We start from the raw sequence: 57,407 nt of genomic DNA, 5'->3' as shown, positions 1-57,407 counted from the left end.
AAGCAGTCGTAAAACCGCGACACAGGTCTGCCTGAGGTAATGCGTTTACCCATCTGGGGGCCGCTTCGCCGCCCGACGGGGATAAATCCCCTCGCCCCAGTGTTCAATGCAGACCTGGCATCTAGCGCAGACCTGCATCTCACCCAGCAAGGAACAGATTTTGCTGTCAGATGTGATCGCCGCCATTGCGTCGGCGTCATTACTGGCTCAATTTAGCGCCATTGCCTCGGAAGGCCTTCGCACTTCATGTCATCGACCTCTTTCCAACAGTCTCTGCGTCGCCTCTGGGCACTGGATAAATTCAGTTACAGCGTGCGGGTGTTCATTGCGCTGACCGGCAGCATGGCGCTGTGCTGGTATCAGGACGAAATGCGCCTGTTGATCCCGTTGTTCCTCGGGATCATCGCCAGCGCCCTGGCCGAGACCGACGACAGTTGGCAGGGCCGCCTCAATTCGCTGGCCGTGACGCTGGTGTGTTTCACCATTGCCGCCCTGTCCGTCGAATTGCTGTTCCCCTACCCGATCATTTTTGTCATCGCCCTCGCGCTCGCCAGTTTCGGCCTGACCATGCTCGGCGCGTTAGGCGAACGCTATGGCGCGATCGCCTCGGCCACCCTCATCCTCTCGGTCTACACCATGATCGGCGTAGACCAGCGCGGCGGCCCGGTCACCGATTTCTGGCATGAGCCGATGCTGCTGGTGGCCGGCGCCGCCTGGTACGGCCTGTTGTCAGTGCTGTGGCAGGCGCTCTTCTCCAACCAGCCGGTGCAGCAAAGTCTGGCGCGGCTGTTCCGTGAACTGGGTTTGTACCTGAAGTTGAAGTCTTCGCTGTTCGAGCCTATCCGGCAGATGGACGTGGAAGCGCGACGGCTGGAACTTGCTCAGCAGAACGGCCGTGTAGTCGCGGCGTTGAATGCGGCCAAGGAAATCATCCTGCACCGTGTCGGCAACGGTCGGCCCGGCTCGAAAGTCAGCCGCTACCTCAAACTGTACTTCCTCGCGCAAGACATCCACGAGCGCGCCAGCTCCTCGCACTATCCCTACAACGCGCTGGCGGAAGCGTTCTTCCACAGCGACGTACTGTTCCGCTGTCAGCGCCTGCTGCGCCAGCAAGGCAAAGCCTGCCGAGCGCTGGCGGAATCGATCCAGATGCGCCAGCCGTTCGTCTACGACGCCAGCTTCGCCGAAGCACTGGGCGACTTGCACGCCTCCCTCGAACACTTGCGCATCCAGAGCAACCCGGCCTGGCGCGGGTTGCTGCGATCACTGCGGGCGCTGGCGGCCAACCTTGGCACGCTGGATCGGCTGCTCAGCGACGCCAGCAACCCCGACGCCCTCGCCGATGCTACCGACAGCAGCCTGCTCGACCGGTCGCCGCGCAGCCTCAAGGATGTCTGGATTCGCTTGCGCACGCAGCTGACGCCGACGTCGTTGCTGTTCCGCCACGCACTGCGCCTGCCCCTGGCGCTGAGTGTTGGCTACGGCATGGTGCATTTGATCCACCCGTCACAGGGTTACTGGATCATTCTCACCACGCTGTTCGTGTGTCAGCCGAACTACGGCGCCACCCGCCGCAAACTCGGCCAACGGATTATCGGCACCGCGATCGGCCTGACCGTGGCCTGGGCACTGTTTGATCTGTTCCCCAATCCTCTGGTGCAATCGTGCTTCGCCATCGCCGCCGGGGTAGTGTTCTTCACCAACCGCACCACCCGCTACACACTGGCCACCGCCGCGATCACCTTGATGGTGCTGTTCTGTTTCAATCAGGTGGGCGACGGTTATGGCCTGTTCCTGCCACGGCTGTTCGATACGTTACTGGGCAGCCTGATTGCCGGCCTCGCGGTGTTCCTGTTTTTGCCGGACTGGCAGGGCCGACGCCTGAACAAGGTGCTGGCCAATACCCTGACCTGCAACAGCATTTACCTGCGCCAGATCATGCAGCAATACGCTGCGGGCAAAAGCGACGACCTCGCCTATCGTCTCGCCCGGCGTAACGCACACAATGCCGACGCGGCGCTGTCGACCACACTGGCCAACATGCTGATGGAGCCCGGGCATTTCCGTAAGGAAGCCGATGTCGGCTTCCGCTTTCTGGTGCTGTCGCACACGCTGCTGAGTTATCTGTCGGGGCTGGGCGCGCACCGCGAAACCCCGCTGCCGCCTGATGTGCGCGAGCATTTGATTGACGGCGCGGGGGTGAGACTGGCCGCGAGTATCGATGAAATCGCACAAGGATTGGCGAGCAAGACGCCCATCGCGATTCAAAGCGATGACGAAGAGGCGCAGGCCAATGAGCTGGAGCAAATGCCGGACGAGATCGACGAAGGTCAGCGACTGGTGCAGACGCAGCTGGCGTTGATTTGCCGCCAACTGGGGCCGTTGCGGACGTTGGCGGCGCACTTGATCAAGGGTACGAGCAAGGATTGAGGAGCGCGTCGCATGAGCGGGCCTCAAGTTCTTCACATCCCATGCCGCTTCAATATTCGCTGGTAACTGCCATCCGCCTTCATCTCGGCAATCTCGCGGTCGAAATTCGATACGATTTCTGCATGCTTAGGGTTTTTCAGGCTGACCAGAATGTGCAGGCTGTTCTCACTCAATGGCTTGGGCAAAAACTCAACGGCGTTACGCACTTTGGCGGATTCGCGCGATAAGTAATAACGCGCGACAAATTCATCTTCCAGCGTCAGCTTGACCCGATCGGCGGCGAGCATGCGCACCGCCATGGCGAAACTGTGCACGGGGACTTTCTGTAGCACCATGTCTTCGTCGAAGGCTGACGAGTAGGCATAGCCGCGCACCACCGCAATTGGGTAAGTGTGCAATTGCTGCAAGTTGTTGTATTCGATTGGCGCGTCTTTACGCTTGATAAAGCGCACGCGGTTAATCAGGTATTCACCGGAAAACTGGCCGAGTCGGGTGCGATCCTCGGCGTACCAGGCGTTGACCAGGACGTCGTAGCGCCCCTCGCCCACACCCAATAATGCTCGCGCCCAGGGGACCTGATGGAACTCGCTGGCATAGCCGGCCCGGGCCAGTGCGGTGCTGACGATGTCAGTCGCCAACCCGCCGTTGATCAGCGTGGCGTCGGTAAAGGGGGGCCAGGCGTCGGCGACCAGACGCAGTTTTTGCGCGGCTGCCGCGTGGGTCAGCAACAGCAAACCGATCAAGGCCAACGCTCGATGCAATCGCGGCATGCCAGAAATCCTTAACGGGCGGGAGGCCCGGTGTGTTTCAGCCAAAACTCCAAGGCCCCGTACCGGCAAAACCCAGGTACTAACACTAGCTCATCGACGCCATTGCACAGCGCTGCATTCCAGATTACACAAAGAATACGAGCGCGCGCGAAATGAATGATGGCATTTTGGCCTTTGTCACAGATTTATTCGCCATACAGACATCTTTCGCCGGTGCGCTTAGTATCGGGGCGAGTTGATCAAGGAATGCAAAAATGACAATCGATTGGGTCTGCAAACACCACACTGATCTGGGCAAAGAGCAGCTGTACGCAATTCTGCAGTTGCGCGTCGAAGTCTTCGTCGTCGAGCAGAAATGCTGTTATCAGGACGTGGACGGCCAGGACCTGGCAGGTGACACCTGCCATCTGATGGCGTGGGATGAGGACAGGCTGGTGGCGTATCTGCGCTTGCTTGATCCAGAGCTGCAGGGCGGCGACGTGGTGATCGGCCGGGTGATCATCGCCCCGCAGGCGCGCGGCACCGGACTTGGGCACGAGCTGATGGAGCAGGCGCTGAAACAGGCTGACAAGTACTGGCCGGACGTGTCGATCTATCTTTCAGCTCAGGCGCACCTGCAGGGGTATTACGGGCGCTACGGATTTGTCGTGGCGGGTGAGGAATACCTGGAGGATGACATTCCGCACATCGGGATGCGTCGGCCGTAAGGCCCTTTCCTCAAATGCTGAACCGCGCAGGTCAGGGATATTCCAGCACCGCTTTGATCTGCCGCAAATTACCCTCGATCCAGCCCTTGTCGATCGCTCCCCACTCGCGAATCCGATAGCGACCGGCATGGTTGCGAGCGCCCTCTTCCTGCTCGAACTCACACACAATGTCCAGATCCGCCAACGCTGCAATGGTGTCCTGGGCCGTGCGACGGGGCATGCCGGTCACTTCGGTCAGGGCAGGAACGCTGCTCGCAACGCCACTGTCGATCAGATACGCCACGTAAAGACGGCGATAGAAACTGCTTTTGGTCTTGCTGACGTCCATCCATGCGCTCCGGGTGTTTGAAAATCAAAAGATCGCAGCCTGCGCTAGCTCCTACGCGTTTGGGATCGCCGGCATGTCCCGCCACGTCAGGTAGACGCGCAGATCGAACTCCACCTGGTGATAACCCGGCAACATGTGTTCGCAGAGTTTGTAGAAGGCCTTGTTGTGGTCCGATTCCTTAAAGTGCGCCAGTTCATGCACCACGATAATTTTCAGAAACGCCGCGGGTGCGTCCTTGAACAGCGCCGCCACGCGGATTTCCTTCTTTGCCTTGAGCTTGCCGCCCTGCACGCGCGAAATCGTGGTGTGCAGGCCGAGGGCGCGGTGGGTCAGGTCGAGGCGGTTGTCGAATAACACCTTGTCGATCGCCGGGGCATTTCTCAGGTATTCCTGTTTCAAATCCAGCGCGTAGGCGTACAGCGCTTTGTCGCTCTGCACGTCGTGCTTGTCGGGATAGCGCTGGCTCAAGTAGTCGCCCAGCCGACCTTCAGTGATCAGCCAGCGCACTTGGTCCTGCAAATCGACAGGATAAGCCTGGAGGTATTTCAGCGCAGTCATAGTGAGGCGGACAGCATCAGCTTCGATAAAGGCCGCCAGTGTAGCGAATTCAGCGGGGTAACGCGCTCCAGTCGAACGGGTGCACAAAGTCGCCCGCGTCTTCGGCGACCAGCGGCTTTGCCACCAGAAAGCCTTGCACGAAGCCACAGCCGTTTGCACGCAGCCACTCGTATTGCGCGAGCGTTTCCACGCCTTCAGCAATGACCAGAATGTCGAATTGCTGACAGAGGTCGATCACATGCTGCACCAGCGCGGCGTCTCGCCTGGACTCGGGCAACCGGGCGATCAAGTGCCGGTCAAGCTTGACCGTATCCAGCTCAATATCCCGCAACAATGACAGCGAGCAAGGCCCCGAACCGAAGTCGTCCAGCGCCACCCGCACCCCCAGATTGCGCAGCAGTCGCAACTGTTTGCGGGTCTCTTCCGGGTGCTGCATCAAGGCCTCTTCTGTGATCTCGACCTCCAGATGACGCGCTTGCAAGTCATGACGCTCCAGCACCTGGCGCAACTCGGTGACCAGATTGGGCATGCCGAATTGCGTACCGCTCAAGCTGACCGCCAGCACCAGCTCGTCTGCAAACACGGGTTCCCAGGCTTTGCGTTGTTCGGCGCCATGATGATAGATCCAGCTGCCCAACCGGCTGATCAGCCGCGCTTCCTCCAGCAGCGGTAAAAACAGCCCGGGCGGAACATCGCCAACGCTGGGGTGCTGCCAGCGCAAGAGTGCTTCGAACCCTCGGATTTGCCCGCTGTCGATTGCCACCTGCGGCTGATACACCAGGCTGAAATCGCGGTTCTCGATGGCGGCGCGCACGCTTTCCTCGAGCATCAGCCGCGAGCGCGCGCGGCCATTCATATCGTGATCGTAGAAGCGATACTGCTGACGACCTGCACGCTTGGCCTCATACATGGCGATGTCGGATGCGCGCATCAACCCGTCCAGATCAGCACCGCAGTCGGGAAAGATCGCGATACCGATACTCGCACCGAGGGCGATGTCCAGGCCATCGATCTGCTGACAGATCGATACGCGTTCAATCAGCTGCTCGGCGATCTTCGCCGCCTGTTCGGGCGCTTCCAGGTCCAGCAACGCGGTGAACTCGTCACCGCCAATGCGCGCCAGTATGTCGAACGGGCGCAGGCAGGCCTTGAGCTGCTCCGACACCCAGCGCAACACGCGGTCGCCAGCATCATGGCCGAGGGAATCATTGACCCGTTTGAACCCGTCCAGGTCGAGATACAGCAATACCCAGCCGCTGTCCGTGCGTTCGTCGCGCTGCAGCAGGTTCTCCACGGTCTGGTAAAAACCACGGCGATTGAGCAACCCGGTCAACGGGTCGGTGACGGCCTGGACCTCCAGTTGCTGATGCAGATGGCGCACCACTGACATGTCGAGCACGGTCACCACCATCGCCTGTTGCGGGCTGGGCAACGGCGCGCAGGACAGCGCTACCGGCACCTGCTGACCACACGCCGTGCGCAACAGCGCGTCGTGCAGTCGCAAGGTTTCGCCGCCTCTGAAGCCCTTGAGCAGGTCCGAGTCTGCCCAGACCGGCACATGCGGCTTTTGCAGATAATTCAAAAAAACAGTGCCCTGCAATTCCTGTTGCGTGGCATTGAGCAGCCGCGACATGGCCGGGTTGGCAAAGCGAATCAGACCGTCTTCGCCGACGACCAGAATACCTTCGGCGGCGTTATCCAATACCGAGGCATTAAACGCGCGCGCGACTTCCAGATCATGGCTCAGACGCTGCAGCGCCCGGCGGTTACGCTGGTGCTCCAGCAAGGCCTGGACTTTAGGTTTGAGGATTTGCGGGTTGAACGGTTTGAACAGGTAATCAACCGCGCCACTCGCGTAACCCTTGATCACGGCGTCCTGCGACTGTTCGTTGGCGGTCAGAAAAATGATCGGGGTAAGGCGGGTGCGCTGGCTCCCACGCATCAACCGCGCTACTTCAAAACCGTCCATGCCAGGCATCTGCACATCCAGCAGAACCAGGTCGATATCGTATTCAAGCAGCAGACTGAGGGCTTCGAAACCGGAGCCAGCCGTGATGACCTGCCAGTCCTGGCGCTCCAGCAATGCGCGCATGCTGACCAGGTTTTCAGGGTAGTCGTCGACGATCAGTAAGGTAGAGCCGCCTTCAGCTGGCGTGATTTGCGCGCATTCCATGCTGCTTCTCTTGTCGGGGCGTCAGGCCGGTTTTTCAGACAAACCGGACAAATACGAAGCCTCCACTCTAGACCGGGATCCGTCAAAGCAGAAGGTGTCAGTACGCCAGCATTTAACCATTAACTTCGCTGGCCGACTAACGGTCACTGCTACAGGCCGCTAAAACCGCGAGAGATGGCCTTTTAACAGGATATTGACGTCACCCGTTTGTCAATCACGCATTAACAAATTGAACTTCTACGATTATAAGGATTGCCCCCAAGGCGCGCGCCAGAGCTTCTGGAACGTGCGTGCCGTAAAAATCTGTGGAAGCTTTTGTCTATGATCGATCTTGCAACCTGGAATCTGAGCGTTCCTGTCGGTAGCCCTCCCTACACTGTCGAGACCACGAAACTGGTGAAGGGATTCAAGGATCAATACTTCCATTCAAATACCGGAACGCTGTTTTTCTGGTCTCCGGTGACAGGCACCCGCACCGAAAACGCTAAATATGCCCGCACGGAATTGCGCGAAACCTACAGCAACGGCACCTTGCGAAACTGGTACTACCCCGACGCTGACAATTTTCTTCGAGCAACGCTGGCAGTTAAGCAGGTTCCCAGTTCTGGCAAGATTGTCATCGGCCAGATCCACGCTTTTCAAAGCCAGAAGCCGATGGTGAAGGTTGAATATCAATACGATACCAGTTCGGACACTGGCGATATTGTCGCCAAAGTGCGCATGCGCCCCGATGACGACGAGGGTCGGGTCATCACTGTCGCGACTGGCGTAAAACTCCATCAGGAATTTTCCTATCTTATTCACCTGAGTCCGGGCGGCGCACTGGGCATCAGTGCGGCGGGCTATCAGTGGGATACCAACATCAGCGAGAAATGGCGCGTCAAACCGCTGTATTTCAAGGCGGGTGTGTATGTGCAGGATAACTCCGGATATACCAGCGAAGGCGGGAAGGTGATGTTCAGCAAGCTGGATATTGATCACGATAAGTAACGCCAAATCCCTGTAGCAGCTGCCGAGCCTGCGAGGCTGCGTTCGAAGACGAAGTCCTCGCCATCGCTCCTTTCGCATGGATGGGGTCTGTGATTTTAACGACTGCTTCGCGGCTGGACGCAGGCTCGACAGCTGCTACAGAGCGGCGCCTTTTTTCAGGCAATAAAAAACCCGCATTCCTGCGGGTTTTTCTAGGGTTCAACGCAGAAGGCTTAGTTGACCTTAGCGTTCAACTCACCCTTCAGATAACGCTGGTACATCGCTTCCAGCGAGATCGGTTTGATCTTTGAAGCGTTGCCGGCAGTACCAAAGGCTTCATAACGAGCGATACAGACATCACGCATCGCAGTTACGGTGGCGCCGAAGAATTTGCGCGGGTCGAATTCGCTTGGGTTGGTGGCCATCAGGCGACGCATTGCACCGGTGGACGCCAGGCGCAGGTCGGTGTCGATGTTGACCTTGCGCACGCCGTGCTTGATGCCTTCGACGATTTCTTCAACCGGCACGCCGTAGGTTTCTTTGATGTCGCCGCCGTACTGGTTGATGATCGCCAGCCACTCTTGCGGAACCGAAGACGAACCGTGCATCACCAGGTGGGTGTTCGGAATGCGCTTGTGGATTTCTTTGATGCGGTCGATGGCCAACACGTCGCCGGTAGGTGGCTTGGTGAATTTGTAGGCGCCGTGGCTGGTACCGATGGCGATTGCCAACGCATCGACCTGGGTGCGCTTGACGAAATCAGCGGCTTCTTCCGGGTCGGTCAGCATCTGGCTGTGATCCAGGACGCCTTCAGCGCCGATGCCGTCTTCTTCACCGGCCATGCCGGTTTCCAGCGAACCCAGGCAGCCCAGCTCACCTTCAACCGAAACGCCGCAGGCGTGAGCCATGGCTACAGTCTGCTGAGTGACACGGACGTTGTAGTCGTAGTCGGTCGGGGTCTTGCCGTCTTCGCCGAGGGAACCGTCCATCATCACCGAGCTGAAGCCCAGTTGAATGGAGCGCTGGCAGACGTCAGGGCTGGTGCCGTGGTCCTGGTGCATGCACACCGGGATATGCGGGAATTCTTCGATTGCTGCGAGGATCAGGTGACGCAGGAACGGCGCACCGGCGTATTTGCGAGCACCGGCCGAAGCCTGGACGATCACCGGGGAGTCAGTCTTGTCAGCGGCTTCCATGATGGCGCGCATCTGCTCAAGGTTGTTGACGTTGAAGGCTGGAACGCCGTAGCCGAATTCGGCTGCGTGGTCCAGCATCTGGCGCATGCTGATAAGTGCCATTGTGCGTGTCTCTCCCGGTTTGGGTCGTTAATCGTGTCAGCCTGCCGGAGCGGCGGTGGCTATTCAAGTTATTGCAGATCGGGGGTTGGCCCGTGCTGCGAATTGGGTGTTGCTCTACTGCGCAACACATCCTCCGTAGGAGCCGGCTTGCTGGCGATGGCGTCCATTCGGACAGTGCAGGCCTTCAGGGCCTCATCGCTGGCAAGCCAGCTCCTACAAGGACTACGTCAGCCGTGATTACTGCGCTTTACAACCGCGGCCAATCAAATCATTGGTGGCGACCCAGTAAACCAGGCCTTCCTCACCTTTGATGTGAAACGCCAGCATGTCACTGCTATATAGCGCACCCGACGCGCCAGGCTCTTGCTTCAGGCGATAAACCTGTTCGGCCCCGCCGAGGCGGACGTCTACTTCTTCGCGGCTTTCATTGACGTAACGCCACAACACTTTGGCCTGACTGTCACAGGTCCAGGTGGTCCAGCTGTCCGTTGGTTCGGCCGGTTTGAACAGGTTGAAACTGGAGCAACCCGCCAGCAACGCCAACGCCGTAATGGCGATAAAACCTTTCATCCGTGTTCCTCGGCCGACGAAACATGCCGCCAGCCCTGAGTAAGGAGTCAGACCCGTCAAGGACAGCCATGTTCCTTGGCGGGTGTCAGTGTTTCGTATTTCTCCAGGCCGTCCGGCCCTGAGCGCTTGTTGATCACCGGGTTGGTTTCCGCCTGCCAGTCAGCCTGGTAGCAGCCCTTTTCCACGGTTTGCGGCGCCGGTTGCGCTGCGGCTTTCGGGTTACTCCCGCAGGCCGTCAGCGAACCGGCGACGATCAACAACGCTAGCAGCCTGACCATGTGAACACTCCTTTGCCTGGCCAATACCACAACTTCAGCCCTTGGCCCGGCTTTCGAGGACTTCGACGGCTGGCAACACTTTGCCTTCGACGAATTCGAGGAAAGCACCACCACCGGTAGAAATGTAGGAGATCCGGTCAGCAACGCCATATTTATCGATAGCGGCCAGGGTGTCGCCGCCGCCAGCGATGGAAAACGCCGAGCTTTCAGCGATCGCTTGCGCCAGGACTTTGGTGCCATTGCCGAACTGATCGAATTCGAACACGCCAACCGGGCCGTTCCACAGAATGGTTTTGGACGATTTCAGCAATTCGGCGAAATTCGCCGCGGTCTGCGGACCGATGTCCAGAATCATGTCGTCTTCTGCCACGTCAGCGATCAGCTTGACGGTGGCAGTGGCGCTTTCCGCGAATTCCTTGGCAACGACAACATCCACTGGCAGCGGCACGCTGACCTTGGCCGCAATTTCACGCGCGGTGTCGAGCAGGTCCGGTTCGTACAGGGATTTGCCGACCGGGTGACCGGCCGCTGCGAGGAAGGTGTTGGCGATGCCGCCACCGACGATCAGTTGATTGCAGATCTCGCTCAGGCTGTTCAGCACGTCCAGTTTGGTCGAGACCTTGGAGCCGGCAACGATGGCGGCCATTGGCTGCGCCGGCGAACCCAGCGCCTTGCCCAATGCTTCCAGCTCAGCGGCGAGCAAAGGGCCCGCTGCGGCAACTTTGGCGAACTTGGCTACGCCGTGGGTCGAACCTTCAGCGCGGTGCGCGGTGCCGAAGGCATCCATCACGAACACGTCGCATAGCGAAGCATATTGCTGCGCCAGTTCGTCAGCGTTCTTTTTCTCGCCCTTGTTGAAGCGCACGTTTTCGAACAGGACGATGTCGCCGGCCTTGACCTCGACGCCTTCCAGGTAATCGGCCACCAATGGCACTTCACGGCCCAAAGCGTTGCTCAGGTAATCGGCTACCGGCTTGAGGCTGTTTTCGGCGGAAAACTCGCCTTCGGTCGGGCGGCCGAGGTGCGAGCAGACCATCACCGCCGCGCCTTTTTCCAGGGCCAGCCTGATGGTCGGCAGCGAAGCCAGGATCCGCGCATCGCTGGTGACTACACCGTCCTTGACTGGGACGTTGAGGTCTTCGCGAATCAGTACGCGCTTACCTTGCAGATCGAGGTCGGTCATCTTCAACACGGTCATGGGTCGCATTTCCTGGTAGCTGATTTAGAGAGCAGGTTTGTTGATCGCTGTTTGCAGATAATGTTCTGCAACGTCCAGCATTCGGTTGGCAAAACCCCATTCGTTGTCGAACCAGGCCAGGATGTTCACCAGCCGTGGGCCGGAAACGCGGGTCTGACTGGCATCGACGATTGCCGAATGTGGGTCGTGGTTGAAATCACAGCTTGCGTGAGGCAGCTCGGTGTAGGCCAGCAGGCCTTTGAGCGGGCCACTGGTGGCAGCCTCGCGCAGAATCCGGTTGACCTCGGTGGCGTCGGTGTCGCTCACGGTCTGCATCGTGATGTCGAGACAAGACACGTTTACCGTCGGCACTCGCACGGCTTTGGCCTGAATTCGGCCAGCAAGTTCCGGCAGCAAGCGTTCGATACCACGCGCCAGACCAGTGGACACAGGAATCACCGACTGGAACGCCGAACGGGTGCGGCGCAGGTCTTCGTGGTGATAAGCGTCGATCACCGGCTGATCGTTCATTGCCGAGTGAATGGTGGTGATCGATACATACTCCAGACCAATGGCCTGGTCCAGCAGGCGCAACAGCGGCACGCCACAATTGGTGGTGCAGGACGCGTTGGATACCAGCAGCTCGTCGCCGCTCAGGCAATCCTGATTGACGCCGTAGACGATGGTAGCGTCGACATCCGACTCGCTGGCCATCGGTTGGGAAAACAACACCCGAGGTGCGCCGGCGTCGAGAAAGCGCTGGCCGTCTTGACGGGTGTGCCAGGCACCGGAGCACTCCAGCACCAGGTCGATCCCCAGCGACGCCCAATCTATTCCTTCGGGGGTGGCACTGCGCAGGACCTTCACGCAATCGCCATTAATATGCAGACAATCGCCGTCCACTCGCACTTCACCGGGAAAACGCCCGTGCGTGGAGTCGAAGCGTGTCAGGTATTCGATGCTGGCCATGTCGGCCAGATCGTTGATTGCGACAATCTCAAACCCGGCCTTCTCGCCTCGCTCGAACAACGCACGCAAGACGCAACGACCAATGCGGCCATAGCCGTTGAGTGCAACTTTGTAAGGACGCGGTTGAGCCATGGGGTTCTCGATAGACGCGGGCAGACGAAATTCTCGTTAACAACACAACCTTGTAGCAGCTGGCGCAGCCTGCGTCCGGCCGCGAAGCGGTCGTGAATCTGACAACGCGTTCTTCAACGTGAACGTAGTGTCTGATTCAACGACCGCTTCGCGGCCGGACGCAGCCTTCGGCAGCTGCTACACAAATTGTGCCTTAGTCTTCCAGCAGCTCTTCAGCCTGACCCAGGATGTTTTCCAGGGTAAAACCAAACTCTTCAAACAAGGCTGGCGCAGGCGCCGACTCGCCGTAAGAGGTCATGCCGATCACGCGGCCTTCCAGGCCCACGTATTTGTACCAGTAGTCCGCATGCGCGGCTTCGATGGCGATACGGGCGCTGACCTGCAACGGCAGAACCGCTTGCTTGTAACCGGCGTCCTGCGCATCGAACACGCTGGTGCAAGGCATCGAAACAACGCGCACATTGCGACCTTGTGCAGTCAGTTTGTCGTACGCCTGAACCGCCAGACCGACTTCCGAACCGGTGGAGATCAGGATCAGCTCAGGCTCGCCTACGCAATCCTTCAACACGTAACCGCCACGGGCGATGTCGGCGATCTGGCCGGCGTCACGCTCCTGATGCTGCAGGTTCTGACGCGAGAAGATCAGCGCCGAAGGGCCGTCCTTGCGCTCGATCGCAAGCTTCCAGCAGACCGCCGATTCAACGGCATCGGCTGGGCGCCAAGTGTCGAGGTTCGGCGTGCTGCGCAGGCTGGTCAGTTGCTCGACCGGCTGGTGAGTCGGACCGTCTTCGCCAAGACCGATGGAGTCGTGGGTGTAGACGAACACCACGCGCTTCTTCATCAGCGAAGCCATGCGTACCGCGTTGCGCGCGTATTCCATGAACATCAGGAAGGTCGCGCCGTAAGGCACCAGACCGCCGTGCAAGGCGACGCCGTTCATGATTGCGCTCATGCCGAATTCGCGCACGCCGTAGTACATGTAGTTGCCGCTGGCGTCTTCAGCAGTGACGCCTTTGCAGCCACTCCACAAGGTCAGGTTGGAACCGGCCAGGTCAGCCGAACCACCGAGCAGTTCCGGCAACAACGGGCCGTAGGCGTTCAGCGCGTTCTGGCTGGCTTTGCGGCTGGCGATGGTTTCGCCTTTGGCCGCGATTTCAGCAATATATGCCGAAGCTTTTTCAGCGAAGCCAGCCGGCAGCTCACCGCTCAGACGACGCACCAATTCGTTGGCCAGCTCAGGGAATGCGGCGGAGTAGGCAGCGAAACGCTGATCCCACTCGGCTTCGGCCGCGAGACCGGCTTCCTTGGCATCCCACTCAGCGTAAATATCGGCCGGGATTTCGAACGGGCCATGATTCCACTTCAGTGCTGCGCGGGTCAGGGCGATCTCCGCGTCACCCAACGGAGCGCCGTGACAGTCTTCTTTACCTTGCTTGTTCGGCGAACCGAAACCGATGGTGGTCTTGCAGCAGATCAGCGTCGGCTGCTCGCTTTTGCGTGCAGTTTCGATGGCGGTCTTGATTTCTTCCGGGTCGTGACCGTCAACGTTGCGGATCACCTGCCAGTTGTAGGCTTCGAAACGCTTCGGCGTGTCATCGGTGAACCAGCCTTCGACTTCGCCGTCGATGGAAATGCCGTTGTCATCGTAGAAAGCGATCAGTTTGCCCAGACCCAGCGTACCGGCCAGCGAGCCGACTTCGTGGGAAATGCCTTCCATCATGCAGCCATCACCCAGGAACACGTAGGTGTGGTGGTCGACAATGTTGTGGCCAGGACGGTTGAATTGACCCGCCAGGACTTTCTCTGCCAGGGCGAAACCCACGGCGTTGGCCAGGCCTTGGCCCAGTGGACCGGTGGTGGTTTCAACACCCGGGGTGTAGCTGAATTCCGGGTGACCCGGGGTACGGCTGTGCAGCTGACGGAAGTTTTTCAGGTCTTCGATCGACAGGTCGTAACCGGTCAGGTGCAGCAGGGAATAGATCAGCATCGAACCGTGACCGTTGGACAGCACGAAGCGGTCACGGTCGGCGAACGAAGGATTGCTCGGGTTGTGCTTGAGGTAGTCACGCCAAAGTACTTCGGCGATATCCGCCATACCCATAGGGGCACCCGGATGGCCGCTGTTGGCTTTTTGCACGGCATCCATGCTGAGGGCACGAATGGCGTTGGCACGCTCACGACGGCTTGGCATCGCTGTTCTCCTGGGGATTCTGAATCAAGAGTGAATAATACGAAACGGAAAAAAGGCGAGCATTTTCCCTCACCGACCCGCCTCGGGGCAATGACGGATAGTCATATGGAAGCGTTTTTCCCATGCATAACGAAGGTTTCGACAGGTGAAACCTTTCCGCTGTTCGTTTGAAGGGTAAACCGAAGGTCGGGAAGTGCCACCTATCGAGCAATATCAAAACTTTTTGATATTGCCCTTGCGATGCTCCCGACCCGTGACTAGACTGCCGGCCTTATGAATTTACGCGTGCCTTCCATTCAACATGACGATTGCGATGAGCTGGCGGCCCTGTGTAAGGCCGGCGGCGATCCTCTGCGGCTGAATGTATTGCGCGCGCTGGCCAACGACTCGTTCGGCGTGCTGGAACTGGCGCAGATTTTCGCCATCGGCCAATCCGGCATGAGTCATCACCTCAAGGTGTTGGCCCAGGCCGATCTGGTGGCGACGCGCCGGGAAGGCAATGCAATTTTCTACCGCCGCGCCCTGCCCCACACCGATTTGCTCGGCGGCAAACTGCACGCCGCGTTGCTCGACGAAGTGGACAACCTGACCCTGCCGACCGATGTGCAGTCGCGGATCGGTCAGGTGCATGGCCAGCGCGCAGCGGCCAGCCAGGACTTTTTCTCACGGGTCGCCGAGAAATTTCGCGCCCAGCAGGACTTGATCGCCGGGCTGCCGCAGTACCGCGACAGTGTGGTGGCGTTGCTCGACAAGCTGAGTTTCGGCGACGGCGCGACGGCCATCGAAGTCGGCCCGGGCGACGGCGCATTTCTGCCGGAACTGGCGCGCCGCTTCCGCCATGTCACGGCGCTGGACAACAGCCCGGCGATGCTTGAGCTGGCGCGTCAGGTCTGCGATCGGCAAGCGCTGGCTAACGTCAGCCTGCAACTGGCCGATGCATTGAACGGGGTTAATCTTCAGGCCGATTGCGTCGTTCTGAATATGGTGCTGCACCATTTCGCCGCACCGGCCGAAGCGCTCAAGCACATGGCCACCTTGCTGCAACCGGGCGGTAGCCTGCTCGTGACAGAGTTATGTAGCCACAACCAGAGTTGGGCCAGGGAGGCCTGCGGTGATCTGTGGTTGGGGTTTGAACAGGACGATTTGGCCCGTTGGGCCACCGCTGCGGGACTCGTTCCCGGGGAAAGCCTCTATGTAGGCTTACGTAATGGTTTCCAGATCCAGGTCCGCCATTTTCAGCGACCGGCTGGCGACACTCACCATCGGTAAATTCAGGAAAAAATCGAGATGAGCGAATACTCCCTCTTCACCTCCGAGTCCGTGTCCGAAGGGCACCCGGACAAAATCGCCGACCAGATTTCCGATGCGGTGCTGGACGCCATCATTGCTGAAGACAAGTTCGCCCGCGTGGCGTGCGAGACTTTGGTGAAAACCGGCGTGGCAATCATCGCGGGTGAAGTCACCACGTCGGCCTGGGTCGACCTGGAAGAGATCGTGCGTAATGTGATTCTCGACATCGGCTATAACAGCTCCGACGTCGGCTTCGACGGCGCGACGTGCGGCGTGATGAACATCATCGGCAAGCAATCCCCTGACATCAACCAGGGTGTCGACCGCGCCAAGCCTGAAGATCAGGGCGCCGGTGACCAGGGCCTGATGTTCGGCTACGCCAGCAACGAAACCGACGTGCTGATGCCAGCACCGATCACCTTCTCGCACCAGTTGGTGCAGCGCCAGGCAGAAGCGCGTAAATCCGGCCTGCTGCCATGGCTGCGCCCGGACGCCAAGTCGCAAGTGACGTGCCGTTACGAAGGCGGCAAGGTTGTTGGTATCGACGCCGTGGTTCTGTCGACCCAGCACAACCCGGACGTGTCGTACAAAGACCTGCGCGAAGGCGTAATGGAACTGATCGTCAAGCACGTGCTGCCTGCCGAGCTGCTGTCCAAGGACACCCAGTTCCACATCAACCCGACTGGCCAGTTCATCATCGGCGGCCCGGTGGGCGACTGCGGTCTGACCGGTCGCAAGATCATCGTCGACAGCTACGGCGGCATGGCCCGTCACGGTGGCGGCGCGTTCTCCGGCAAGGATCCATCGAAGGTTGACCGTTCCGCTGCCTACGCCGGTCGTTACGTGGCCAAGAACATCGTCGCGGCCGGCCTGGCCGAGCGTTGCGAGATTCAGGTTTCCTATGCGATCGGTGTGGCTCAGCCTACGTCGATCTCGCTGAACACCTTCGGCACCGGCAAGATCAGCGACGACAAAATCGTCAAACTGGTTCGCGAAGTGTTCGACCTGCGTCCCTACGCAATCACCACCATGCTCGACCTGCTACACCCGATGTACCAGGAAACCGCAGCGTACGGCCACTTCGGTCGCACCCCGGCAACCAAGACCGTTGGCGACGATACGTTCACCACGTTCACCTGGGAAAAAACCGACCGCGCCGACGCTCTGCGTTCCGCTGCCGGCTTGTAATTTTTCCGGGCGGTACACAAAACCCTGCACGGTTCGCCGTGTGGGGTTTTTTATTGGGTCAAGGTCGAAACACCAGGCAAAACACCTGCCGCGCCGGGTAGAAAATCCTGACTAACCTTCAAGCATCCCACTGAGCAAGGATGCTCTCGATGCTGCCGTACCTGCGCTTATTCCTCGCCCTGCTGGCGCTCACTGTCCCGACCGTCAACGCCAACACCGACGAATGCCCCGACTGGCCCTCAGCCCGCGCCACCCAGGAAATCGCCGTTCTACAACAGCAAATCAACCGCTGGGACGACAGCTACCACCGCGATGGTCAGTCCCTGATTGCCGATGAACTCTACGATCAATCTCGCGCGCGGCTGAGCGAATGGCGTCGATGTTTCAACATGGAACAGTCCGCTGACCCGTTGCGAACTGCAGGCGGCACCGTTGCGCACCCCATCGCTCACACCGGCCTGGACAAGTTGCGCGATGTTCGCGCTGTTAAAGACTGGCTGCGTGATCGCATCGACGTTTGGGTCCAGCCGAAGATCGACGGCGTGGCGGTGACGCTGATCTATCGCGGCGGTGTGCTGCATCAGGCGATAAGTCGCGGCGATGGCGTTAATGGCCAGGACTGGACCGCGTCGGCGCGGCAGATCGCGGCAATTCCGCAAACCCTGTCTCAACCCACGGATTTGCTGGTGCAAGGCGAGCTCTACTGGCGCCTGAGCGACCATGTGCAAGTCCGAAGCGGAAGTCTCAACGCGCGCTCTACCGTAGCCGGGTTGATGGCACGCAAAGTGTTGCCGCCGGAGCAGGCGGACGGCGTCGGCTTGTTTGCGTGGGACTGGCCGCAGGGCCCGGCGAGCTTGCCCGCACGCGCAGCGGCGCTGGTCGAATTGGGTTTCGCCAACACTGCCCAATACGCTCAACCGATTAGCCGGTTTGCTGACGCCGAGCACTGGCGTGATCACTGGTATCGCTCGGCCCTGCCCTTCGCCACCGACGGCATCGTCCTGCGTCAGAGCCAGCGACCGTCTGCCGAACGCTGGCAGGCAAAAGCGCCTTACTGGGCGGTCGCCTGGAAATACCCGTACGCTCAGGCGCTGGCCGAGGTGCGTAAGGTCAATTTCAAGGTCGGCCGCACCGGCCGCATCACCCCGGTGCTCGAACTCAAACCGCTCACGCTGGACGACCGACAGATCAAACGCGTCAGTGTCAGCTCGCTGCAACGCTGGGCGGAACTGGATGTTCGCCCGGGCGATCAGGTTTCCATCAGTCTGGCGGGCCTGACCATCCCAAGGCTCGACGGCGTGGTGCTGCGAGCCGCCGAACGCCCCGACCTGGCCGCACCTTCGGTGGCCGACTTCCATGCATTGAGCTGCTGGCAACCCACGCCCGGCTGCGAAAGCCAATTCCTCGCGCGATTGACCTGGCTTAGCGGCAAGAAGGGGCTAGCCTTGCCTCATGTCGGACCGGGCACCTGGGAGAAACTTTTAGAAACAGGCCGCCTGAACGGCCTGCTTGATTGGTTGGCCCTCGATGCTCAAGAGCTTGCTACCATTGATGGCTTCGGCGAGCGCAGCAGTGCCCGCCTCTTGAACAGCTTCAACGATGCTCGACAACGCCCGTTTGCGCAGTGGCTCCGCGCCTTGGGTTTGCCTCCGACCGGTCAGGCGGCGCTGGCTGATTCTTGGCAGACACTGGCGCAGCGATCAAGCGAGCAGTGGCAAGCCGAGGCCGGCATCGGCCCGGGACGCGCAGCACAGTTGAGTGCATTTTTCCGCGACCCGCAGGTTGTGGCGTTGAGCGAAACATTAAGAGTGGCCGGGGTCGCCGGGTTTTAACCGCCGCCGACGCCGACCAACCGGGAACCCATTGCTGTCGATGAGCTCAAACAGCCCATCCCAAAGCGATCCGACTGCCTTTCACGTGGAGTTTTTATGAAACGATTTTCACCGCTTGCCCTGTTGACCCTTTGCAGCGTGCTGGCCACTCCATTGATGGCCGCAGAAGAGGCCCCGGGGCTCACCGGCTGCGCCGCCAAGAAACAGGCCATCGTGACCCAGATCGAGCAGGCCAAAGCCCACGGCAACACCCAGCAGCAAGCAGGTCTGGAAAAGGCTCTGAGTGAAGTCACCACCCATTGCACCGACGCTTCGTTGAAGAAAGAACGTGAGAACAAGGTGCTCGAGGCCAAGCACGAAGTCGGCGAACGTCAGGCAGATCTCGACAAAGCGATGAAGAAAGGCGATCCGGAGCGGATCAACAAACGCAAAGACAAACTCGCCGAGTCGCGCAAGGAATTGCAGAAAGCGCTCGACGAACTGGATAAGTAAACCCCGGTGTGAGCGACGGGCTTATGTGGCGAGGGGGCTTGCCCCCGTCAGCGACGCAGTGGTCGTACCCGGCAGAGCGATCTCCAGAAGAGCCACGCTCTGGGGATGCTTCGCCGCCCAACGGAGCAGTGGGACGTTTCGCTAAACCCCCTCGCCACCGGAATGCATCGCCTATCAATGATCGCGAAACTCTTTATGGCAAGCACTACAGGCATCTTCGACTTTCTGCACCGCAGGCCCCAGGTTGCTGACCTTGTAAGGCTGCACCTTGCTGGCAATCACCAGTTCACCGGTAGCAGCCTCGAGGTTGCGGGCCATTTCCTGAAAGCGCGCCTGTTTCTCCCAGACATCATCGGTGGCGCTGGTGTGATCTTCCTCGCGAACCTGTGGAAAATGTTTCCACGGCTCATGGGACAACGCATCAAGCTTCACCGCGCCGTCGGCGAATTTTGCACCGTCAAACGCAATGCGCCCACGCAACATCCCGCCAAGGTCTTCCCCTGTTTTGAGCATCTGCTTGAAGATCGCTTTGCGCTGTCCCAGCGGCGAATTGGGGTCGACACCACCGCACGCAGACAGCGTCAGGCAGGCCAGCAATACAACGGACATTCTTTTAAAAGTCATGGTGGCTTCTGGTCACGGAAACGGCCGCCAGTATCCTCGCGTCACCGGCAAACACCAATAGCCCTATTATCATTACGGGTTGTCTGAGCGCATGGAGCACTCACACGACCGACTAAGGAATCACTCCATGAACAGCCGTTTCAAGGCATGGCGCCCCAGCCTGGCCTGGACTTTCCCGATGGTGGCCGTGCTCGCAGGCTGCACCGGTGGCGATCCCGAAAAACCAAAAACCCACGCCTTGGCGACCTATGCCAGCGCCACTTGGGAGGCTCTGCCAGCGGTGACCGACGCCGACCTGGTTGCCGGCTTCGGTTCGTGGCGCAGCGCCTGCACACGACTCAAGGCCGACCCGGTCTGGGGCGCCACCTGTGCAGCCGCCGCCAATGTGCCGCAGACCGCCAACGACATTCGCGGCTTTCTCAAACAGAACCTCGATGTCTACGGCTTGCGCGCCGCCAACGACAATCCTAATGGCTTGATCACCGGCTACTACGAGCCGGTTTACCCCGGCAGCCTGACCCAGACCAGCGTGGCCAATGTTCCGGTGTACGGGGTGCCGGAAGACATGATCATTGTCTCACTGGACAGCCTCTACCCGGAGCTGAAAGGCAAACGCCTGCGCGGGCGACTCGAAGGCCGCGTGCTCAAACCTTACGACGACGCGGCAACAATCGGAACCAAAGGCGTCAAGGCGCCCGTGGTTGCGTGGTTGACCGACCCGATGAACCTGCAGTTTCTGCAGATTCAGGGTTCTGGCCGAATCCAGCTCGACAGTGGCCGGCAGTTGCGCATCGCCTACGCGGATCAGAATGGCCACCCCTATCGGCCAATCGGCCGCTGGCTGATCGAGCAAGGCGAATTGAAGAAAGAAGACGTGACCATGGGCGCGATCAGCGACTGGGCCAAGGCCAATCCATCGCGCATCCCCGAATTGCTCGGCAGCAATCCGAGCTACGTGTTTTTCACGCAAAACCCTGATAGCAACGAAGGCCCTCGCGGCTCATTGAACGTGCCGCTGACTGCGGGATATAGCGCTGCAGTGGATCGCAAGGTGATACCACTGGGCAGTCTGTTGTGGCTGTCCACGACCAAACCGGATGGCACCGCGCTGGTACGGCCGGTGGCGGCTCAGGACACGGGCGGCGCGATTGCCGGCGAGGTTCGTGCAGACTTGTTCTGGGGTACCGGTGAGGCGGCCGGTCAGTTGGCCGGCGACATGAAACAGCAGGGGCAGATCTGGATGCTGTGGCCTAAAGGCGCGGCGTTACCGCAAGTGCCTCAGGTGGCGGATGCGGTGAAAGCCAAGCCTTGAGTGCTGCAGCGTTTGATCGATAGCTTTCGCGAGCAAGCCCGCTCCCACAGGATTTGCGCAATACCTGTGGGAGCGGGCTTGCTCGCGAAGGGGTCGTCACAAACAGCGCAGATATCTCAGGCAGACACCACAAACAAACTCACAATCAACCCCATCCCCACAAACCACACCAGCGAGCGCAAGATCGCCCAATCCGCCAGATAGCAGATGATGTAGAGCAAGCGGCTGGTGATAAACACCACCGACAGCACATTGATCGTCACCAGCTCCGCGTTGCCCGCCAGGTGCGCAACGATCACCGCCGCAGCAAATGCCGGGGTCACTTCAAAACTGTTCAATTGCGCGGCGTGCGCGCGTCGACCCACACCGTTCAGCGATTCCATGAAATCCCGTGGATCATGGTTGTCCTTGATCCTGAAACCGCCACTGATCTTGGCCACGACCGTGCACACATAAGGCAGGAAAATCGCGATCAAAATGCACCACAGAGCTACCGTCATAGAGCAATCCCTTCTTCAAGTTGTCGAGCGTCGAGACTTCGTCGACGCTGAGCCAGTCAAAACTTCATCACCAATATGCCGATCAATACCAGTCCACAGGCTAAGAGCCGCGGTCTGCCGAAAGGTTCTTTCAAGTAACGCATGCCGAACAGCACGACCAGAATGACACTAATCTCGCGTAACGCCGCCGCTTCGGCAATCGAGCCCAGTTGCATGGCCCACAACACCAGAGCGTAGCTGAACAATACGCAAAACCCGACCGCCAGCCCCAGGCGCCATTGCTCGCGCCAGAACAGCTTGAACGCCGGCCGCTTGCGCACCCACGCCAGTAACGGGAACGGCCAGGCGCTGAGCAACGTGACCCAGACCAGGTAGTCCAGCGGGTGCGACCAACGCCGCAGAGCCTGGCCGTCGATGTAGGTGTAGCAGCCGATGCACAGGCCGATCAGCGCCACCACTGGCAACATTGTCCACGGCAAGCGTGCGCCTCCACCGCCCTGCCACAGCAGGCAGAGCATGCCGAACGGGATCAGCAGAATTCCGAATATTTGCTGATTGGTCAGCACTTCGCCGGCAAAGATCAGCGTCAAGGCCAGCACCACCAGCGGCGATAAACCGCGCATCAACGGATACACCAGACCGAGATCGCCGACGCGATAGGCCTGGATCAACAGGTAGCGGTAGAGCAACTCGAACGCCGCCGAAGCGAGAATCCACGGCCAGATTTCAATAGGCGGTAATGCCACGAATGGCAGTGCCACGCCGACCACGAGCAGCGCCACGCTGTCCATGCACGCCACCACCAGCAGCCGTTCGGCGCTGAATTTAATCAGGGTATTCCACGCCGCGTGCAACAGCGCCGCCACCAACACCAACGCCGTCGCAAACACGGCAAACTCCTTATTGTTTTGCCACCTTACGCTGTAGGAGCCGGCTTGCTGGCGATGGCGTCTCTGAAATCGCCTCGCCAGCAAGCCGGCTCCTACAGGGCAGTGGATGCATAATTGATTCGCGATATGTCAGCAGCTGTTTATACTGCACGCGACCACGCCGCATTCAGTTGCGCACAGACTAATTCCAATAATTCCTGTCTTTGTCCGTTCTCGTCGAGAGCGGTCACTGGCATGCGTATGCCTGATCAAAGCGTCAAGACTACCGACAGAGACCTTGCGCATGCCACTCGCTTTATTTGCCCTCGCCGTAGCCGCGTTCGGTATCGGCACTACAGAATTCGTCATCATGGGCCTGTTGCCCGATGTCGCCCGCGACCTTGCCGTGAGCATTCCCGACGCCGGCCTGCTGATCACCGGCTACGCCCTGGGCGTGGTGTTTGGCGCACCGATCCTCGCGATCGGCACCGCCAACATGCCGCGCAAAGCCACGCTGCTGGGCATGACGTTGATGTTCATCCTTGGCAATATTCTTTGCGCGCTGGCGCCCAACTACGCCACGCTGATGGCCGCCCGCGTGGTGACTGCGTTGTGCCACGGGGCGTTCTTCGGCATCGGATCGGTGGTGGCCGCCGGCCTGGTTGCGCCGAACAAGCGGGCCCAAGCGATTGCCATGATGTTCACCGGCCTGACCTTGGCCAACGTGCTCGGCGTACCGCTGGGCACCGCACTCGGGCAATACGCCGGCTGGCGCTCGACGTTCTGGGCGGTGTCAGTGATCGGGGTGATCGCGGCCATCGCGCAATGGCTCTGGCTGCCCAAGGACATCGCCATGGACAAGGCCAACCTCGCCAGCGAATTCAAAGTGCTGGGCAAGGTTAATGTCCTGTTGGCGCTGGGCATGAGCGTGCTGGCCTCGACCAGTCTGTTCAGCGTCTTCACTTATATCGCGCCGATTCTGCAGGACATCACCGGCGTCAGCCCCCACGGCGTGACGATCATGCTGCTGTTGTTCGGCGTTGGCTTGACCGCTGGCAGCATGCTCGGCGGACGCCTGGCCGACAGTCGCTTGCTGCCTTCGCTGGTGGGCATGGCGCTGGCGACGGCAGTCGTATTGGCGGCGTTTACGCAGACCAGTCACTCGGCCATCCCCGCCGCAATCACGCTGGTGCTGTGGGGGATCTTTGCCTTCGCGCTGTGCCCGATTCTGCAATTGCTGATCATTGATCAGGCGCATGAAGCACCCAACCTCGGTTCAACGCTGAACCAGAGCGCATTCAATCTCGGCAACGCGGCGGGTGCATGGATTGGCGGCCTCGTGGTCGCCAGCGGCGCCGACCTTTCCGACCTGCCCTGGACGGGCGCACTGGTCAGCGGCTTGACGGTGCTGACAGCGCTTCTGTTCATTTACCTGCAACGTCGCGGTGCTGCTGCGGTCAATGTGACCGGCTGAATCTTCACGTTACGGCTGCCACCGCAATCGCCAGCAGGCTGGCTCCCACAGGGTTCTGCATCCACCGGAGATCCACTGTGAGAGCTCGCTCCCACAGGGTTTCGCGTAGCCACCCGATGGTGCATCCACCGAATATCCACTGTGGGAGCGAGCCTGCTCGCGATGAAGCTGACGCGGTTCAACTGCCCAAACACAATCCTCCTACCCACCTCCCATCCAAGGACCCCGGATGCTTGAGCTTGTCGCTGCGTTTATCTGCCTCACCACCCTTCTCACTTACGTGAATTTCCGCTTCATCGGCCTGCCGCCGACCATCGGTGTGATGGTCACTGCACTGATGTTTTCCTTGTTGCTGCAAGGCCTGAGCCTGCTCGGCTACCCCGGCCTGGAAGAACGTGTTCAACAGCTGATCGGCCAGATCGACTTCGGTGATCTGCTGATGAACTGGATGCTGTCGTTCCTGCTGTTTGCCGGCGCCCTGCACGTCAATCTCAACGATTTGCGCAGCTACCGTTGGCCCATCGGGCTGTTGGCGACGTTCGGCGTACTCATCGCGACCGCCGTGATCGGCAGCCTCGCCTATTACATCTTTGCCCTGTTCGGGTGGCACGTGAGTTTCCTGTACTGCCTGCTGTTCGGCGCCTTGATCTCGCCGACCGACCCGATTGCCGTGCTTGGCGTGCTGCGCACCGCCAACGCATCCAAGCCGCTGAAAACCACCATCGTCGGTGAGTCGCTGTTCAACGACGGCACTGCGGTCGTGGTATTCACCGTCTTGCTGGGCATCGCGCAACTGGGTGAAACTCCGACCCTCGGCGCCACGGCCATGCTGTTCGCCCACGAAGCGATTGGCGGCGCGCTGTTCGGCGGGGTGATCGGTTATCTCGTGTACCTGATGATCAAGAGCATCGAGCAGCACCAGATCGAGGTCATGCTGACCCTGGCACTGGTGATCGGCGGCTCGGCCATGGCGAGCGAACTGCATGTATCGGCGCCGATTGCGATGGTGGTCGCCGGTTTGATCATCGGCAACCTGGGCCGCAACCTGGCGATGAACGACATGACGCGCAAGTACCTGGACGGTTTCTGGGAGCTGCTCGACGACATGCTCAACGCGTTGCTGTTCGCCCTGATCGGCATGGAGCTGTTACTGCTGCCGTTCAACTGGTTGCACGTTTTCGCCGCTGGATTGCTGGCAATCGCCATTCTGCTGTCACGCTTGTTGACCGTAGCGCCAGCCATCCTGCTGTTGCGACGCTGGCGCACGGTGCCGCGCGGAACGATCCGGATTCTGACCTGGGGTGGTTTGCGCGGGGGTGTCTCGGTGGCACTGGCGCTCGCCCTGCCATTGGGTGAGGAGCGAGACCTGTTGCTGAGCATCACGTACATCGTGGTGTTGTCATCGATCCTGTTGCAGGGCCTGACGATTGGCAAGCTGGTCAAGCGCGTGACCTGCGATGAGCCTGCGCCAGCGGCGCAGGCCGAGCATCACTGATTACGCTTTGTGATCCTGCGGATCAGGCTTCTTGACTTGATCCGCAGATTCCTTCGGTGGCCCGCTCTCACTGCGAATCTGTGCGTGGCTAATCAGGCCAAAGATGAAGCTGCCGCCGATGATATTGCCCGCCAAAGTAGGCCCGGCGAAAATCAGCCAGAAATCCTTCCAGGGCAATTCGCCGGCGAAGACCAGGTACGACACTTCCGCCGAACCCACCACGATGTGCGTGAAATCGCCCAGCGCCATGAGGTAGGTGATGAGGACGATAATCCACATCTTGGCGCTCTCCATGGACGGGATCATCCAGACCATGGTGGCGATCATCCAGCCGGAAATGATGCCTTTGGCGAACATTTTGCCTGCATCGTTTTCCATGACCTTGCGGCCGATCTCAAGGAAAGCGAGGTCGGTCTTGGTGTCGAAAATCGGCAGGTGCAACATCACGTAAGCGACCAGTATCGTGCCGCAAAGGTTACCCACCAGCACCACTGACCAGAGGCGCATCAACCGGCCAAAATTGTTCAGCGTCGGTTTGGTCATGACCGGCAGTACGGCCGTCAAGGTGTTCTCTGTGAACAGTTGCTGACGGGCGAGAATCACCGCAAGAAAGCCTGCGCAGTAGCCAAAACTGGCGATCACCTTGAAGCCTTCGGCGTCCGGCAGCCGTGAATTGAGCAGCCCCATCGCCATCAGCGACAGGCCCATGGTCAGACCGGCAGCCAAGGCCGACCACCACAGGGCGGCGACGCTGCGTTCGAGCTCCTGATCGCCCTGGCTGCGGATAATTTCATGCAGCACCGCAGCGCGCGGTGGCTGATTTTTGTCGACCTCGTGTTTCTCTTGCGCCGAAAGGTTCGGGGTCTTGCCGTCTTTTTGCGTGTCCATATAACTCCGGAACCGGTGGCGTGCGATGAAGGTACGACACGCGCGGTTCGAAGCTGTTCACTGAGCGCAAAACAAAAGAGCTTTCTGTAGGAGCCGGCTTGCTGGCGATCGACTTGGGCTCGGTTATTGCGGTTATTGCGGTGATGCTGATGACGCCTTCGCCAGCAAGCCGGCTCCTACGGACTCGTGTTACTCGGCCTTATCCTCAAACTGGTCTTTGACGTATTTGATTTCGGTGCGGCCGTGCGGTGCCGGCAGGCCGTCTTCGCCCAGATTGACGAAGACGATTTTCTCCACCGTGAGGATGCTTTTGCGGGTGATCTTGTTGCGCACTTCGCATTTGAGGGTGATCGAGGTGCGACCGAACTCGGTGGCGGTGATGCCCAGTTCGATGATGTCGCCCTGACGGGATGCGCTGACGAAGTTGATTTCGGAGATGTACTTGGTCACCACGCGCTGATTGCCCAGCTGCACAATGGCGTAGATCGCCGCTTCTTCGTCGAGCCAGCGCAACAGACTGCCGCCGAACAGCGTGCCGTTGGGGTTGAGGTCTTCGGGTTTTACCCATTTGCGGGTGTGGAAATTCATATTCACTCCTGACCGTCTTGCCGATTGATGCCGGTCATCATGGCAGAGCCCGGGCCAGAGCTCTATTGAGCATCGACTATGGTCTCGATTACCGTTCGGACATTGACCGATAGAAACGCTTTGGAAGATCAGCATAGCCCGCTATAATCGCCACCGTTTCAGAACGGTCATTTTCACTTACGTCCGTTTTCCCGCCACCTGTCCGAGGGGCGCTGCAGCAGGTTCGACCTGTCAGGCTCGGATGGGGCGTTGCCTGGCCACGGCCAGACACTAAACGCACAACGGCGCCCATTCGCATACATACGAATGGAGGCTCTTCATGAGCGCTGTTATCACGCCTGCAGATTTTAACGATTACAAAGTTGCCGACATGTCCCTGGCTGCCTGGGGCCGTCGCGAAACCATCATCGCCGAATCCGAAATGCCGGCCCTGATGGGTCTGCGTCGCAAGTATTCCGCCGAACAACCGCTCAAAGGCGCGAAGATCCTCGGCTGCATCCACATGACCATTCAGACCGCCGTGCTGATCGAAACCCTGGTTGCCCTGGGTGCCGAAGTGCGTTGGTCGTCCTGCAACATTTTCTCGACTCAAGACCAGGCCGCTGCTGCCATCGCCGCTGCCGGCATCGCGGTTTACGCCTGGAAAGGCGAAACCGAAGAAGAGTACGAGTGGTGCCTGGAGCAGACCATCCTCAAAGATGGCGCGCCTTGGGATGCCAACATGATCCTCGACGACGGCGGCGACCTGACCGAGCTGCTGCACAAAAAATACCCGGCCATTCTCGATCGCGTTCATGGCGTGACCGAAGAAACCACCACCGGCGTTCACCGCCTGCTGGACATGCTGGCCAAGGGCGAGCTGAAAATCCCGGCCATCAACGTCAACGACTCGGTGACCAAGAGCAAGAACGACAACAAGTATGGCTGCCGTCATAGCCTGAACGATGCGATCAAGCGTGGTACCGACCACTTGCTGTCCGGCAAGCAAGCGCTGGTCATCGGCTACGGTGACGTGGGCAAGGGCTCTTCTCAGTCCCTGCGTCAGGAAGGCATGATCGTTAAAGTGTCCGAAGTTGACCCGATCTGCGCCATGCAAGCCTGCATGGACGGTTTTGAACTGGTTTCGCCGTTCATCGACGGTATCAACGACGGCACTGAAGCAAGCATCGACAAAGCGCTGCTGGGCAAGATCGACCTGATCGTGACCACTACCGGCAACGTCAATGTGTGCGATTCGAACATGCTCAAAGCCCTGAAGAAGCGCGCTGTGGTGTGCAACATCGGCCACTTCGACAACGAAATCGACACCGCTTTCATGCGCAAGAACTGGGCATGGGAAGAAGTGAAGCCGCAAGTTCACAAGATCCACCGCACCGGTCCTGGTTCGTTCGATGCGCAGAACGATGACTATCTGATTCTGCTGGCTGAAGGCCGCCTGGTGAACCTGGGTAACGCCACCGGTCACCCAAGCCGCATCATGGACGGTTCGTTCGCCAACCAGGTGCTCGCGCAGATCTTCCTGTTCGGCCAGAAGTACGCCGATCTGTCGCCAGCCCAGAAAGCCGAGCGCCTGACCGTTGAAGTTCTGCCGAAGAAGCTCGACGAAGAAGTGGCCCTGGAAATGGTCCGCGGTTTCGGCGGCGTGGTCACTCAGTTGACCAAGCAACAGGCTGATTACATCGGCGTCACCGTCGAAGGCCCGTTCAAGCCGCACGCTTACCGTTACTGATCGGCTGACTGGCGATCGCGGTATTCTGATTTACCGCGTCGCCTGAATCGCCAGCAAGCCGGCTCCTACAATTGCGCGGTGTACGCAATTTCAACGTACACCGACAACCTGTAGGAGCCGGCTTGCTGGCGATTGCAGACAAACCGACCCAACAGGTTTACGTGTTTCCAAGGATATGACCATGTCCCAAGACCGTCGCTACAGCTTCGAGTTCTTCCCTACGAAGACCGACGCTGGGCATGAAAAGCTGCTCGCCACTGCCCGTCAGTTGGCCACCTACAACCCCGATTTCTTCTCCTGCACTTACGGCGCAGGTGGTTCGACCCGCGATCGCACGCTCAACACCGTGTTGCAGCTTGAAAGCGAAGTCAAAGTCCCTGCCGCTCCGCATCTGTCCTGCGTTGGCGACAGCAAGGCCGACCTGCGCGACCTGCTCGCTCAATACAAATCGGCTGGCATCAAACGCATTGTTGCGCTGCGCGGCGACCTGCCTTCGGGCATGGGCATGGCCAGCGGTGAAATGCGCCACGCCAATGATCTGGTTGAATTCATTCGTGAAGAAACCGCCGACCATTTCCACATCGAAGTCGCCGCCTACCCGGAGATGCATCCGCAAGCGCGCAATTTTGAAGACGATCTGGCCAACTTCGTGCGCAAGGCCAACGCTGGCGCGGACAGTGCGATCACTCAGTACTTCTTCAACGCCGACAGCTATTTCTATTTTGTCGAACGAGTGCGCGCGCTGGGCGTGAACATCCCGATCGTGCCGGGGATCATGCCGATCACCAATTACAGCAAGCTCGCGCGTTTCTCCGATGCCTGCGGTGCGGAAATTCCGCGCTGGATCCGCAAGCAGTTGGAAGCTTACGGCGATGACACCGCGAGCATTCAGCGTTTTGGTGAGCAGGTCATCACCGAAATGTGCGAACGCCTGTTGCAGGGCGGCGCTCCCGGGTTGCACTTCTACACGTTGAACCAGGCTGAAGCGAGCCTGGCGGTGTGGAATAATTTGCAGTTGCCGCGGTGAAGCAGCTGCAAGCTTCATGCTGAGAGCACCAAGCAAGATCAAGAGATCGCAGCCTCGTTTTACTCGACAGCTCCTACGGGCCCCAAGGTGAAATGAGGCGGCGATTTTTTGCTTTTTTGCTGCTTAAAATGTGAAGCAACACACGGAGGTAGAGCTTGTGCATGCGGATTCTGGCTCTTTGCGGTTTCTCGTCGTAATCTCCAGCCATGCCTTGGATTGCCCAGTTACTCACCGTGCTGCTATTCACTTGCCTGAGCGTAACTGCCCGGGGCGAGAAACTGCGCATCGTCACCGAGCCATGGGCCCCCTATGTCTATGAACAAGACGGCAAAGCACTGGGCCTGGATTATGAAACGACGGCCATCGTCTTCAAACGACTGGGCATCGAAGTGGATTGGCAATTCCTGCCCTGGAAGCGCTGTCTGTCCATGCTCGAGCAAGGCCAGGCCGACGGCGCGCTGGACATTTTCCACAGCCCCGAGCGCGATGCGTCCCTGCTCTACCCGAGCGAGCCATTGTCCGAAGTGCAGTTCGTGATGTTCTACGCCAACGAGCGCCCTCATCCGTTCCGCACCCTTGAAGACCTGCGCGGCCTGACTGTCGGTACCTCGCCGGGCTACCTCTACAGTGATGACTTTCGTAATTCGACGCTGTTCACCCGTGAGTCCGCGCCCAGCCATGAAGCCAATTTCGGCAAACTGGTGCGGGGACGTATCGACTTGCTGATCACCGACCGCCGCGTCGGCCAGCACTTGCTCGACGAACTGAATATCCGCGACCAGATCAGTGAAAATCCCACCATCATCAGCCAGCAGAGTCAGTTTCTGGCAGTGCGCCGCAATGCCGGCATGGACCTGCTGGTGCAGCGCTTTGGTGCCGAACTCAAGCGCTTCAAACGTGAGCCCGCCTATGCGGAACTGAGCGCGCGATACGAAGCCGGGCCAGCTGCCGGCGCGAACGCCGCCAAGGTGACGAACAGCATCGAAAAAAACCGTTGAGCAGCAGGAAAGCGGCGCGCAGTGATTGCTCTGTTATACTCCGGCCTTCCCGCCAGGCTCACGCCCGGACGCTCGGAACCGTTTAAGGCATCTCGACCCCGCTACAGCGCAGCTTTGCAGCCCGCGCGAGCACTCCAGACAAGCCTTCGTGACCCAGCAGGACCGGACGGGATTGCGTTCCTCTTAAACGCCATTCGCGCCAGGCAAGACTCCCATTGGGCCAAGCCCTAACTAAAACAGGATTACTCATGTCCTTTGCTTCCCTCGGTCTCTCCGAGGCTTTAGTCCGTGCCATCGAGGCGGCGGGCTACACCGAGCCTACTCCGGTGCAACAGCGGGCCATTCCCGCCGTGTTGCAAGGTCGCGACCTGATGGTTGCGGCTCAGACAGGTACTGGTAAAACCGGCGGCTTCGCCCTTCCGATTCTGGAGCGGTTGTTCCCCAACGGTCACCCGGACAAATCCCAGCGCCACGGTCCACGCCAACCCCGCGTGCTGGTCCTGACGCCGACCCGCGAACTGGCGGCTCAAGTACACGAAAGCTTCAAGGTCTATGCCCGTGACCTGAAATTCGTCAGCGCCTGCATCTTCGGCGGCGTGGGCATGAACCCGCAGGTTCAGGCCATGTCCCGTGGTGTCGACGTGCTGGTGGCCTGCCCGGGCCGGCTGCTCGACCTCGCCGGTCAAGGCAGCGTTGACCTTTCCCACGTGGAAATCCTCGTGCTGGACGAAGCCGACCGCATGCTCGACATGGGCTTTGTCCATGACGTGAAGAAGGTGCTGGCCCGTCTGCCGAGCAAGCGGCAGAACCTGCTGTTCTCGGCGACGTTCTCCAAAGACATCACCGACCTCGCCGGCAAGCTCCTGCATAACCCGGAACGCATTGAAGTCACGCCGCCGAATACTACGGTCGAGCGCATTGAACAGCGTGTTTTCCGCCTGCCCGCCAACCACAAGCGTTCGCTGCTGGCGCACTTGATCACCGCAGGCGCCTGGGAACAGGTGCTGGTGTTCACTCGTACCAAACACGGCGCCAACCGTCTGGCCGAGTACCTGGACAAACACGGCCTGACCGCCGTCGCGATCCACGGCAACAAGAGCCAGAACGCGCGGACCAAAGCCCTGGCCGACTTCAAGGCCGGTGAAGTGCGCATCCTCGTGGCGACCGATATCGCCGCTCGTGGTCTGGACATCGACCAGTTGCCACACGTGGTCAACTTCGAACTGCCGAACGTCGATGAAGATTACGTTCACCGTATCGGCCGTACCGGCCGTGCCGGTCGTTCGGGCGAAGCGATCTCGCTGGTTGCGCCAGACGAAGAGAAGCTGCTCAAAAGCATCGAGCGCATGACCAAGCAGAAGATTGCCGATGGCGATCTGATGGGTTTCGACTCCAGCGCTGTAGAAGCCGAGAAGCCTGAAGCCCGCGAGCGTCCGGATGTGCGTAACCCGCGCAATCCACGTGGCCCGCGCGGCGATGGTCCGAACGGCGGTGGCGGTGGCGGCGGTCGCAAGGACAAAGGCAAGGACAAGGGCGGCAAGGAAAAACCTGCTGCCACTGGCCGTGGCGATCGTCCGGCGCGTGAGCACAAACCGCGCGAAGGCACACCGGCGCGCGAGCAACAGCGCCCGGCGCCACGTGCGGCTTCCGCTGATCGCGCCCCGGATGAGTTCCTCGACGACGACATCGATAATTTCGGTAATCGCGTTGACTACGTTCCGCAAGCCAAACCGGCCCAAGGCCGTGGTCGCCGTCCGGGTGCCCCGGCACCTGGCACGGCAGCAGGTGCAACTGCAGGCGCAGGTGCTCCACGCGGCGGCAAGCCACAGGGTCGGCAAAGCGGTCCACGCAGCAGCGACGGCGCCAGCACTGGCACCCCGCCCGCCAAGCGCAGCGGCCCACGCAACGGCGCACCGCGTGACGGTCAGGCCCGCCGCGAAGAAGGCCGCAGCCGTCGCCCAGCCCGTGACGACAAGCCCCTTTCAGAGCCAGCGGTGCAAAACCCGCGCGGCCCGGCACCGAAGATCATTCATAAGGAGTCGAAAACCGATCGTTTCCCGACGCCTGAACAACTTGATCAACTGCCAGGCCGTCCACGTGGTGAGAAACCGGCATTGCTGACCCGCAATCGCTGAGTTAATCGCGCAATACAAAATGCCCCGGCTCTCAAAAGCCGGGGCATTTTTGTTTCTCAAAAACGGCCATTCACACCGGCTGCGGCCCACCTGGATTCATTGTGGGAGCGGGCTTGCTCGCGAAAGCGGTTGGACATTCAGCATTGATGGCGGCTGACCCGGCGCTTTCGCGAGCAAGCCCGCTCCCACAAGGAGATCTCATCGCCCAGAAGGCTTGTGGCAGACAATAAAAAACGCCCCCGATCGCAAGACCGGGGGCGTTTCGGTGTCAGGCGCGAAAGTTACTTCGCTTTCACACCTTCAAACGTTACATACAGCTCGACTGCATCGGACGCTGCGCCCAGGTCTTTCTGCTTGCCGAAATCGGAACGCTTGATGCTGGTGGTGCCTTCGAAGCCGGCACGGTAGCCGCCCCATGGATCCTTGCCTTCACCCAGGAAAGTGGCCTTGACCACAATTGGCTTGGTCACGCCTAGCAGAGTCAGATCGCCAGTCACGTCTGCAGTGTCTTTACCCGCAGCGTTCTTGCCGGTGGACTTCACGCTGGTGGAAACGAACGTGGCCTTGCCGAATTTGCCCGCGTTCAGGAAATCACCGCTGGCGATGTGCTTGTCGCGCTCGGCATGGTTGGTGAACACGCTGGCGGTGTTCACGTTGAACTCGATTTTGCTGTCTTCAGGCTTGGCCGCGTCGAAGCTGAACTTGCCGTCGATGTCCTTGAAGGTACCGGTGATGAAGCTGTAGCCCAGGTGGCTCACCTTGAAGTCAACGAAGGCGTGCTGGCCTTCCTTGTCGACGACGTAGTCAGCCGCCATGACGTGACCTGCGGACAGCAGCGCGGAACCGATTGCCAGAGCGGCGAGGGTCTTTTTCAACATGCTTTCTATTCCTTTGGAGTCGAGGTTGAACTTCAGGCTTTGCGACCGAGCATTCGATTCAGGGTCGCATCACGGTCGATAAAGTGGTGTTTCAATGCTGCCAACGCATGGAGCCCGGAAAAAATTACCAGTACCCACGCCAGATAGAAATGAATCAAACCTGCGGTGTCTGCCTGATCCGGTAGTCCGGACACCAGTGCAGGTACTTCGAACAGGCCAAACACGGGAATCCCGACACCGTCTGCGGTGGAAATCAGGTAACCGGCAATCATCACAGCGAACAGACTGAGGTACAGAAATGAATGGCCGAATTTCGCGCCGATGCGTGTCATGCGGCTATAGCTTTCCAGCGTAGACGGCGGAGGGCTGACGAAGCGCCAGAGCACGCGAGCAATCATCACGGCCAACAACACCAGACCAATGCTTTTGTGCAGGTCCGGCGCATCTTTGCGCCAGGTGCTGTAGTAATCGAGACCGACCATCCACAAGCCCAGCGCGAACAAACCGAACACCGCCAGCGCCACACCCCAATGCATGAAAATGCTGACCCAACCGTAGCGCGAAGAAGAGTTACGTAGCTGCATTGCCCAAATCCTGTGAGAACTGCGACCAAGACTATCGAGTTATCTATCGAATTAAAGCGGAAAATTTCGCTTTGAAATATCGAGAAATACGATCAAGAGTCTGAAATAAGGGAGTTAAGGAAAGATTAAAGGCGATTTTGTGGCTGGATGTTAGTGGGAAAGGCAATGTGTGAGTGGCGGGTGAAGCTGCCATGCACGCCCGCCCGGTGAATCAACGTTGAGCAAAAACCTCCTGCTAGTTATGAAAGACCGCAGGAGGATGCATGCAATCAAGTTGTACGGATCCAGCAGGCATTTGCGAGCCAGTTGAGTGCCCGAATAACCAGCCAGCTTAGGTTCATCTACCACGCATCCATACAGGGGGACCAATATCGCTATTGCTGCCAGTATCTTCACGGTGCTCTCCAGGTTTTTGAAGAACATAGAACTCCATGCTGGCCCCTATCAATCGCCCCATTGCGATACGCCTGTGGGACGCCTCTGATATCGCGCTGGAGCCTGTAGGACCGATAGATTTGATAGGTGCAGGCAGCGTGTTCGATGTCTCTGGCTGGAATCCGAGCAAAAAAAAAGCGCGACCCCAGGGCCGCGCTTTTCGTGAGGCTGAACGTTACTGAGCGTTGGTCTCAGTCGTCGCCGCCGGTTTGGCCGCTGGCTTTTTCGCCGGCTCTGCCTTCTTCACCGGTGCTTTCGCCGGCGCCTTCTTGGCCTCGGTTTTCGCCGCAGGCTTTTTCACTGGCGCCTTGGCCGGGGCTTTTTTAGCCTGCTCGGTTTTCACCGGCGCTGCAGGTTTCGGCGCTTCGACCGGTGCAGGCGCCGGAACCGGTGCTGGCGCAGGGGCTGGTGCAACCGGAGCCACTGGCGCTGCGGCCTTGACCGGCTCCGGTTTCTTGTCCTCGTCCGACAAACCGCCGAACAGATTAGTGAAGAAGTTGCCTTTCTTCGCCGCTACTGCGCCTGCTGCCGCCGCCGTAGCCGCAGGCACCACCTTCGCCGGCTCAAACGACTTGCCGGCTGCCAGGTCTTCAACTTGAATTGCCGCGCGCTGACCGGTGCGCAATGCGCCTTCCAGCGTGCCCGGGTACAAGGTGTCGGTGTGTTCGCCGGCGAACGCTACACGTTGCAGCGGGCGCTCCCACAGGCGCCAGTACTTGCTGATCTGGCCCGGACCGTAGGCCAAGTAAGCGCCGCCCATCGACGGGTCGGTGCTGTAGCGACGAATTTCGTAACCGGTGAACGAACCGCGCGCCTGTGGATAAAACGCGTGCATGCGAATCAGCACCTGATCGGCCATCTGCTTGTCGCCAAATGCCTGCATCACCCGTGCGTTGTCGCCCGAGAGGTTGATCACCACGTTGGCACCGCCTTTCAGCGCCGGTTCTACCCACAACATGCCCAGACCGGTGTTGCTGTAGATCTCGCCGGACATGCGCGCCTTGCTTTCCCACACCGGCGTTTTGAATTTCAACAGGACCTGGTCACGCCATCCGTAATTGGTGCCTTTGATCGCGCCCAGATGCTGGGCATCCAGCGCGGGAGTCATCTGGATCTTGTTCAGCGCGCGCAACGGTACCGCTACTACCACGTAATCCGCCTGATAGCCGACGCTGCCGACTTTGACCGTAACACTGTCCTTGGACTGGATGATGGCCGACACCGGCGAGCTGGTCTTGATGGTTTTCAGCTGTTTAACGAACGCCTGAGCCAGCACCGGGCTGCCGCCGAGCAGGCGCGAAGCACGCAAATCACGGTCGGAAACGCCCTGATAGACGCGACCCTGCTGTGCGAAATACAGCAGCGACAGGCGCGAAGGTTCGTCATAGCGGGTACGAATCTGCTGATTGATCAGCTGCCGAGCCGTGGCAGGCAAGGTCAGGCGATCAAGCCAGTTGGAGACGTTGATCTGATCCAGCGCATGCAGCGTGTTGTTGGCTGCCGGGTTCTGCGGATCCTCGATAGAGCGCGCGAGATCGTCGACGGTTTTTTCGTAGCGCTTGAGCGCTTCGGCCGTCGCCGGTTCCTTGGTGGCCAGGTCGGCAGCGGTGTAATACACGCCGTCGATCAGGTAGCTGGGTGTACGCACGAACTCCGGCGCCGGCGTGGTGCTCAGCTTGAACGTCGAGACGTATTTGTTCAGCACCGGTTGCGTCTTGTCGTTGCCGATCCACTCGCTGCTGGCCATGCCGGAGCGACCGCCCAGGCTCGGCTTGGCTTCCAGCAACGTCACCTGCCAGCCTTTGTTCTGCAGTTCATAAGCGGCTGTCAGGCCGGACAGGCCGCCGCCAATCACGATGGCTGTTTTATCCTTGGCCAGCGCGGACACGCTGAACAGCCCCAATATCACCAGCGCACAGGCGCGCAGCCAAGCAGCAGACATTCAGCGAACTCCGGAAATAACGTAAGAAATAACGGTTTTGCGAGTCAGACGACTCCAAGAGCAGCGAAGAATACGTCAGCCATCAAATGGCCGCCAGCAACGTCTATCGGCCTGTTCAAAGTAGTTCGTTCAATACAATAGGTTGTTCCCGGGCGACGCATTGCATAGGCTTGCGCGACTGCATGGCCGCGCCCGGCGCGGATCGCCTCGAGGAGACAGAACATGGGCTTGAACAATCAGTGGATGCAACGCGACCTCGCGGTGCTGTGGCATCCCTGCACCCAGATGAAAGACCATGAGCAACTGCCGCTGATCCCGATCAAACGCGGTGAAGGCGTATGGCTTGAAGATTTCGAGGGCAAGCGCTATCTAGACGCGGTCAGCTCCTGGTGGGTCAACGTGTTCGGCCATGCCAATCCGCGGATCAACCAGCGCATCAAGGATCAGGTCGATCAACTGGAGCACGTGATCCTCGCCGGTTTCAGCCATCAGCCGGTGATCGAACTGTCTGAGCGTCTGGTGAAGATGACGCCGGAGGGCCTGACCCGGTGTTTCTACGCCGATAACGGTTCGTCCTGCATCGAAGTCGCGCTGAAAATGAGCTTTCACTACTGGCTCAATCGCGGCCAGCCGAACAAGAAGCGCTTCGTCACACTGACCAACAGCTATCACGGTGAAACCATGGCGGCGATGTCGGTAGGCGACGTGCCGCTGTTCACCGAAACCTACAAAGCGTTGCTGCTCGATACGATCAAGGTGCCAAGCCCCGATTGCTATTTGCGCCCCCAAGGCATGAGCTGGGAAGAACACTCGCGCAACCTGTTCGCCGTGATGGAGCAGACCCTGGCCGAGAATCACGACACAGTGGCGGCGGTGATTGTCGAACCGTTGATCCAGGGCGCCGGCGGCATGCGCATGTATCATCCGGTATATCTGAAGCTGCTGCGCGAAGCCTGCGACCGTTACGGCGTGCACCTGATCCACGATGAAATCGCCGTGGGCTTTGGCCGCACCGGAAGCATGTTCGCGTGTGAACAGGCGGGTATCCGTCCCGATTTCCTGTGTTTGTCCAAGGCCCTGACCGGTGGTTATTTGCCGCTGGCGGCGTGCGTCACCACGGAAGATGTGTACAGCGCGTTCTACGACGACTACCCGACCCTGCGCGCCTTTCTGCATTCGCACAGTTACACCGGCAATCCGCTGGCGTGCGCGGCGGCGCTGGCGACGCTGGATATTTTCGAAGAAGACAATGTGATCGAAAACAACAAGGCCCTTGCCCAGCGCATGGCGACCTCGACCGCGCACCTCGCCGATCACCCGAACGTGGCGGAAGTGCGTCAGACCGGCATGGTGCTGGCCATCGAGATGGTCAAGGACAAGGCGACAAAAGAAGCCTATCCGTGGCAGGAACGCCGTGGCCTGAAGGTTTTTCAGCATGCACTGGAGCGTGGCGCCTTGCTGAGGCCGTTGGGCAGCGTGGTGTATTTCCTGCCGCCTTATGTGATCACGCCGCAGCAGATCGATTTTCTGGCTGAAGTGGCCAGCGAAGGGATCGATATTGCGACCCGTAAGGGTGTCAGTGTTTCGGTGCCGGAAAATTTTCATCCTGGCTTCCGTGATCCGGGCTGATTGTAGAGTGCTCGTTCCCACGCTCGGCGTGGGAATGCAGCCCGGGACGCTCCGCGTCCCAAAAGCGGACGCAGAGCGTCCGGTGAGGCATTCCCACGCAGAGCGTGGGAACGATCAATTCAGTAGAGACCCAGCATGAGACTGTCCCGCTTTTTTATCGACGCCCCCCTGAGCACTGGCGAACACGAATTGCCCGAAGCCCAGGCCCATTACATCAGCCGCGTGCTGCGCATGGCCGAGGGCGATGCCGTGCAATTATTCGACGGCTCGGGCAACGAGTTTCGCGCGACGCTGGCTGAGGTCGGCAAGAAACGCGTCGTCGTGCAGATTGATGAAAGCTTCGCCGGGCAAGTCGAGTCGCCGCTGCAGATTCACCTTGGCCAGGGCCTGTCCCGTGGCGAACGGATGGACTGGGCGATTCAAAAGGCCACGGAGTTGGGCGTCAACGAAATCACCCCGATCTTCAGCGATCGCTGCGAAGTCCGCCTCAAGGACGAACGCGCCGACAAACGTCTGATGCACTGGCGCCAGGTGGCGATCAGCGCCTGCGAACAATGCGGGCGGTCGCGCGTGCCGGTGATTCATCCGCCGCTGCTGCTGGCGGACTGGTTGAAGCAGACTGAAGCCGAGTTGAAGCTGGTGCTGCACCCGGTGGCAGAGCCGTTGGTGAGTCATGCAAAACCGGCAACGCTGGCATTTTTGATCGGGCCTGAAGGCGGCCTGACCGACGCCGAGGTCGATCAGGCCAAGGGCGCTGGTTTCCATGCCGCCCGCCTTGGGCCGCGAGTATTGCGCACCGAAACCGCGCCGGTGGTGGCGTTGGCGGTTGCCCAGCAGCTTTGGGGGGATTTCTAAATTAAAAGATCGCAGCCTGCGGCAGCTCCTACGGGGGAATGCGATCCATGTAGGAGCTGCCGCAGGCTGCGATCTTTTGATCTTCTATTCACAAAACATAAAACAGAATCGCCACAAAGTGCAGCACGCTCCCGGCGATGACAAACAAATGCCATATCCCGTGCGCATGCCGCAACCGGTGGTCCAGGGCAAAAAAGATGATCCCCACCGTGTACAAAATACCGCCCGACGCCAGCCACGCGAAACCGGTGCTGCCCAGCGCCGCCAGCAGCGGCTTGACTGCGATCAACACGATCCAGCCCATCACCGCATAAATCACGATCGACAGCACTCGCGCCTCCGACCGCGGCTTGATCTCCTGCAGGATGCCGATCAGCGCCAACCCCCACACAATTCCGAACAACGTCCAGCCCCACGGCCCGCGCAAGGTCACCAGGCAGAACGGCGTATAGCTGCCGGCAATCAGCAGGTAAATCGAAAAGTGATCGACCTTTTGCATGATGGCTTTTCTGCGCCCGCGCACGCTGTGGTAAACGGTCGAAGCGCTGTAGAGCACCATCAAGGTAAACCCGTAAATCGGCACGCTGACGATTTTCCACGGGCTGCCATCCATGCTGGCGATCACCAGCATCCACACCGCGCCGATCGTCGCCGCCACCGCCCCGACCAAATGCGTCCAGGCGTTCAGTTTTTCCCCGTGATACATGTATTACTCACCTCAAAATTTACTGCAAAATCGCGCAAACCGTAGGAGCCGTCGAGTGAAACGAGGCTGCGATTTATTCAAGATCCAAAGATCGCAGCCTCGTTTCACGAGGCAGCTCCCTACATAGCTGCTACATAACATCGTATGCGTGCACAATCGAGTCATTCGAATAAGAGTCACACCCATGTTGATCGACGAAGAGTTGACCCTGAAAAAACTCGAGGTGTTCCTCGCCTTCATGCGCACCGGCAATCTCGCCCGCGCCGCCGCCGAATTGCAGACCAGCAACGTCAGCGTGCACCGGGCAATCCATTCCCTTGAAAGCGCCCTGCGGTGTCCACTGTTCAAGCACGAAGGCCGCAACCTCACGCCACTGGAAAGCGCCTACGTGCTGGAAGAACGGGCGCAAAAGCTGATCCAGGACGTGGTCGAAAGCGTGCGTCTGACCCGCGAAGCGGCTGGCTTCTCCGCAGAACGCTTCAAGTTGGGCTCGTTGTATTCGCTGACAGTGAAGACCGTGCCGCAGCTGATCATGGGCCTGAAAATCCGCCGCAGCGAACTCAACATCGATCTGATCCTCGGCTCGAATTTCGATTTGCTGTACAAGCTCAGGAACATGGAAGTCGACGCGATTCTGGTGTCGCTGAACGACAGCGTCAACGACCCGGACTGCGAGCAGATTCCGCTGTTCTCCGATGACATCTTCCTCGCCACGCCAGCAGATTCCAGGTTTGCTCAACGCTCTGAAGTCGATCTTGCCGAAGTCCGCGACGAGACGTTCATTACCCTGACCCAAGGCTTCGCCACGCACCAGGATGGCAATCGAGTATTCAAGCAGGCGGGATTCGAACCGAAGGTGGCGATGCAGGTCAACGACATCTTCACCCTGCTGAGCATGGTCAGTTCCGGGGTGGGTTATGCGTTGCTGCCAGGGCGGATTGCGGCGGTGTATGAAAACCGCGTGAAGCTGATTCCACTGCAGGAAAAGTATCGATTGCAGCAGCACATTGGCGTGGTGTTTCTGAAGGCCAAGGAGCGTGATCCGAATCTGTTGGCGCTTTTGGCGGAATGTCGGATGTATGCCAATCGACAGGCCTGAGACCGTGTCGCGCCCTTCGCGAGCAAGCTTGCTCCCACAGGGGAACGCATTCCAATGTGGGAGCGGGCTTGCCCGCGAAGGCCCCCGCCCGGTCGAGACCTACCCGATCAACCCGCGCATGATCAGGTACAGCAGCGAAGGCCCGAGCAGGCAGCCGAGCGCGGTGTAGAACGCTGCGGTCAGGCAACCATAGGGCACCAGTTTCGGATCCGTCGCCGCCAATCCGCCGGCCACGCCGCTGGAGGTGCCCATCAACCCACCGAAGATCACCGCGCTGCGCGGATTGTTCAACCCGATCATGGGCGCCACGAATGGCGTCATCACCATTACCAGAATCGCCTTGATCAGCCCCGCCGCAATCGACAGCGCCATGACTTCCGAACTGGCACCAATGGCCGCGCCTGTCACCGGCCCGACGATGTAGGTCACGGCGCCCGCGCCAATGGTGGTCAGGCTGACCGCATCGGTATAACCAAACGCCATGGCCACCGAGACGCCCGCGATGAATGACGTGCCGACGCCGACGAACAGCGCCAGCACCCCGACGAGGCCAGCGCGTTTGAGTTCATCGACACTCACACCGAAGGCCGTGGCGACGATCGCGAAGTCACGCAACATGGCGCCGCCGAGCAGGCCGATGCCCGAGAGCAGCGGAATGTCGACCACACCTTTTTGCCCACCGGTCAGCGCACCCCCGACGTAAGAAAGCAGCAGGCCGAGCAGAATGGCGATGGCCGAGCCGTGCAGGCGGCCTTTGGTGAATGTGTTGGAAATCCAGTAGGACACCCACATGGTGACGCCGACAATGGCAAACCCACTGATCAATCCGTACCCGGTAATCACCTTCATCAACGATTCGTACATGGCGATCACCCGATTGTGTTTGGTGGAGTGACGGTTTCTGGCGCCTTGTTGCCAATGCGCACCAGCACCGGCACCAACGCGAAGGCAATGACCACGGCCACCGTACCGGCCAGGATCGCCATCGGCCCACCCTTGAGCGCTCCATAAACGTTTTGCTGCGCAGCCATGGCGACCACGATCGGGATGTAAATCGCACTCCAGAACTCCACGCCCTGCTCGGTCTTGCCTTTGAGCCAGCCGGTCTTGTAGAGATAGCTGCCAAGCCCGATCAGCAGCAACATCGCAATACCGACGCCACCCACGTTCGCCGGCACGCCAATCAGCTTGCCGAGCAGTTCGCCAATAAAAATACCGGCCAGGGTACAAAAGGCGAGAAATGCCACACCGTAAATAATCATTGTTGTAGTCCTCAAAGTGCATCGTCGAATGTTGTTTTTGTTGTTCGAAGGCCTGAGTCGGAGTTTAGAGTTGGCGGCTTCCCTCCTCACGCAACAGCGCTTGCAGGGTGTCGAGCCGCGCACCGTCGAAGGCAATCACGGTGCCCTGCTCGAACACCCGGCGCGCCAGCCCGGTCAGCACCGCGCCGGGCGGCAGTTCGATCTGCAGACGCACGCCGCGCTCGTAGGCGCTTTGCACGGTGCCGCGCCAATCGACGACGCGGCACATGTTGAACGCCAGGTCATCGCGCAGCGCTTCTATATCTATGACGGGGCGAGCGCGGCTGCCGCTCAGATAACCCAATGTCGGCGTCTTCAGCGGGACATTGGCGAAGGCTTGCGCCAGTTTTTCTGCCGGCTCATCCAACAGCGGACAGTGCGATGGCACGCTGACCGCCAGTCGTTTCGCCAGACCTGCGCCTTGGCTTTTCGCCAAACCGGCGACCGCTTTCATTGCTTCGTCGCTGCCGGCAATTACCACCTGGGTGTCGGCGTTGATATTGGCCAGATACACCGGCGTTGCGTCGCTGTGAACCTGCGCGAGCAAATGTTCCACGGTCGCCAGATCCAGGCCGATGATCGCCGTCATGCCGTAGCCCTGCGGATACGCCTGTTGCATCAATTCACCGCGAAGGCTGACCAGACGCAGCGCAGCGCTGAAGTCCAGGGCCCCGGCCACCACCGCCGCCGGATAGGCACCGATGGATAATCCAGCGACGTAATCCGGCGTCGTGCGTAACTCGCGGGACGCCGCGACACCGGCAATCAGCAGGCAGAGTTGAACCGCCCGCGTCGACTTCAACGCTTCGGTAGAATCGAGGAGCAATGCGTCTTCACCCAGCACGTCACTGGCCTCAGTCACTGTTTCCCGAGGCAGACACTGAAGCATGCCCGGCCGCTGCGCGCCCTGGCCCGGAAACACCAGCAAACTGCTCACGCTGCGTGCTCCTGCGGATTCCACGGATCGGTGACCAGACAGGCTTCGCGGGCATTTTTCAGCAAGACGCGGCGCGCAGATCCGGCCCATTCCCGCAGGGCGACGGCACCGAACGGCGTTTGCAACTGCAGGTCCACAGCACACTCCGCCGTGTCCAGGATCCTCAGCAGTTGCCGGGCCCCAGCACGTGCCAGCGGTTGCGGCGTACGCAGGATCAAATCGAGATCGCTGCCCTCGTGCAAGGCGGCAAACCCACTGGCCAACTCGAACCCGGCGCTGCCGCTGACGCCCCAGACCCAACCGCAACCATCGAGCATCGGCCGCAGCTGATGGAGGGCACGCGTCACCGGCAAATCCCGAGCAATGACAGCATGACAAAGCTCTTCCGGCCTGACGCATCGCTTGACCGAATCGACCCTCATCACCGTTGCATAGCGCTGTTCACGCAAGCGCCCACGCACGCCCACAGCGATGTGGCCGGATGCACTCAGCGCGCGCCGAACCACCACCGGCTGACCGGCGCTGATCGACTCGATCGCCCACTCCGGCGCATCTGCCGGCAACAGCGCCGGGGTCATGCCCCAGAGCAGGTCGTGGGCGAGAAAAGTGTTCACCACTGCGCTCTCAGCAGTTGGCGAACCTGGCTCGATGCCGCGCGATTGTTGGCGCCCAAACGGCCGCTCAAGTCACGACCTTTGACCGCAACATCACTGATCGCAAGGCCCAGGCATTCCTTCACCCGAGTCAGGTCAGCCGTGGTCGGCTGCTCGATCTGCTCCACCGAGAGCGTCTCCCAGAGCAAGCCGAGGCTGGCATAACTGTCGATGTCATACGCCATGGGCGGCACACTGGCCGCCAGCGCTTCGAGCTCTTCGACGCTACGCAAAGTCACCCGCGCCGCCGACGCCTTGCCCATCGCATGCACCATCACGCCCGGATCGCGCAACGCAATCAATCGATTCGCCTGATACCCGTGAGCCAGAAACGCCCCGGACATTGCCTTGCCCACCAGCAGGCCAATCACCGCATGCCCGGCCAAACGCGCGCGGGCGTAACTGTCCGCCGCAGCCGCCAAGGCCTGATGGATGCCGAGGGCTTCTTCGCGGCGACCGTAGGCCTGGCTCGGCACATCGACGATGGCGATCAAGGCGCGCTTGTGAGAGTTGTCAGCGTCCGCCGCGATCACCTCATCGACCGCTTTGGCCAATCCCCAGCCTTCGAGCAAACCGACCTCGCCGTTGCGGGCGCGGACGAAACGATTTTCGGGATCCGCCACCACGGCAATAAAACGGGCCGACTGATCACCCAGCACTGCGTCCGCGACCCTCAGCGAAGCCGGCAAACCGTTCACCGGTTTTCCACCCGCACTCAATGCGTTGAACCAGTGCAAACCTCTCAGGGAATACGAACTCATGAGCGCTCTCCTTGATATAGATCGCGGACCATCGCCGGCTCGATTTGCGGCTCAGCGTCGAGACGCGCCAGGCGTTCCAGGTAATGCGCCGCCTGACGACTGCGCTGTTGCTCAGGCAAACCTTGCTTGAGCAGCTCACTGACCTGCTGCTGAATCTGCTCCACATCATCGGCGACATATCGATCCACCAAGCCGCTGGCAAAACGTTGTTCCCCACCGGTCAGGCTCCAGATAAAAGGGCGGTCGCGGGAATCGTATTCCTCAAGACCCGCCTCCTGCTCGATAACCTGCGGACCGTTCAGACCCAGGCGCGCCTCCCGCGTCACCAGCAAGTAACTACACAATCCGGCGGCAATCGACATGCCGCCAAAGCAGCCGACGCTGCCGGCAACCACGCCGATGACCGGTTGGTACTGACGCAGATCGACAATTGCCGCATGGATGTCGGCGATCGCTGCCAGCCCGAGGTTGGCTTCCTGCAAGCGCACGCCGCCGGTTTCCAGGAGCAACACGGCGCGCGTCGCAATGCCGTTGCGGTTATCTTCGGCGGCGAGCTCCAGCGCACCGGCGATTTTCGCCCCGCCGACTTCACCGAGGCTGCCGCCCTGGAAGGCACCTTCGATGGCAGCAATCACCACCGGCAACCCACCAATACTGCCCTTGCCGATCACCACGCCGTCATCCGCTTGCGGCACCACACCTTGAAGGGCCAGCCATGGCGACATGACGCGCTGAAACGGGTCGAGCAACTCACGGAAAGTACCTGCGTCGAGCAAGGCTTTCGCCCGTTGCCGCGCGCCGAGTTCGACGAAGCTGTGTTTGTTTAACAACGCCGCGCTGTCAGTCATGGCCGATCTCCTCAAAGCCTTGTTCCAGACGCAGGCGCACCACACCGGGCGTCGCACCGAAATCGTGGATATCAATGGCCATCGCCGGCGGCGTCTGCCCGTCGAACATCCGCGTAAACAGATGCTGCCAGCGCTGTTCGCTGCCATTGACCGAGGTCTGCACGGTAATGGTCAGCTTGCCGGCCTGACCCGGTTCGATCAGCACTTCCAGATCGCCCGAGCCGACGCAGCCCACCAGCGTGCGGCCACGGGGCGGCTGCCCGGCGGGGAATTCAAAGGACAAGGTTTCCATCAAAATGCTCCCTGATTGAGGCTGTCAGCCGACTCGATGCGGTCGAGAAACAGGCAGGCGGCGAGTAAGTCCGCAGCACCGCCGGGCGACGCATTCAACGCGATCAATTGTTCGTCCAGTTCATGCAAGCGGCGGCGACCGGCAAGGCTGGCACTGCCACCCGCGTCGAGTACGGCCCGGGCGCCCAGTTGCATCGTGCGCAGGCCCTGTTCACCGGCGCGGTAGAGCACACAGGTGTCGGCCAGTTGGGTCATGATCGCCAGTAACGCATCGAGTCGGGCGTTCTGTTCGCCCTGACCGGCGGCGCGGCTGCTTCTGAGTTGCGGCAACGCGCGCTGGATCACGGCGGGGAAACCGAGCTGGGCTTCTTCACGAGCACCGCGCGCGCCGTAGCGCCGGGCGACTTGCGCGCCGTGGCTCAGAGGACGCGGGGCATTGCGGTCGCCCAATAGCGCCAATCGGGCGGCACGCAACGCCACGGCTCCTGCCGTGTTATTCGAGCAGTCGAGCGCTGCAGCAGTGACCAACAAACCCAATGCCCAAATTGCGCCACGATGGGTATTCACCCCGCCCGTGGTGGCGAGCATCGCTAATTCGCCTTCCCTGCCAATCCGGCCGACAGCTTCACGCAGCGGTAATCCGACTTCGCCAAAAGCAATGGCCGCGTCTGCCATTTGCTTGAACGCCGGCCACAACGACAGTGCCGAGGCGTGCATCAGCCCCAAGTGCAGATCGGTATGCGCGCCATTGCCGCGACGGTCTACCAGCGCCGGTTTCGGCGACAGATCCGCCTCGTCGATCAACGCGTCCACCGCGAGATCCGCCAGCCGTTCGGCCAGCGACACAGGTTGGGTTTGCAGGTTGAATGCGTGCATTACCAACTCCTGAATTTGGCAGGCGGGTTGTACAGGCCACCGGACCACTCGACCAGATCGGCCACGCTTTTCGCCGCGAGCAGCTCACGGGTGGCGTCGGTGCGACGGATGCCGAGGTCTTCGGGCAATGCGATCAAGCCTTCGCGACGCATACGCGCGGTGTCTTTCGGGTTGTGGCGCAAGCCAATGACGGTGACCCCGGCGACGGCCGCGATCATCGCCTGACGTTCTTCCAGCGAGCGCGCCTTGTACAGATAGGCGATGCCTTCCTCGGTCAGCAGGTGCGTGACGTCGTCGCCGTAGATCATGATCGGTGCCAGCGGCATGCCGCTTTTCCTCGCCACCTCGACCGCGTCGAGGGTTTCGACAAAGGTCGGTTTACCGCCCTCCTGGAAGGTCTCAACCATTTGCACCACGAGTTTTTTGCCGCGTTCGAGCAAGGGCTCCGGCGCATCGCCGTGGCGCATGTCGAGCCATGCCGGAGTGCCGTGACGACGACCGCGCGGATCGTGGCCCATGTTTGGCGCACCACCGAAACCGGCAATACGGCCACGGGTAACAGTTGAGGAATGGCCGTCGCCGTCGACCTGCAGCGTCGCGCCGATGAACAGGTCCACCGCGTACTGCCCGGCGAGTTGGCTGAACATCCGGTTGGACCGCAGCGAGCCGTCACGACCGGTAAAGAACACATCCGGCCGGGCGGCGATGTAATTTTCCATGCCCAGTTCGGTGCCGAAACAATGCACGCTTTCGACCCAGCCGCTTTCAATCGCCGGAATCAGGGTCGGGTGCGGATTGAGGGTCCAGTTGCGGCAAATTTTGCCCTTCAGGCCGAGGGATTCGCCGTAGGTCGGCAGGATCAGTTCGATGGCGGCGGTGTTGAAACCGATGCCGTGGTTCAGGGATTGGACGTTGTGTTTTTCGTAGATTCCGCGAATCGCCATCATCGCCATCAATACGTGCACCGGCTTGATGTGCCGTGGGTCGCGAGTGAACAACGGTTCGATGTAGAACGGCTTGTCGGCCACCACCACGAAATCGACCCAGGACGCCGGAATGTCCACGCGCGGCAGGTCAGTGACGTCGTCCACAAGCTGGTTAACCTGAACGATGACGATGCCATCGCTGAAGGCCGCCGGTTCAATCAACGCCGGCGTGTCTTCGGTGCTCGGGCCGGTGTAGATATTGCCGGCGCGGTCCGCCATGAAACCGGCTGAAAGCACGACATTGGGAATCAGGTCCACTACCAACCGCGCGTACAGCTCGATGTAGGTATGGATCGCGCCGATTTCCAGCAGACCGTCTTCAAGCAATTGGCTGATGCGCAGGCTTTGGGTGCCGGCGAAAGAGAAATCGAGCTTGCGGGCGATGCCGCGTTCAAACAGATCCAGGTGCTCGGAGCGACCGACACTGGGCATGATCATGTGCAGGTCATGCAGCTTGGCCGGATCGGCTTTGGCCAGCGAGCGGGAGAGGAAATCCGCCTGCTTCTGATTGTTACCCTCCAGCACCACTCGGTCGCCGGGCAAGATCAACGCTTCCAGTGCGGCAAGGATGTTGTCGGTGGGCAGCACCACGCCGTCGGCCAGCCCTTTGACCAACGCCAGTCGCCGCTGCTTCTCGCTGCGCCGCCGGGTCCATCGCGAGTCGGGGGTTATTGTTGTTGTCATGACCACTCCACGGGGTTCGCTGTGTGGGGGTCACCTTAGGAGTGTTGGATCGGGGCATCAATCAAGCTGGGAGGCGGATCATTACGGTCAGGGTAATGGTTGCATCACAGCCGCAACATCTGACGCTGCACGCGCTCCATCAATTGCACAGTACTGTCCAGTAACTGGTCCAACAACGCCGGATCTTCATCCATGTAACCTTCGTACTCCGCAAGGTTTCTTCGCTCGTGGCACAAGGCGAACAGACGTACCTGCACTTTGCCAATATCAGCGGTATGAGCCAGGCATTGGAACACCAGATATCGCTTGTCCGAGCGGTAGCCGCACAGGCGTAGAGACGTTAGCGCAAGTGCATGGGCAGCGTTGTAAGCGAGGTCGAAACGGCTCGCGAACGAGAGAGACCTAGTTTGTGCATCATCCAATCGGTCCGCTGCAGAACGCAGCAGCCCTTCACACTCCTTCCTGTCCGGCGGCTCAAACTTTAATCCGCCACTACGTAAGAGATTTTCCAGATTCTCGTTGCTGCCCATCCTTGGACTCCAAAGGGTTTTCACCCATCAGATTGATTTTTTCCTGCTGAGCGACTCGCACGACAAAACTGTTTTCAGCCTTCAGCTTTGCGATCCAGTCATCAGGGGTGTAAAGCGTCGGATTCAGGGTGCGGCTCAACTGCTCTTCCAAAGGCATCAGCCGCTCCATCACGTCACTGTAGTGCAGGCCATCGCCGATCAGCATGAGATCTATGTCACTGAATGCGTTTGCCTGACTTTTCGCGATCGAGCCGTAGACAAACGCCCAGCTCAATTTCTCCGAGAAAGGCTGCAACGCATGCCGTAGAGGCTCGGCGATGCCTACGGTTTTTTGCACGATACTGAGGAGTTCGGCGTAAATCGGGCAGTGAGCATTGACTTGGTAGTGTGTCTGGTTGCCTACCCGTGAAATGACAAGGACGCCTGAGCGTTGCAGGCGATCAAGCTCTCTGATGAGACTGCCCTTCCCCACTTGTGCCCAGCGCGCAATTTCGTTGGTATAGAAGCTTTGATCCGGTTTCCCAAACAAGAGCCCCAATACCTTTTGCTGAGTGGTGGTGAATAAAGCATCACTCAGAGAGTAATGGATCATGGCCAAGCCCTTCCAGTCCCAAAAAGGGAACGATAGGTCCCTTTATAGGACTTATCAAGTCTCTGGGGGCATTAGCACTGACACGACTAACTGTGCGAGAACATCAGGCGCAACGGCGCCCATCACACCAACCCCGCACTCACCAACAACGCCTCCAGCGCCAGCAAATCCGGGACTTTGGCCACCTGCTCGCCGACCTGCACCGCCGCCTGCTCCAGCGCACACAGCGGCACATCCACATAGCTCAACTGGCTGTCGAGCTTGTACGACCGCGGAATGCCCTGCACCAGCAACGCGATGAACTTCAGTTCCGGGCGCCCGCCGAGGGCATTGAGGATGACGATCCGCGCGCGTTCGCCGATAACGATTCTGCTGCCGCATGCCGATTCGAAACTCAGCAGCGGAATCTGCCGATTGCGCCACGTTACCCGCCCCAGGTACCACGGCGGCGTATCGAGATCGAACGCCGCAGGCTGATAGTCGATCAACTCGGCGACGGCCACGTTGGGCAGGATCAGGTTGCGGTCCGCCAAGGGCAGTAACAATCCGGTCAGTTGGCTGGAGCGATGTTCAAGCATGGGACTTGCTCCACAAGGCGATGCTGTCGAGCAGCACCGATTCCTGATACGGCTTGCCGAGGTAATCGTTGACGCCGATGGCCATGGCACGGTCGCGGTGTTTCTGCCCAGTGCGCGAAGTGATCATGATGATCGGCAGATGCTGCAAGCGCTCGTCGGCGCGCACTTGCGTGGCCACCTCGAAACCGTCCATGCGCGGCATCTCGATGTCCAGCAGCATCAGGTCGGGCAGATGCTCTTCAAGCACCAACATGGCGTCAACGCCGTCCTTGGCGGTCAGCACGTTCATGCCGTGACGTTCAAGCAAACGGCTGGTAACCTTGCGTACAGTGACCGAGTCGTCGACCACCAGCACCAGCAATGGCTTGTGCGCTTCGACCTCGACGTTGTGAGCCCGCGGCAGTTGCGGCAGCCGCGCCTGCATCGCCCGAATCGGCGCCAGCAGGTCGAGAATCAGCACTACCCGGCCATCGCCCAGGATCGTCGCCCCGGACAAACCTTGCACCGCCGCAAACTGCGGGCCCAGACTCTTCACCACAATCTCGCGGGTGCCGGCCATCGCGTCGACCTGCACGGCAATGTGGCGCTCGTTGCACTGCACCAGCAACACCGGCAACGGCTGGCTCTGGCCTGACAGTTTCGGGCGCGTACTGGTTTTCAGCAGTTCACCCAAATAACACAATTCATAGTGCTGCCCGGCGTATTGGTAGGTCGGTGGATCGAGCCGGTAATGCCCTTCCAGTTCATTGGGCAGCACCCGCACGATACCGTCGATAGTGTTCAGCGGGATCGCGTATTGATCCTCAGCGCATTGCACCATCAACGCGCGATTGACTGAAACGGTAAACGGCAGGCGGATGCGAAAGTGCACGCCCTGCCCCGGCACCGAGTCAATGCTCATGCTGCCGCCGAGTTGCCGCACCTCTTCGTGGACGACGTCCATTCCCACGCCGCGACCGGAAATCTGGGTGATTTTTTCGGCGGTGGAAAAGCCCGGCCGCAGGATGAACTGCAGCACGTCGCGGTCACTTATGTCGCTGTCAGGCTCGAGCAAACCCCGCTTGATCGCCTTGCGCCGCACCGCATCCAGCGGCACACCGGCACCATCGTCACGAATGTCGAAAATGATGTCGCCGCCTTCGCGCAACAGGTCCAGGGTGATCCGGCCCTGGGCCGGCTTCCCCGCCGCCACCCGCACATCGGCGGCTTCCAGACCATGATCTACGGCGTTGCGCAGCATGTGTTCCAGCGGCGCGGCCATGCGCTCGAGCACATTGCGGTCCATCTCGCCTTCAGCGTTGCCAACGACAAATGCCACGTCCTTGCCCAGTTCGCTGGAGACCTGGCGGACGATGCGCTTTAAGCGCGGCAGCATCCGCTCGAACGGCACCATCCGCGTGCGCATCAAGCCTTCCTGCAACTCAGTGTTGATGCGGCCCTGCTGTTGCAGCAGGTTTTCCGCATCCTGATTGCGCCGGTCTAAGGTTTCCTTGAGGTCGAGCAAGTCAGAGGCGGATTCGAACAACGCGCGGGACAATTGCTGCAACTGCGAATGCCGGTCCATTTCCAGCGGATCGAATTCCTCGTAGCCCGAACGTTCGGCATCGGCGTGCTGGCGGCTGAGAATGCGCCCTTGAGTTTCCGTGTCGAGCCTGCGCAACTGATCACGCATGCGTTCGATGGTGGTTTCCATTTCGTTAAGGGCAACTTGCGCATCGTTGACCTGTTGTTCGATGCGGCCACGGAAGATCGAGGTTTCCCCGGCGAGATTGACCAGATCATCGAGCAGTTCTGCGGAGACCTTGACCATGTCCGCGCCGGCATCGGCTGATGGAGAAGGGGTTTCCACTTTCGCCGCTGCGAGCGGCGCGACAATTTGCGGCTCAACCCGCTGGCTGAAATTCCTGATCGCCTCGATCAACTGATCCGCAGGCAGCGGTGGTTGCTCGGCGCGGACGGCGTCGAGCATTTGCGCGAGTCGGTCGTGGCAGCTCTGCAACAGCGCAATTAACGCGGGTGACGGTTGCAGGCTGCCGGCGGACAAACCTTCGTAGAGAAATTCCAGCTCGTGCGCGAGGTCGCCAATCGGCGTGATTTCGACCATCCGCGCGCCGCCCTTGAGGGTATGCAGGTCGCGCAGCAGGGTTTCGATTTCCTGTCGACTGGACGGTTCGGCCTGCCAGCGCAACAGTGCGGCGCCGGAGTTTTCGATGATGTCGAAACCTTCCTCGAGGAAGATCTCGAGCAGCTCCGGGTCGTGCCCGGGCGAGTCATCGGTGCCGGCCGGCTCGGCAGTTTCCGCGGTGATGATGTTGCCCTGACGAAATTCGCGGATCGCCTCGATCAGCTCGTGCTGATCAGCCATAGGCGCGTGGTTCTGCAACTGTTCCAGCAGCTGCGCGAGCCGGTCATGGCTGAGTTGCAGCAGTTGCGCCAAGGCTTCGCTGTGGTTGTAGCGGCGATCGACGAGTCCCTCGTAAAGGCTTTCCAGCTCATGGGCGAGATCACCGACCGGCTCGACCTCGGCCATTCGCGCACCGCCCTTGAGGGTGTGCAAATCACGCTGCAACGACAACAGCGGCGCGGCATTGTCCGGGTCGCCGAGCCAGCGCTGCAAAGCCTGGCCAGCGCTTTCGAGAATATCTACCGCCTCTTCGAGGAAGATCGAGACGATCTCGTCGTCCAGCTCGACTGCACGTCCCCCTGTAGGAGCCGGCTTGCTGGCGATGGTCTCGTAGGCGCCATGTTTTTCCAATGAAGACGCGTCATCGTTATCGCCCATCGCCAGCAAGCCGGCTCCTACAGCACTCTGCGCGAGTTCTGCGGTGGCGCTGCCCAGTTCGCGAATGCTCAGGGTGCGGCTGCCGTCGCTGCGAATTAGCCCCGTCGCCGAGGGATCAAGTCCCTCATCGAGCAGTTCGCGCAGCGCTCGCGTGCGTTGCGGTTGCGCGCTGACTTCCTGGCCGGCGGCCAGCTGATCGAGCATGTTGATCAGCGCCTCGTGGGCGCTTTGAGCTTCATGGAAAAACCGCTCGCTGACCGCCAGGCTGCTTTCTTCGACCGCGCCATACAGGTCGAGCAAGGCTTCACAGAGTTCGTCCACCGGCTGCAGATCCGCCAGGTGCGCGCCTTCGCCGAGGGTGGTCAGTTCGTCCAGCAACGCGCTCAATTCCTGGCGCTCGCCGGGATGCTGCTGCCAGCGCTGCAACAGGCTTTCGGCGTCGAGCAGAATGTCCATGCCCTGGGCCAGGAAATTGTTGATCAACTGCGGGTCGCGTTTGGTCCGCAACGCGCTGCTTGGCGCGCGCAGATGTGTTTCCAGGCGTGCGTCGAGCAGCGCCTGAGTCCGCGCGATCAACGACGGCGCGCCGGGGATTTCGGCCAGCGGATCGACCTTGAGCTGGCGCAGCCCGACACGGAACACGCCCTCGGCTTCCAGCAGCAATTCGACCTCATCGAGGTCAAGGGCAATCAGGTGCGCCTTGTACTCTCGGGCCAATTGGTCGAGCGGTGTAGCCAGCTCGGCAATCGGCAGTACACCGGCCATCGAGGCACTGCCCTTGAGCGTGTGCAAGGCGCGTTGCAATTCGTCACTGGCCTGCAACGGCAGATGCTCGGCGGCCTGATCGAGAAAACGGTTAAGGCTGGCCAAATGCGTTTCGGCCTCGTTGCGAAAGATCTCCAGCAGCAGCGGATCGAGGGCGGCGACATCCTGTACGTCCTCGTCAGCCAGTGGCTGATGCCCCTTGGCGAGCGCGTGAGCGCGGGCGGCCAACTGATCAACATCGTTGCGCTGGCGCTGAGCATTGGCGGCAAAATCCGCGACCAGTTGCGGCAGCCGATCAAGCACATCGGCCAGCAGTTGTTGCACGGCGGGCTCAGGCGCGACGCTGTTTTCGAGCACACGATTGAGCAGGTTTTCCACGGCCCAGGCCAACTCGCCGAGGACCAGGGCCCGGACCATTCGGCCGCTGCCCTTGAGCGTATGGAACGCTCGGCGCAACTCGATCAGCGCAGGCTTGTCGCCAACGCTGGCGACCCAACGCGGCAGATATTCACGAATTGCCTCCAGCACTTCGTCGGTTTCTTCGAGGAAGACTTCGCGCAGCTCCTCATCCACCGGCGCTTCGTCCGTTGGCGGCGGCAACAGGCTGCCCGGTGTGTTCAGCGCCGGCGGGTTGAGCGTCGACACGGGGCTGGCGAGCACTTGCGCCAGGGTCTGCACAACCTCGGGATCGTCCAGTTCCTGCTGGTCTTGCATCACCAGCGCTTCACTCGGGCTGAGCACATCCTCAAGCACCGGCACATTGTGTTCACTGGGAAAATAGCCCAACGCTGCCAGGCTTTTTTCGGCGACATCGAGCAGGTGATCACCCGCGGCTTCGGGGTCGTCGCTGAGGCGCTCCAGGTAATATTCGAGACTGGAAATGGCGTCTGCCAGGCTGTCGAGTTGCTCCCAGCCGGGCTGATCGAGATCGAGCAGAAGATGCTCGCGGATGAAGTGGTTGCAGGTCTCGATCAGGCTCGCCGCACGGCTCAACGGGATCATCGCCAGCGCGCCGCGCACTTGCGTGAGCAACGCCGGCAATGGCTGCAGTGGCTGCGGGTCCCAGTCGGCGTCGATGTACTCGACGATCATGTCCTTGGCCTGCTGCAAACAGATGCGCGCTTCCTTGATCACAATCTGATGGATCTGCGTCAGGTCAGTGGTGGGCAGGCGGCTTTCTTCCTGGCTCTCCGGCTCGACGGTGCCGACCATGCCGGACAGCGTCGCCTCGACGTAAAGCAAGGCTCCGGCGACGTCCATCAGGATCGCATCGTTGGGTTCGCGCTGGCCTTGGGCGAGGCTCAGGACCACGGCCAGTTGATCGATGATGACCTTGCGTGGCTGGCCGAAACCGAGCACGGCCAGGGTGTCGGCGATCTGCCGCAGCGGAGCGAGCAGGCTGTCGAGGTCCGACGCATGCTGACGGTCGCTGCGCACGAACAGGTCGAGGCGTTCCTTGACCCGCACCAATTCTTCGCACAGGGCAGCGAGCACCGAGCGCATGGCATCGCGGTCGGGCCCGGCGAGCCGCGCGCGTTCTTCATCGACCATTGCGCTGTCAGGCAGCGCATCGTCCAGTGCGTAGCGATCTTTCATGGTCAGCATCTGCCCGGTGGGGTGTTCGGCTTTGGCAATATAAAACAGCAAGCTCTTGAGCAGCTCCGGCGGTGCCGGTTGATTGATGCCGCGCATGCCCTGTTCGAGCAGGCGCTTGAGTTCTTTGTCGGCGTCCTTGAACAGGCTGCGCAAGGCCGGGCTGTTGGCGATCGAGCCGCCGCGCATGCCTTCGACCAGCGCCGACGCCACTTGCCACAGCGGGCTCAATGGCGCGTTGGCGCACAGGGCTTCGAGGCGTGAGAATACTTTGCTTAAATAACCGAGATTAGTGTCGCTATCCTGTTCGCGGAGTAATCCGACGAGCGCCATCTGCAACATCTGCCGTAATTTGCGCAACACGCTCGGCAGATCCGCCGGCTCCAGCAGCGCCAGCGATTCTTCATCCAGGGGCGGCACGTCTGGCAATTGTGGTGTGAACAGGCTGGTCTCCGACAGCAAGCTGTCGCCGCGGGCGCTGCGCAGATCATTGATCAGTGGCAGCACCACCAGCGGCAAGTCGCGCCGTGCGCCTTGCACACGGTCGAGGTAAATCGGCAGTTGCCCCAAAGCCTGCATCAGCAGGTGGATGGCTTCGTCGCGGTGACTGACACGATTGCCCAGCAGGGCGCGAGTCAGGTGTTCCATTTCCTCGGCGAGCAGCGCCGCGCCGTAAAACTCGACCATGTGCAGAGCGCCGTGGACCTGATGGACGCACGCCAGACACTCATCCAGTGCGTGCGTCGCCTGCGGGTCATCCAGCAGCGTCTCGATCGCTTGATGAGCGACTTTCAGCGTTTCGGCAATCTCGCCTTTGACCCACTCGAGGGCCACATAGTCGTGCCGATCACCCATAACTGCTCCACATCACTGCTCTATTCGAAAAAACATGCGCCTGCAGGCGCTTCACGTTTTATCCGCGACCGGCAAAGTGAAACCGGACACCGACCGCCGCAGCTCGCTGGCCATCTTCGCCAGATTACCAATGCTGTCAGCCGTGGCGGTTGAGCCCGACGAAGTCTGCGTGGTGATCTGCTGGATCACATTCATCGTCAGGGAAATCTGACCGGCCGACGACGTCTGTTGTTGCGCCGCGTTGGAGATACTCTGGATCAACGCCGCGAGGGTTTTCGACACGCCTTCGATTTCTTCCAGGGCCACCCCGGCATCCTGCGCCAGACGCGCGCCGCGCACCACTTCGGTGGTGGTCTGCTCCATGGAAATAACCGCTTCGTTGGTGTCGGTCTGAATCGCCCGCACCAGCGTTTCGATCTGCCGCGTGGCGGCGGATGAGCGCTCGGCCAGGCGCTGAACTTCATCGGCGACCACGGCAAAACCACGTCCGGCATCACCGGCCATCGATGCCTGAATCGCGGCGTTGAGGGCGAGGATGTTGGTCTGGTCGGCAATGTCATCGATCAGGCTGACGATGTCGCCGATTTCCTGCGAAGACTCGCCGAGGCGCTTGATGCGTTTGGCCGTGTCCTGAATCTGTTCGCGAATGTTGTCCATGCCATGAATGGTGTTGTGCACCACTTCGTTGCCTTTGTTGGCGATCTCCACCGAACGCTCGGCCACCGCCGAAGACTCGGCCGCGTTCGCCGAGACCTGGTCGATGGAGTGCACCATGTCGTTGATCGCCGTGGAGGCGTCGGAGATTTGCTGCGCCTGATGCTCGGAGGCCTGCGCCAGGTGCATGGCGGTCGCCTGGGTTTCCTGCACGGCGGCGGCGACCTGGCCGGCGGTCAGGTTGATCGTCGCGACCAAATCACGCAGTTGGTCCACGGAATAGTTAATGGAGTCGGCGATGGTCCCGGTGAAGTCTTCGGTCACCGAGGCCGTGACCGTCAGGTCGCCGTCGGCGAGGTCTTCGATCTCATCCAGCAGGCGCATGATCGCGTTCTGGTTGCGCTCGTTCTTCTCGGCGGTTTCACGCAATTGGCGGTTGGTCTCGCGCACCATGACCAAACCGATGAGGATGATCGAGGTCAGTGCCAGCAAGCCCAATACGTAGCCGCCGATAGTGTCCAGATCACGCCCGCCTGCAAGATTTTCAAAGCCTGTGGCCAGGTGGGAAGCTTCATCGAGCAGGGTTTGCGAGAGGCTGAAAA

49 protein-coding genes, 1 pseudogene and 1 riboswitch are annotated in these 57,407 nt (G+C 60.1%); of the genes and pseudogenes, 17 read left to right on the top strand and 33 right to left on the bottom strand.

Annotated features, from left to right (window positions below; genetic code table 11):
* Positions 1–246 precede the first annotated feature (246 nt).
* Entirely contained in the window at positions 247–2,430 is a 2,184-nt protein-coding gene (gene yccS, locus DU29_RS0120085; RefSeq protein WP_028623300.1) for a YccS family putative transporter, read from the top strand.
* A gap of 32 nt (positions 2,431–2,462) precedes the next feature.
* Here yccS and DU29_RS0120080 read toward each other — a convergent pair whose 3' ends face one another.
* Positions 2,463–3,200: a substrate-binding periplasmic protein gene (locus DU29_RS0120080; RefSeq protein WP_028623299.1), complete on the bottom strand. Its 738-nt coding sequence runs from the start codon at positions 3,198–3,200 to the stop codon at positions 2,463–2,465.
* A 254-nt stretch (positions 3,201–3,454) separates the two neighbouring features.
* Between DU29_RS0120080 and DU29_RS0120075 the strand changes: the two genes are divergently transcribed.
* Positions 3,455–3,907, top strand: a complete 453-nt coding sequence (locus DU29_RS0120075) for a GNAT family N-acetyltransferase (RefSeq protein ID WP_028623298.1) — start codon at positions 3,455–3,457, stop codon at positions 3,905–3,907.
* 31 nt (positions 3,908–3,938) lie between these two features.
* On the opposite strand, the gene DU29_RS0120070 is transcribed toward DU29_RS0120075, so the two are convergent.
* The 3 genes from DU29_RS0120070 to DU29_RS0120060 are packed head-to-tail and all read right to left on the bottom strand — an operon-like array spanning position 3,939 to position 6,966.
* The gene (locus tag DU29_RS0120070) at positions 3,939–4,235 is read right to left on the bottom strand and encodes a winged helix-turn-helix domain-containing protein (RefSeq protein ID WP_028623297.1); all 297 of its coding nucleotides are present in this window, start codon (positions 4,233–4,235) and stop codon (positions 3,939–3,941) included.
* A gap of 51 nt (positions 4,236–4,286) precedes the next feature.
* Positions 4,287–4,793, bottom strand: coding sequence for a M48 metallopeptidase family protein (locus tag DU29_RS0120065; protein ID WP_028623296.1), 507 nt, complete (start codon positions 4,791–4,793; stop codon positions 4,287–4,289).
* Between the two features lie 49 nt (positions 4,794–4,842).
* Positions 4,843–6,966 (bottom strand): putative bifunctional diguanylate cyclase/phosphodiesterase, encoded by a 2,124-nt coding sequence (locus DU29_RS0120060; RefSeq protein ID WP_028623295.1) that lies wholly within the window; start codon positions 6,964–6,966, stop codon positions 4,843–4,845.
* A 321-nt stretch (positions 6,967–7,287) separates the two neighbouring features.
* On the opposite strand from DU29_RS0120060, the gene DU29_RS0120055 reads away from it, so the two are divergent.
* Positions 7,288–7,956 carry a polysaccharide lyase family 7 protein gene (locus DU29_RS0120055; protein WP_028623294.1) on the top strand — a complete coding sequence of 223 codons (669 nt, stop codon included), beginning with the start codon at positions 7,288–7,290 and terminating at the stop codon, positions 7,954–7,956.
* A gap of 212 nt (positions 7,957–8,168) precedes the next feature.
* On the opposite strand, the gene fba is transcribed toward DU29_RS0120055, so the two are convergent.
* From fba to tkt, 6 genes are all read right to left on the bottom strand, one after another.
* A complete protein-coding gene (fba, locus tag DU29_RS0120050) occupies positions 8,169–9,233 on the bottom strand; it encodes a class II fructose-bisphosphate aldolase (protein ID WP_008081027.1) in 1,065 nt (354 codons plus the stop codon).
* Positions 9,234–9,470: 237 nt separating this feature from the next.
* A complete protein-coding gene (locus DU29_RS0120045; protein ID WP_028623293.1) occupies positions 9,471–9,803 on the bottom strand; it encodes an MliC family protein in 333 nt (110 codons plus the stop codon).
* Positions 9,804–9,859: 56 nt separating this feature from the next.
* Positions 9,860–10,081, bottom strand: coding sequence for a hypothetical protein (locus tag DU29_RS0120040; RefSeq protein WP_028623292.1), 222 nt, complete (start codon positions 10,079–10,081; stop codon positions 9,860–9,862).
* A gap of 34 nt (positions 10,082–10,115) precedes the next feature.
* Complete coding sequence (locus DU29_RS0120035; protein ID WP_028623291.1) at positions 10,116–11,279, bottom strand: phosphoglycerate kinase; 1,164 nt, start codon at positions 11,277–11,279, stop codon at positions 10,116–10,118.
* A 24-nt stretch (positions 11,280–11,303) separates the two neighbouring features.
* Complete coding sequence (gene epd, locus DU29_RS0120030) at positions 11,304–12,359, bottom strand: erythrose-4-phosphate dehydrogenase (protein ID WP_028623290.1); 1,056 nt, start codon at positions 12,357–12,359, stop codon at positions 11,304–11,306.
* A 193-nt stretch (positions 12,360–12,552) separates the two neighbouring features.
* A complete protein-coding gene (tkt, locus tag DU29_RS0120025) occupies positions 12,553–14,550 on the bottom strand; it encodes a transketolase (protein WP_028623289.1) in 1,998 nt (665 codons plus the stop codon).
* A 273-nt stretch (positions 14,551–14,823) separates the two neighbouring features.
* On the opposite strand from tkt, the gene DU29_RS0120020 reads away from it, so the two are divergent.
* The 4 genes from DU29_RS0120020 (at position 14,824) to DU29_RS0120005 (ending at position 19,352) form a co-directional block, all read left to right on the top strand.
* A complete protein-coding gene (locus DU29_RS0120020; protein WP_028623288.1) occupies positions 14,824–15,819 on the top strand; it encodes an ArsR/SmtB family transcription factor in 996 nt (331 codons plus the stop codon).
* Positions 15,820–15,837: 18 nt separating this feature from the next.
* A complete protein-coding gene (metK, locus tag DU29_RS0120015) occupies positions 15,838–17,028 on the top strand; it encodes a methionine adenosyltransferase (protein WP_028623287.1) in 1,191 nt (396 codons plus the stop codon).
* A gap of 149 nt (positions 17,029–17,177) precedes the next feature.
* A complete protein-coding gene (gene ligB, locus DU29_RS0120010) occupies positions 17,178–18,860 on the top strand; it encodes an NAD-dependent DNA ligase LigB (protein WP_028623286.1) in 1,683 nt (560 codons plus the stop codon).
* 96 nt (positions 18,861–18,956) lie between these two features.
* Positions 18,957–19,352 carry a DUF1090 domain-containing protein gene (locus tag DU29_RS0120005; RefSeq protein WP_028623285.1) on the top strand — a complete coding sequence of 132 codons (396 nt, stop codon included), beginning with the start codon at positions 18,957–18,959 and terminating at the stop codon, positions 19,350–19,352.
* Between the two features lie 174 nt (positions 19,353–19,526).
* On the opposite strand, the gene DU29_RS0120000 is transcribed toward DU29_RS0120005, so the two are convergent.
* Positions 19,527–19,976: a c-type cytochrome gene (locus tag DU29_RS0120000; protein WP_028623284.1), complete on the bottom strand. Its 450-nt coding sequence runs from the start codon at positions 19,974–19,976 to the stop codon at positions 19,527–19,529.
* 127 nt (positions 19,977–20,103) lie between these two features.
* Here DU29_RS0120000 and mltA point away from each other — a divergent pair, with 127 nt between their 5' ends.
* Positions 20,104–21,288: a murein transglycosylase A gene (gene mltA / locus DU29_RS0119995; RefSeq protein WP_028623283.1), complete on the top strand. Its 1,185-nt coding sequence runs from the start codon at positions 20,104–20,106 to the stop codon at positions 21,286–21,288.
* 116 nt (positions 21,289–21,404) lie between these two features.
* Here the strand turns inward: mltA and DU29_RS0119990 are convergent, their stop codons facing one another.
* Positions 21,405–21,788 carry an MAPEG family protein gene (locus DU29_RS0119990; RefSeq protein WP_028623282.1) on the bottom strand — a complete coding sequence of 128 codons (384 nt, stop codon included), beginning with the start codon at positions 21,786–21,788 and terminating at the stop codon, positions 21,405–21,407.
* A gap of 56 nt (positions 21,789–21,844) precedes the next feature.
* Positions 21,845–22,678, bottom strand: a complete 834-nt coding sequence (locus DU29_RS0119985) for an EamA family transporter (protein ID WP_028623281.1) — start codon at positions 22,676–22,678, stop codon at positions 21,845–21,847.
* Between the two features lie 283 nt (positions 22,679–22,961).
* On the opposite strand from DU29_RS0119985, the gene DU29_RS0119980 reads away from it, so the two are divergent.
* Both DU29_RS0119980 and DU29_RS0119975 read left to right on the top strand, forming a co-directional pair.
* A complete protein-coding gene (locus DU29_RS0119980) occupies positions 22,962–24,131 on the top strand; it encodes an MFS transporter (RefSeq protein ID WP_028623280.1) in 1,170 nt (389 codons plus the stop codon).
* A gap of 229 nt (positions 24,132–24,360) precedes the next feature.
* The gene (locus DU29_RS0119975; protein WP_028623279.1) at positions 24,361–25,626 is read left to right on the top strand and encodes a cation:proton antiporter; all 1,266 of its coding nucleotides are present in this window, start codon (positions 24,361–24,363) and stop codon (positions 25,624–25,626) included.
* Here the strand turns inward: DU29_RS0119975 and DU29_RS0119970 are convergent, their stop codons facing one another.
* Together DU29_RS0119970 and DU29_RS0119965 are read right to left on the bottom strand one after the other, a co-directional pair.
* Positions 25,627–26,514, bottom strand: a complete 888-nt coding sequence (locus DU29_RS0119970) for a formate/nitrite transporter family protein (protein WP_028623278.1) — start codon at positions 26,512–26,514, stop codon at positions 25,627–25,629.
* A 189-nt stretch (positions 26,515–26,703) separates the two neighbouring features.
* A complete protein-coding gene (locus DU29_RS0119965) occupies positions 26,704–27,102 on the bottom strand; it encodes an acyl-CoA thioesterase (RefSeq protein WP_028623277.1) in 399 nt (132 codons plus the stop codon).
* Positions 27,103–27,300: 198 nt separating this feature from the next.
* Positions 27,301–27,399: riboswitch (S-adenosyl-L-homocysteine riboswitch) on the top strand.
* A 22-nt stretch (positions 27,400–27,421) separates the two neighbouring features.
* On the opposite strand from DU29_RS0119965, the gene ahcY reads away from it, so the two are divergent.
* The 4 genes and pseudogenes from ahcY (at position 27,422) to DU29_RS0119945 (ending at position 32,991) form a co-directional block, all read left to right on the top strand.
* Positions 27,422–28,831, top strand: coding sequence for an adenosylhomocysteinase (ahcY, locus tag DU29_RS0119960; RefSeq protein WP_028623276.1), 1,410 nt, complete (start codon positions 27,422–27,424; stop codon positions 28,829–28,831).
* Positions 28,832–29,012: 181 nt separating this feature from the next.
* Positions 29,013–29,858, top strand: a complete 846-nt coding sequence (gene metF / locus DU29_RS0119955; RefSeq protein WP_028623275.1) for a methylenetetrahydrofolate reductase [NAD(P)H] — start codon at positions 29,013–29,015, stop codon at positions 29,856–29,858.
* Between the two features lie 206 nt (positions 29,859–30,064).
* Positions 30,065–30,881, top strand: a pseudogene (locus DU29_RS01000000130225) (substrate-binding periplasmic protein).
* 223 nt (positions 30,882–31,104) lie between these two features.
* The gene (locus DU29_RS0119945) at positions 31,105–32,991 is read left to right on the top strand and encodes a DEAD/DEAH box helicase (protein WP_028623274.1); all 1,887 of its coding nucleotides are present in this window, start codon (positions 31,105–31,107) and stop codon (positions 32,989–32,991) included.
* A gap of 281 nt (positions 32,992–33,272) precedes the next feature.
* On the opposite strand, the gene DU29_RS0119940 is transcribed toward DU29_RS0119945, so the two are convergent.
* From DU29_RS0119940 to DU29_RS0119925, 3 genes are all read right to left on the bottom strand, one after another.
* Positions 33,273–33,869 (bottom strand): YceI family protein, encoded by a 597-nt coding sequence (locus DU29_RS0119940; RefSeq protein ID WP_028623273.1) that lies wholly within the window; start codon positions 33,867–33,869, stop codon positions 33,273–33,275.
* Positions 33,870–33,901: 32 nt separating this feature from the next.
* Complete coding sequence (locus DU29_RS0119935; protein WP_028623272.1) at positions 33,902–34,453, bottom strand: cytochrome b; 552 nt, start codon at positions 34,451–34,453, stop codon at positions 33,902–33,904.
* 610 nt (positions 34,454–35,063) lie between these two features.
* Positions 35,064–36,830 carry a flavin monoamine oxidase family protein gene (locus tag DU29_RS0119925; protein WP_028623270.1) on the bottom strand — a complete coding sequence of 589 codons (1,767 nt, stop codon included), beginning with the start codon at positions 36,828–36,830 and terminating at the stop codon, positions 35,064–35,066.
* 222 nt (positions 36,831–37,052) lie between these two features.
* On the opposite strand from DU29_RS0119925, the gene DU29_RS0119920 reads away from it, so the two are divergent.
* Both DU29_RS0119920 and DU29_RS0119915 read left to right on the top strand, forming a co-directional pair.
* Positions 37,053–38,459 carry an adenosylmethionine--8-amino-7-oxononanoate transaminase gene (locus DU29_RS0119920; RefSeq protein WP_028623269.1) on the top strand — a complete coding sequence of 469 codons (1,407 nt, stop codon included), beginning with the start codon at positions 37,053–37,055 and terminating at the stop codon, positions 38,457–38,459.
* Between the two features lie 135 nt (positions 38,460–38,594).
* Complete coding sequence (locus DU29_RS0119915) at positions 38,595–39,314, top strand: 16S rRNA (uracil(1498)-N(3))-methyltransferase (RefSeq protein ID WP_028623268.1); 720 nt, start codon at positions 38,595–38,597, stop codon at positions 39,312–39,314.
* A gap of 88 nt (positions 39,315–39,402) precedes the next feature.
* Here the strand turns inward: DU29_RS0119915 and trhA are convergent, their stop codons facing one another.
* Positions 39,403–40,020, bottom strand: coding sequence for a PAQR family membrane homeostasis protein TrhA (trhA, locus tag DU29_RS0119910; RefSeq protein WP_028623267.1), 618 nt, complete (start codon positions 40,018–40,020; stop codon positions 39,403–39,405).
* A gap of 184 nt (positions 40,021–40,204) precedes the next feature.
* Here trhA and DU29_RS0119905 point away from each other — a divergent pair, with 184 nt between their 5' ends.
* Positions 40,205–41,119 (top strand): LysR family transcriptional regulator, encoded by a 915-nt coding sequence (locus DU29_RS0119905; RefSeq protein ID WP_028623266.1) that lies wholly within the window; start codon positions 40,205–40,207, stop codon positions 41,117–41,119.
* Positions 41,120–41,218: 99 nt separating this feature from the next.
* On the opposite strand, the gene madM is transcribed toward DU29_RS0119905, so the two are convergent.
* From madM to DU29_RS0119835, 14 genes are all read right to left on the bottom strand, one after another.
* Positions 41,219–41,983: a malonate transporter subunit MadM gene (gene madM, locus DU29_RS0119900; RefSeq protein ID WP_028623265.1), complete on the bottom strand. Its 765-nt coding sequence runs from the start codon at positions 41,981–41,983 to the stop codon at positions 41,219–41,221.
* Positions 41,984–41,988: 5 nt separating this feature from the next.
* Positions 41,989–42,381: a malonate transporter subunit MadL gene (madL, locus tag DU29_RS0119895; protein ID WP_028623264.1), complete on the bottom strand. Its 393-nt coding sequence runs from the start codon at positions 42,379–42,381 to the stop codon at positions 41,989–41,991.
* Positions 42,382–42,445: 64 nt separating this feature from the next.
* Positions 42,446–43,357, bottom strand: coding sequence for a malonate decarboxylase subunit epsilon (mdcH, locus tag DU29_RS0119890; RefSeq protein ID WP_028623263.1), 912 nt, complete (start codon positions 43,355–43,357; stop codon positions 42,446–42,448).
* A complete protein-coding gene (locus tag DU29_RS0119885) occupies positions 43,354–43,974 on the bottom strand; it encodes a malonate decarboxylase holo-ACP synthase (protein ID WP_028623262.1) in 621 nt (206 codons plus the stop codon). The genes mdcH and DU29_RS0119885 overlap by 4 nt, the downstream gene beginning before the upstream one ends.
* Entirely contained in the window at positions 43,968–44,771 is an 804-nt protein-coding gene (gene mdcE / locus DU29_RS0119880) for a biotin-independent malonate decarboxylase subunit gamma (protein ID WP_028623261.1), read from the bottom strand. Before mdcE ends, DU29_RS0119885 begins: the two co-directional genes overlap by 7 nt.
* The gene (locus DU29_RS0119875; protein ID WP_028623260.1) at positions 44,768–45,619 is read right to left on the bottom strand and encodes a biotin-independent malonate decarboxylase subunit beta; all 852 of its coding nucleotides are present in this window, start codon (positions 45,617–45,619) and stop codon (positions 44,768–44,770) included. The genes mdcE and DU29_RS0119875 overlap by 4 nt, the downstream gene beginning before the upstream one ends.
* Positions 45,612–45,911 (bottom strand): malonate decarboxylase subunit delta, encoded by a 300-nt coding sequence (locus DU29_RS0119870; protein WP_028623259.1) that lies wholly within the window; start codon positions 45,909–45,911, stop codon positions 45,612–45,614. Before DU29_RS0119870 ends, DU29_RS0119875 begins: the two co-directional genes overlap by 8 nt.
* Positions 45,911–46,786: a triphosphoribosyl-dephospho-CoA synthase gene (locus DU29_RS0119865; protein WP_028623258.1), complete on the bottom strand. Its 876-nt coding sequence runs from the start codon at positions 46,784–46,786 to the stop codon at positions 45,911–45,913. The genes DU29_RS0119870 and DU29_RS0119865 overlap by 1 nt, the downstream gene beginning before the upstream one ends.
* Positions 46,786–48,456 carry a malonate decarboxylase subunit alpha gene (mdcA, locus tag DU29_RS0119860; RefSeq protein WP_028623257.1) on the bottom strand — a complete coding sequence of 557 codons (1,671 nt, stop codon included), beginning with the start codon at positions 48,454–48,456 and terminating at the stop codon, positions 46,786–46,788. The genes DU29_RS0119865 and mdcA overlap by 1 nt, the downstream gene beginning before the upstream one ends.
* Positions 48,457–48,560: 104 nt before the next feature.
* Positions 48,561–48,986, bottom strand: a complete 426-nt coding sequence (locus DU29_RS0119855) for a hypothetical protein (protein WP_028623256.1) — start codon at positions 48,984–48,986, stop codon at positions 48,561–48,563.
* Positions 48,949–49,578 (bottom strand): nucleotidyltransferase domain-containing protein, encoded by a 630-nt coding sequence (locus tag DU29_RS0119850; RefSeq protein WP_028623255.1) that lies wholly within the window; start codon positions 49,576–49,578, stop codon positions 48,949–48,951. The genes DU29_RS0119855 and DU29_RS0119850 overlap by 38 nt, the downstream gene beginning before the upstream one ends.
* A gap of 122 nt (positions 49,579–49,700) precedes the next feature.
* Positions 49,701–50,156, bottom strand: a complete 456-nt coding sequence (locus tag DU29_RS0119845; RefSeq protein ID WP_028623254.1) for a chemotaxis protein CheW — start codon at positions 50,154–50,156, stop codon at positions 49,701–49,703.
* Positions 50,149–56,151 carry an Hpt domain-containing protein gene (locus DU29_RS0119840; protein ID WP_028623253.1) on the bottom strand — a complete coding sequence of 2,001 codons (6,003 nt, stop codon included), beginning with the start codon at positions 56,149–56,151 and terminating at the stop codon, positions 50,149–50,151. The genes DU29_RS0119845 and DU29_RS0119840 overlap by 8 nt, the downstream gene beginning before the upstream one ends.
* Before the next feature lie 51 nt (positions 56,152–56,202).
* Positions 56,203–57,407 (bottom strand): methyl-accepting chemotaxis protein (locus tag DU29_RS0119835; protein ID WP_028623252.1); only part of this gene is annotated, 1,205 nt, incomplete at its 5' end.

Source organism: Pseudomonas sp. Ant30-3 (assembly GCF_000690905.1).
Classification (GTDB): domain Bacteria; phylum Pseudomonadota; class Gammaproteobacteria; order Pseudomonadales; family Pseudomonadaceae; genus Aquipseudomonas.
The sequence above is the reverse complement of the archived record's forward strand: the minus strand, read 5'-3'. Positions and strand labels throughout refer to the sequence as shown.

Bases quoted from the DNA above. Each gene is read 5' to 3' on its own strand.
- trhA (WP_028623267.1), bottom strand. From the start codon at position 40,020: ATGTATCACGGGGAAAAACTGAACGCCTGGACGCATTTGGTCGGGGCG.
- ligB (WP_028623286.1), top strand. From the start codon at position 17,178: ATGCTGCCGTACCTGCGCTTATTCCTCGCCCTGCTGGCGCTCACTGTC.
- DU29_RS0120035 (WP_028623291.1), bottom strand. From the start codon at position 11,279: ATGACCGTGTTGAAGATGACCGACCTCGATCTGCAAGGTAAGCGCGTA.
- mltA (WP_028623283.1), top strand. From the start codon at position 20,104: ATGAACAGCCGTTTCAAGGCATGGCGCCCCAGCCTGGCCTGGACTTTC.
- DU29_RS0120055 (WP_028623294.1), top strand. From the start codon at position 7,288: ATGATCGATCTTGCAACCTGGAATCTGAGCGTTCCTGTCGGTAGCCCT.
- DU29_RS0120060 (WP_028623295.1), bottom strand. From the start codon at position 6,966: ATGGAATGCGCGCAAATCACGCCAGCTGAAGGCGGCTCTACCTTACTG.
- DU29_RS0120005 (WP_028623285.1), top strand. From the start codon at position 18,957: ATGAAACGATTTTCACCGCTTGCCCTGTTGACCCTTTGCAGCGTGCTG.
- DU29_RS0119875 (WP_028623260.1), bottom strand. From the start codon at position 45,619: ATGACTGACAGCGCGGCGTTGTTAAACAAACACAGCTTCGTCGAACTC.
- madM (WP_028623265.1), bottom strand. From the start codon at position 41,983: ATGTACGAATCGTTGATGAAGGTGATTACCGGGTACGGATTGATCAGT.
- metK (WP_028623287.1), top strand. From the start codon at position 15,838: ATGAGCGAATACTCCCTCTTCACCTCCGAGTCCGTGTCCGAAGGGCAC.
- DU29_RS0119850 (WP_028623255.1), bottom strand. From the start codon at position 49,578: ATGATCCATTACTCTCTGAGTGATGCTTTATTCACCACCACTCAGCAA.
- DU29_RS0120040 (WP_028623292.1), bottom strand. From the start codon at position 10,081: ATGGTCAGGCTGCTAGCGTTGTTGATCGTCGCCGGTTCGCTGACGGCC.
- DU29_RS0119840 (WP_028623253.1), bottom strand. From the start codon at position 56,151: ATGGGTGATCGGCACGACTATGTGGCCCTCGAGTGGGTCAAAGGCGAG.
- mdcE (WP_028623261.1), bottom strand. From the start codon at position 44,771: ATGAGTTCGTATTCCCTGAGAGGTTTGCACTGGTTCAACGCATTGAGT.
- yccS (WP_028623300.1), top strand. From the start codon at position 247: ATGTCATCGACCTCTTTCCAACAGTCTCTGCGTCGCCTCTGGGCACTG.
- DU29_RS0119975 (WP_028623279.1), top strand. From the start codon at position 24,361: ATGCTTGAGCTTGTCGCTGCGTTTATCTGCCTCACCACCCTTCTCACT.
- madL (WP_028623264.1), bottom strand. From the start codon at position 42,381: ATGATTATTTACGGTGTGGCATTTCTCGCCTTTTGTACCCTGGCCGGT.
- DU29_RS0120080 (WP_028623299.1), bottom strand. From the start codon at position 3,200: ATGCCGCGATTGCATCGAGCGTTGGCCTTGATCGGTTTGCTGTTGCTG.
- DU29_RS0119970 (WP_028623278.1), bottom strand. From the start codon at position 26,514: ATGGACACGCAAAAAGACGGCAAGACCCCGAACCTTTCGGCGCAAGAG.
- DU29_RS0119935 (WP_028623272.1), bottom strand. From the start codon at position 34,453: ATGCAGCTACGTAACTCTTCTTCGCGCTACGGTTGGGTCAGCATTTTC.
- DU29_RS0119920 (WP_028623269.1), top strand. From the start codon at position 37,053: ATGGGCTTGAACAATCAGTGGATGCAACGCGACCTCGCGGTGCTGTGG.
- DU29_RS0119905 (WP_028623266.1), top strand. From the start codon at position 40,205: ATGTTGATCGACGAAGAGTTGACCCTGAAAAAACTCGAGGTGTTCCTC.
- DU29_RS0119980 (WP_028623280.1), top strand. From the start codon at position 22,962: ATGCCACTCGCTTTATTTGCCCTCGCCGTAGCCGCGTTCGGTATCGGC.
- DU29_RS0119945 (WP_028623274.1), top strand. From the start codon at position 31,105: ATGTCCTTTGCTTCCCTCGGTCTCTCCGAGGCTTTAGTCCGTGCCATC.
- DU29_RS0120045 (WP_028623293.1), bottom strand. From the start codon at position 9,803: ATGAAAGGTTTTATCGCCATTACGGCGTTGGCGTTGCTGGCGGGTTGC.
- DU29_RS0119865 (WP_028623258.1), bottom strand. From the start codon at position 46,786: ATGCACGCATTCAACCTGCAAACCCAACCTGTGTCGCTGGCCGAACGG.
- DU29_RS0119855 (WP_028623256.1), bottom strand. From the start codon at position 48,986: ATGGGCAGCAACGAGAATCTGGAAAATCTCTTACGTAGTGGCGGATTA.
- DU29_RS0119940 (WP_028623273.1), bottom strand. From the start codon at position 33,869: ATGTTGAAAAAGACCCTCGCCGCTCTGGCAATCGGTTCCGCGCTGCTG.
- DU29_RS0119845 (WP_028623254.1), bottom strand. From the start codon at position 50,156: ATGCTTGAACATCGCTCCAGCCAACTGACCGGATTGTTACTGCCCTTG.
- metF (WP_028623275.1), top strand. From the start codon at position 29,013: ATGTCCCAAGACCGTCGCTACAGCTTCGAGTTCTTCCCTACGAAGACC.
- DU29_RS0120070 (WP_028623297.1), bottom strand. From the start codon at position 4,235: ATGGACGTCAGCAAGACCAAAAGCAGTTTCTATCGCCGTCTTTACGTG.
- DU29_RS0119925 (WP_028623270.1), bottom strand. From the start codon at position 36,830: ATGTCTGCTGCTTGGCTGCGCGCCTGTGCGCTGGTGATATTGGGGCTG.
- DU29_RS0119990 (WP_028623282.1), bottom strand. From the start codon at position 21,788: ATGACGGTAGCTCTGTGGTGCATTTTGATCGCGATTTTCCTGCCTTAT.
- DU29_RS0119965 (WP_028623277.1), bottom strand. From the start codon at position 27,102: ATGAATTTCCACACCCGCAAATGGGTAAAACCCGAAGACCTCAACCCC.
- DU29_RS0119915 (WP_028623268.1), top strand. From the start codon at position 38,595: ATGAGACTGTCCCGCTTTTTTATCGACGCCCCCCTGAGCACTGGCGAA.
- epd (WP_028623290.1), bottom strand. From the start codon at position 12,359: ATGGCTCAACCGCGTCCTTACAAAGTTGCACTCAACGGCTATGGCCGC.
- DU29_RS0120065 (WP_028623296.1), bottom strand. From the start codon at position 4,793: ATGACTGCGCTGAAATACCTCCAGGCTTATCCTGTCGATTTGCAGGAC.
- DU29_RS0120000 (WP_028623284.1), bottom strand. From the start codon at position 19,976: ATGACTTTTAAAAGAATGTCCGTTGTATTGCTGGCCTGCCTGACGCTG.
- tkt (WP_028623289.1), bottom strand. From the start codon at position 14,550: ATGCCAAGCCGTCGTGAGCGTGCCAACGCCATTCGTGCCCTCAGCATG.
- mdcA (WP_028623257.1), bottom strand. From the start codon at position 48,456: ATGACAACAACAATAACCCCCGACTCGCGATGGACCCGGCGGCGCAGC.
- ahcY (WP_028623276.1), top strand. From the start codon at position 27,422: ATGAGCGCTGTTATCACGCCTGCAGATTTTAACGATTACAAAGTTGCC.
- DU29_RS0120075 (WP_028623298.1), top strand. From the start codon at position 3,455: ATGACAATCGATTGGGTCTGCAAACACCACACTGATCTGGGCAAAGAG.
- fba (WP_008081027.1), bottom strand. From the start codon at position 9,233: ATGGCACTTATCAGCATGCGCCAGATGCTGGACCACGCAGCCGAATTC.
- DU29_RS0120020 (WP_028623288.1), top strand. From the start codon at position 14,824: ATGAATTTACGCGTGCCTTCCATTCAACATGACGATTGCGATGAGCTG.
- DU29_RS0119870 (WP_028623259.1), bottom strand. From the start codon at position 45,911: ATGGAAACCTTGTCCTTTGAATTCCCCGCCGGGCAGCCGCCCCGTGGC.